The organism is Micromonospora sp. DT53 (assembly GCF_049841535.1).
In the GTDB taxonomy this organism is placed as follows: Bacteria; Actinomycetota; Actinomycetes; order Mycobacteriales; family Micromonosporaceae; genus Micromonospora.
On record NZ_JBNCKM010000005.1, the window covers coordinates 294839 to 351809 of the forward strand.

Genomic DNA, 56971 nt, shown 5'->3' on the forward strand with positions numbered 1-56971 from the left:
TTGGTCCGCACGCTGACCGACCTGCGTGAGGACGAGACGATGCTTGTGCAGTCGGGCCGCCCGGTCGGGGTGATGCGCACCCACGAGTGGGCGCCCCGGGTGCTGCTGGCCAACTCGAACCTGGTCGGCGACTGGGCGACCTGGCCGGAGTTCCGCCGATTGGAACAGCTCGGCCTGACCATGTACGGGCAGATGACTGCCGGTTCGTGGATCTACATCGGCACCCAGGGCATCCTCCAGGGCACCTACGAGACGTTCGCCGCGGTGGCCGCGATAAGGTTCGACAGCACCCTCGCCGGCACGTTGACCCTGACCGCCGGCTGCGGCGGGATGGGCGGCGCCCAGCCACTCGCGGTCACCATGAACGGCGGCGTCTGCCTGATCGTGGACGTGGACCGCAGCCGGCTCGACCGCCGGGTGCACGACCGCTACCTGGATGAGGTCGCCGACTCCCTGGACGACGCGATCGCCCGGGTCCGGGCGGCGAAGCGGGAGCGCCGGGCGCTGAGCGTGGGCGTGGTCGGCAACGCCGCCGAGGTCTTCCCGGATCTGCTGAACCGGGGCGTCGAGATCGACATCTTGACCGACCAGACCAGCGCGCACGACCCACTGGCGTACCTGCCGGTGGGGGTGGAGCTGGCCGAGGCCCGGGACTACGCCGCCGCGAAGCCGGCCGAGTTCACCGATCGGGCCCGGGCGTCGATGGCGAGGCACGTGGAGGCGATGGTGGGCTTCCTCGACGCCGGTGCCGAGGTGTTCGACTACGGCAACTCGATCCGGGGTGAGGCGCAGCTCGGCGGCTACCAGCGCGCCTTCGACTTCCCGGGCTTCGTGCCCGCGTACATCCGGCCGTTGTTCTGTGAGGGCAGGGGTCCGTTCCGGTGGGCGGCGCTCTCCGGCGACCCGGCCGACATCGCGGCCACCGATCGGGCCATCCTCGACCTGTTCCCGGAGAACGAGTCGCTGGCCCGTTGGATCAAGCTGGCCGGTGAGCGGGTCGCCTTCCAGGGCCTGCCGGCCCGGATCTGCTGGCTCGGCCAGGGCGAACGGGACCGGGCGGGCGTGCGGTTCAACGACATGGTCGCCTCCGGCGAACTCTCCGCCCCGGTGGTGATCGGCCGGGACCACCTGGACACCGGCAGCGTCGCGAGCCCGTACCGGGAGACCGAGGGGATGGCCGACGGCTCCGACGCGATCGCCGACTGGCCGCTGCTCAACGCCCTGGTCAACACGGCCAGTGGGGCCTCCTGGGTGTCCATCCACCACGGCGGCGGGGTGGGCATCGGGCGGTCGATCCACGCCGGGCAGGTGTGCGTGGCCGACGGCACCGCCCTCGCCGGTCAGAAGATCGAACGGGTGCTCACCAACGACCCGGCGATGGGCGTCATCAGGCACGTCGACGCCGGCTACGACAGCGCCCGCGAGGTCGCCGACCGCACCGGGGTCCGGGTGCCCATGACCGAGGGCGGGCCCGCGTGAGCGCGAGGAGTGCAGCGCAGCGGAGCCCCGCAGTCGCGAACATAAGAGGTGCTGAGTGAGCCACGACCTTTCCGCCCGGTTCCGGGCGCTGTGGGACGAGATCGCGCCGGTCGGGCGGGACGCCGACAGCGGCGGTTACCTGCGGTACGCGTTGACCGAGCCGGAGCGGGAGCTGCGCGCCTGGTTCCGCGCGCAGGCCGAGCGCCGTGCCATGCCGGTCACCGAGGACGGCAACGGCAACCTCTTCGCCCACTGGGGCGACCCGGGGGCGTCCGACGCGGTGCTCACCGGCAGTCACTTCGACTCGGTGCCGCACGGCGGGGCGTACGACGGGCCGCTCGGCATCGTGAGCGCGTTCCTCGCCGTGGACGAGCTGCGCGCCGCCGGTGTCACCCCCGGCCGGCCGCTGGTGCTGGGTGCCTTCGTCGAGGAGGAGGGCGCCCGCTTCGGCGTACCGTGTCTGGGGTCGCGGCTGCTCACCGGGGCGCTGTCGGCCGAACGCGCGGCCGGCCTGCGCGACGCGGCCGGGGTGAGCTTCGCCGAGGCGCTCGGTGACCGGCCGGCGGGCGCCCGCCCGGAGTTGCTGGGCCGGTTCGGCGCCTTCGTGGAGTTGCACGTCGAGCAGGGCCGCGCGCTCGTCGACACGGACGCGCCGGTCGCGGTGGCCAGCGCGATCTGGCCGCACGGTCGGTGGCGCTTCGACGTCGTCGGCGAGGGCAACCACGCGGGCACCACCCGGATGGCCGACCGCCGCGACCCGATGCTGACCTACGCGTTCACGGTGCTGGCGGCCAACAAGGAGGCCCGGCTGCGGGGCGCGCACGCCACAGTGGGTCGGGTCGCCGTCGAGCCCAACGCCACGAACGCGATCCCGTCGAAGGTGACCGGCTGGCTGGACGCGCGGGCCGCCGACCCGGAGACGCTGACCGGGCTGGTCGACGCGGTGCGCGGCAAGCTCGCCGAGCGGGCCCGCCGCGACGGTACGACGGTGACCGTCACCGAGGAGTCGGCCACGCCTGTGGTCGCCTTCGACGGCGGGCTGGCCGACCGGCTCGCGACGCTGCTCGACGCGCCGGTGCTGCCCACCGGCGCGGGGCACGACGCCGGGGTGCTCGCCGCGCACCTGCCCACCGCGATGCTCTTCGTGCGCAACCCGACAGGCGTCTCGCACTCCCCCGCCGAGGCCGCGACCGACGACGACTGCGCGGCCGGGGTACGGGCGCTGGCCCGGGTGCTCCAGGAGCTGACATGCCTGTGACACCGACCCGCTGGCTGGCCGAGTACGCCTGGCTGCCCGAGCACGCCGAACCCACACCGGACGTGCTGATCGAGGTCGACGGCGGCCGGATCGCGGCGGTGACGCCGCTGACCCCCGGCAGCAGGCCACCGGCCGGCGTGGAGGTGTACGCCGACGCGGTGCCGCTGCCCGGCCTGACCCTGCCGGGCCTGGCCAATGTGCACTCGCACGCCTTCCACCGGGCGCTGCGTGGGCGCACCCACGGCGGGCGGGGTGACTTCTGGACCTGGCGCGACCAGATGTACGCCGTCGCGGACCGGCTGGACCCGGACACCTACCTCGCCCTGGCCCGGGCCGTCTACGCCGAGATGGCGCTCGCCGGGATCACCGGCGTGGGCGAGTTCCACTACCTGCACCACCGGCCGGACGGCGGCGCGTACGACGACCCGAACGCGATGGGCGCGGCGTTGGTGGAGGCCGCCGCGCACGCCGGGATCCGACTCACGGTGCTGGACGCCTGTTACCTGACCTCCAGCGTGGACGGTCGACAGCTCGCCGGGCCGCAGCGCCGCTTCGGCGACGGTGACGCGGGCCGCTGGGCCGAGCGGGCGGCGGCGTTCCAGCCGGCGGACTCGCACGCCCGGGTCGGCGCGGCCGTGCACTCGGTGCGGGCCGTCCCGGCCGATCAGTTGCGCACGGTCGCCGACTGGGCCCGGGAGCGGCAGGCGCCGCTGCACGTGCACCTCTCCGAGCAGCCCGCCGAGAACGACGAGTGCCGGGCCGTGCACGGGCGTACGCCCACCGCGCTGCTCGCCGAGCACGGCGTGCTGGGGCCGCACACCACAGCCGTGCACGCCACCCACCCCACCGGCGCGGACCTGACAGTGCTCGGTGACAGCCGGACCGGGGTGTGCCTCTGCCCGACCACCGAGCGGGACCTGGCCGACGGCATCGGCCCGGCCCGGCGGATGGCCGACGCGGGCATCCGGTTGAGCCTCGGCAGCGACAGCCACGCCGTGATCGACCTGTTCGAGGAGGCCCGGGCGGTGGAGCTGGACGAGCGGCTGCGTACCCGCCGGCGCGGCCACTTCGCGCCGCTCGACCTGCTGACGGCGGCCAGCGTCGCCGGGCACGCCGCGCTGGGCTGGGCCGACGCCGGGAGGATCGCGGTGGGCGCCCGCGCCGACCTGGTGACGGTACGCCTGGACAGCGCCCGCACCGCCGGGGTGCCACCGGTCGGCGCGTTCTTCGCGGCCGGCGCGGCGGACGTCGAGCAGGTCGTGGTGGACGGCCGGGTGGTGGTGGCCGAGGGCCGACACCTGACCGTCGACGTGCCGGCCGAGCTGTCGGCCGCGATCGAGGCGGTGATCCCCTCATGAGCAGTCTGCTTGTCGACAACATCGGGGAGTTGGTCACCAACGGTGCCGGCGAGGGCCCGCTCGGCATCCGCCGCGACGCCGCCGTGCTGGTCGAGGAGGGCCGGGTGGTCTGGGTCGGGCCGTCCGCGTACGCGCCGGCCGCCGACCGTCACGTCGACGCCGGCGGGGCCGCCGTGCTGCCCGGTTTCGTGGACAGCCACGCCCACCTGGTCTTCGCCGGGGACCGGGCCGCCGAGTTCGCCGCCCGGATGGCCGGTCAGCCCTACACCGGCGGCGGCATCCGGACCACTGTCGGCGCCACCCGGGCCGCGACCGACGAGGAGCTGCGGGTCACCGTGCGCCGGCTGCGCGCGGAGGCGCTGCGCCAGGGCACCACGACCATGGAGATCAAGAGTGGGTACGGCCTGACCGTCGCCGACGAGGCCCGCTCGCTGCGGATCGCCGCCGAGACCAGCACCGAGACCACCTTCCTGGGCGCGCACGTGGTGCCCGCCGAGTACGCCGACCGCCCCGACGACTACGTCGGGCTGGTCTGCGGGCCGATGCTGGCCGCCGCCGCCCCGCACGCCAAGTGGATCGACGTGTTCTGCGAGCGGGGCGCTTTCGACGTGGACCACGCCCGCGCCATCCTGGCCTGCGGTCAGGCCGCCGGGCTGGGCGTACGGTTGCACGCCAACCAGCTCGGCCCCGGCCCCGGGGTGCGGCTGGGCGTGGAGCTGGACGCGGCAAGCGTCGACCACTGCACCCACCTGAGCGACGCCGACGTGGCCGCGCTGGCCGGCACGGCGAACAGCGACGGGTCGGGCACCCGCACGGTGGCGACCCTGCTGCCCGGCGCGGAGTTCTCCACCCGCTCGCCGTACCCGGACGCCCGCCGGCTGCTCGACGCCGGTGTCACAGTGGCGTTGGCGACGGACTGCAACCCCGGTTCGTCGTACACCTCGTCGATGCCGTTCTGCGTGGCCCTCGCGGTCCGCGAGATGCGGATGACCCCGGCGGAGGCGGTCTGGGCCGCCACCGCCGGTGGCGCGCGGGCGCTGCGCCGCGACGACATCGGTGTCCTCACCCCCGGCGCGCGGGCCGACCTCGTCGTCCTCGACGCGCCGTCGCACCTGCACCTGGCCTACCGGCCCGGTGTCCCCCTGATCCGCCAGGTAATACGCAACGGAGTACCGCAATGACGCACGTGACCATCCAGCCCACCGGGATCACCGCCGACGACGTTCTCGCGGTGGCCCGCGGCACCGCCACGGTCGTCCTCGCCCCGGCCACCGTCGACGCGATGGCGACCAGCCGGGCCATCGTGGACGGCATCGAGTCGTCCGGCCGTCCCGTCTACGGGGTCTCCACCGGGTTCGGCGCGCTGGCCAACACCTTCATCGCCCCGGAACGGCGGGCCGAGCTGCAACACGCGCTGATCCGTTCGCACGCCGCCGGGGTGGGCGCTCCGATGCCGCGTGAGGTGGTCCGGGCCATGATGCTGCTGCGGGTCCGGTCCCTGGCCCTGGGCCGCTCCGGGGTCCGGCCGGTGGTCGCGGAGGCCCTGGTCGACCTGCTCAACCACGACATCACCCCGTGGGTGCCGGAGCACGGCTCGCTGGGCGCCTCCGGTGACCTGGCGCCGCTGGCGCACTGCGCGTTGGTGTTGCTCGGCGAGGGCTGGGTGCTCGGCCCGGCCGGTGAGCGGCAGGACGCCGCCGTCGCGCTGACCGCGGCCGGGCTCAAGCCGATCGAGCTGGCCGCCAAGGAGGGGCTGGCGCTGATCAACGGCACCGACGGCATGCTCGGCATGCTGCTGCTGGCCATCCACGACGCGGAGCACCTGTTCGCCATGGCCGACGTGACGGCGGCGCTGGCCATCGAGGCGATGCTCGGCTCGGAGCGGCCGTTCCTGCCCGAGCTGCACGCGATCCGGCCACACCCCGGTCAGGCGGCGTCGGCGGCGAACATCCACCGGCTGTTGCAGGACTCCCGGGTGATGGACTCACACCGCGACGACCTGGCGCACGCCGTGCAGGACGCGTACTCGATGCGCTGCGCGCCGCAGGTGGCCGGGGCGGCCCGCGACACCCTGGACTTCGTCCGCACGGTCGCGGCCCGCGAGCTGGTGTCCGTTGTGGACAACCCGGTGGTGCTGCCGGACGGCCGGGTCGAGTCGACAGGCAACTTCCACGGCGCGCCGCTCGGTTTCGCCGCGGACTTCCTCGCCATCGCCGCCGCCGAGGTGGGCGCGATCGCCGAGCGGCGGGTGGACCGGCTGCTCGACGTCACCCGGTCCCGGGAACTGCCGGCGTTCCTCTCCCCCGACGCCGGGGTCAACTCCGGGCTGATGATCGCCCAGTACACGGCGGCCGGGATCGTCGCCGAGAACCGTCGGCTGGCCGCCCCCGCGTCGGTGGACTCGTTGCCGACAAGTGGCATGCAGGAGGACCACGTCTCGATGGGCTGGGCGGCGGCCAAGAAGCTGCGTACGGTGCTGGACAACCTGACCAGCCTGCTCGCGGTGGAGCTGCTGGCCGGCGTACGCGGCCTGCAACTGCGGGCGCCGCTGCGGCCGTCCCCGGCCGGGCGGGCGGCCGTCGCCGCGCTCGGCGCGGCAGCCGGCGAGCCCGGCCCGGACGTGTTCCTCGCCCCGGTGATGGAGGCGGCCCGCGCGACGGTGTCCGACCGTGACCTGCGCACCGCGATCGAACGCGAGATCGGTCCGCTGGCCTGACCAACGGTGGCCCCGGCGCACGGCGTCGGGGCCCCGGACGGCCCGTCGGCGTGGGCTAGCTCTTGAGGACCATCCGTCGGATCTCCGTCCAGGAGGGTAGGTCGGCGCCCGCCACGACGTCACGCTTCGCACGGGACCAGAAGAGGACGAGAATGATCGCCTCGGACAACACAGTCGCCCATGCCGCGCCGGCCACGCCGAACAGCGGGATCGCGGTGGCCAGGCCGGCCAGGTAGGCGAACGAGCCCAGCCCCTGGTACAGCACCTTCTGCCGCACCAGTCCGCCGCTCATCAGCAGCGACTCGACACTTGCCGAGCCGAAGCGCAGGGGGATCGCCAGCGCGAGGATGGCCATCACCGGAACGGACGTCCGGTACTCCTCGCCGAAGATCAGCGGAATGGCGTAACGGCCGGCGATCGCGACGACGACGCCGAGGAGCAACCCGAGACTGATCATCCCGACCGTGCCGGCGCGGTACGCGATGAGGACCGCGCTGCGGTTGGAGCGGGACCACCTGTGCAGCTTCGCCAGGAAGTACTGCTGGTAGACGATGCGCGGCAGAAGGTAGATCGCGGTCAGCAGCGTCATGGGCACGGCGAGCACCGCGGCGGACTCCGCGCTCAGGAACTCCGCCGAGACCACGACGCCCAGCTGCATGCCGAGCTGGTAGAACAGGCTGCCCAGCAGGAACAGCCAGGTCGCGGCGACGAGATGGCGCGCCCGGGGTGGCCGCGTCGACCGGTGGGGCACCGGCGGGTGACCCTCCAGTTTCGCTCGCCCGTACCAGAACGGCGCGATCACCACGACACTCATGGCAACCGTGACGGCGGCCACGAGCGCGTACCCCAGCACCACCATGATCGCCGACAACCCGAAGGCCAGGGTCAGGACGGCCACGAGGAGCCGACCCACCTGCGGCGCCAGTTGCAGCGCCGCGAGCCGCCCGTAGGCGCCCTGCAGTTGGAGAGCGGACCCGGACAGCGCCATGGCGACCAGCGACAGGATGATCGGGGCGAGCCCGATCCGCAGGTCGCCGCCGTGGGGGTCGTGCCGGTCGAGCAACCCCCAGACGACGAGCGCGGCGACAAGCACACCGGACGTGACGACGACCAACGCGATGGACGGGCGCACCCAACGGAACGCCCGTTCGCCCTCGCGCCCGAACCGTTGCAACCAGAACTCGGCGACCCCGAAGATGGCCAGTGGCCCGGCCAACGTCACCAGGGAGATGACCGCCATGAAGGCACCGAAGTCGGCCTTGGGCAGGCTCCGGGCAAGCAGCACCTGGGTGAGGAACGCGAGCACGGTGACGCCAGCCTGGCTGACCCCGAGCAGTCCCAGCTGACGAAGGCGGCGGGCCATCCCGCTGCCGGACCGGCCGCCGGTCGCCGTGCCCGTCTGCACCTGGACTCCGGTCATCGTCCGACCGTCACGCGGTCGCTCGGGCCGGCACGTGCGATCGCAACGTCTCCAGCTCGGCATCCGTCCGCCGCATCCACGCCTCGCGGGCCGCCGCGACCCGCCCGGCCGCGGCCGGGTCCTCGGCGATGGCCCGCCGGACGCCCTCGACCAGGGCGTCGCTCTGGTTGGCGACGAGCGTGGCGAAGCTTCCGAACAGGGCCTCGGTCGTCTGGGTGCGGGACAGGACCAGCGGTCGACAGGCGCTCAGCGCCTCACAGGCGCCACTGGGCTGGGTGGCGTCCCGGTCGGTCAGTACGACGACCGCGCGCGCGGCGGCGACAGCCGCCTCGTAGTCGGGGAGGTCGAGAAAGCCCAGGGTGGTGAGGTTGGGCAGGCGCTCCGCGCGCTCACGCAGCGGCGGTGGCAACCGGTGCAGTGGTGCGGTGGTCGCGAAGGGGACGTCGGGCATGGCCTCGATCGCGTCGATGAGGACGTCCATCGGCTCGTCCGGGGCGACGGTGGCCACGACGAACACCCAGCCCCGTGGCGGTGCCGGCGGGATCTCCCGAAGTGGGTCGTGCACGACGAGCGTGCGCAGGCCCGGGAACTCCGCGCGGGCGATGGCATCGGCCTCCGCGGTGTGGGTCAGCACCAGTTGCGCGCCACGCAGGATCGAGGCGGTGCTGGGCACCCGACGCCACCACGACTGGAACTGCCCGTTGTGCGCGTCGACGATGTACGGGACCCGGCCAAGGTAGGGCGCCAGTGCGGACAGGTGCGGCTGCGCCTGCGCGACCACGAACGATGGCCGACGCGAGCGGATCAGCTTGAGGTCGTTGCTCGTGTGGGCGACGTAGTCGAAGGGCCGGAGGATCTTCGGTGTCGCCTTGGACGGCCGCCAGGCCACCTCCGCGCCCAACGCCTCGGCAAGCACGTCGGAACGACGCTGATAACGCTTCCACGAAATGAATAGGGGGGAACTCATCTGGGATCACCACTAGCATCGTTGGGCACACCGACCGGTGCGCTCGGAACGGGGAAGAACCTGACCAGAAGCAGGAGGGAGAGGAAGAACAACCACATGAAGTACGAGTATGAGGTTGGCTTCTGCGTCAGGGCGGAGACGATCGTCAGAACGTAGAGGATCGTGAGCATCCATCGAGCTTCGACTGCGATGGCCCGTTTCGTCACGCGCCAGAGGTTGATGAAGATAATCGCCATCAGGGCGAGCCCGAGCAATCCCCACACCACGAATATCCGCAACGGGTCGGCGTGGGTGTTCCATGGTTCGTAGCCGAGGCCGATGAGCCAGACGTCCCACGGCGCGTCCTGCCACACATCCACCACGCGGAACCAGATCTGCCCGCGACCGTGCAGGAACTCGTCGTTTGTGGGATTGAGCGAACCGACCTGCGTGAGCAGGAATAGCGCGCGATCCCACAGATAGGCTCCCCAGCGGATCGCCGCCAGGATCACCAGAACGAGGAGGATGCCGGCCCCCCAGACGGCCGTGCGAAACGGCAGGTCGGAGATCTGCCGGAGGAGTTCGGGGAGGCGGCGCAGCTCGAATGCGACGATCACCAACACCACACAGAGGATGGTGATCCGGTGCGTGCTGACGACCGCCGTCGCGGCCAGGAAGGCGACGACGCCGTACCGGACCAGCGCGCTGAGCCGCAGCCGGTCACCGGCGGCGTAGAGGATGAACACCGCGAAGAGCAGGAGCCGCCCGAGTGAGGCCGGATGGAAGTAGCCGCCGGACGCTCGCCCGACCTTGCCGCTCATGAGGTTGAAGAAGTAGGTGTACGGGACGACGCCGACGACCTGCAGCCAGGCGATCACCGAGTGCGCGACGGCACCGAGAACCACGAGCAGCAGCACCCACCGCAGCAGATCGAGGGAGAACCAGTGCGGCCTGAAGAACAGGACCGCCAACAACGCGATCGGCGCGAACCCGACCGCGAGTTGGGCGCCCTGCGTGATGACCCCACTCTTCGGCGCGACGTGCGGCCCGAAGATCTCGCGTACGTCGGCCGTGGCGAAGACCTGGACGAAGTCCTCGCGCGCGGATATCGCCAGGAGGCCGATGACGGAGAACATGCCGATAATCAGCACCGCGAGGATCGAAGGCGCCAGAGTGGTCGGAAATCGCTTCGCCGCGATGATCGTGGCGACGAAAGAACCCACCATCAGGAGGGCGCCAATCACTGTCACGATCATTCCGGCGTCCACGGTGTCGGCCGCGACCTTCTCGCCGAAAATGTCGAAGAATGACTTCACGCCGATAACTGCCATGGCGAGCGCGGCCATGATTTGGGCGGCAGCCCACGGATAACGCCCGAGTCGCCGGCCACTGCCCTCGGTCGGGGCCGTCGCCGCCTTTCGAGGCATTATGTCCATTTCATGATCCTCTCAGCGCTATCCCTCGGGGCACTATACGCGAGCGTCATAACCGATAGAGGCCGCCTCGGTCGGCGGTGAACCCACCCGATGACCCTTCCGACACCGGGTCGATTTCCCCCTCTTTCGCCCATCCTGCGGGGGTGGTCGCGTGACCGTGACCGGCCACTCTCAACCCGTTGCGACGCGTCGCGCGGTGTGCTGCCGCGCAGCTTCGGCGTCAGGGCGCGAGACGTGCCGCGACACGCTCGACGAGGTGGGGTCCGAGGGTGCGCGCGTAGGTCGCCGTCATGTGATGCGCGTCCCGGTAGACGACGACGTTACCGATCACCAACGGACACTGGGTCGCGGTGCAGAACAGATCGGTCAGGTCGACCATCTGCACCTTGCCGTCGGTCCGCTTCGCGGCCTCCTCAAGGGCGTCCCGGGTGCCGAGCGCGACCTGCCGGTCGACCGCGCACCGCGTCGGATCCCCGCCGTTGGCCGTGTCGTCCACCAGGCAGCCGAGGTCCGTCGCGCCGAGCGCCGGATTGTCCACCACCACGACGATCCTGGTTCCCCGCTCCAGCACCGGACGCCACGCCTCGACGTACCTGCGGATCTGGCCGGCCGCCGCCTGGGGGTTGGTGCTCCCATTGCGCTTGCCGGTCAGGATGACGAGGTCGTACTTCGTGCCGCCGCCGAGCCGCTCCGTCATCGCGTTTCGCCGCGCGTAGCACGAGTCGGACTGGTCCGCCGCATCCACCTTCGCCCAGATGCAGCCACGGGCGACGTAGGTGTCGACCGCCCAGTTCCGAGCGTCGAGCTGCCCCTCGATGGCGGGAATGAGCATGGCGGCGTGCGAGTCACCCACGAGCGCGACGCGTGTCGCGTCGGGCCGTTGCGAACCGACACGACACGACGTGAGCGTCGCGCCGGGCTCCTGGTCATAGCAGCGGTACGCGGAACCCGTGTCCTTCGTGAGCATCGACATCTCGGGGAACAACTCCTGGCCGAGGGCGCCGTCCTCGCAACGCTGCGCCTCGACCATCGCGTCCGCGCCGAGGCACGGCGTACCCATGGCCACCAACTGCTCGAGACGTGACTTGTTCGCCTGACTGCTCTGTTCGAGCAGCCGGTTACCGGCGACGACGACGGCCAGCACCAGCACCATCGACATCGCGGCGGCTGCGTACTGCGGCCACAGCCGCCGCCCACCGCTGAACAGGCCGAACCGCACCGGGTCCTCGACCAGACGCTTGGTCAGCGCGGCCAACACCACCACACAGGCGATGACGACGAGCTTCACCGGCCAGGTCATCTTGTCGCCGGTCGCCAGCTCGAAGATCACGATTGGCGGCCAGTGCCAGAGATAGATGGAGTACGACCAGTCGCCGAGCTTCTGCACGGGCGTCGACGCCATCGGCCGCAGTGGGGACCAGCGCGGGCTGGGGGCGCCGGCCCAGATGGCGGCGAGGGTGCCGGCGACGGGAAGCGCCGCGGCGTAGCCCGGGAACGGTGTCCCGGAGTGAAGGAAGAAGGCGGCGACGCCGATCAGGAGCAGCCCCAGCCAGGAGACCGCCGCCCGAGTGCTGTCACTCGCCGACCGTCCGAGCCCCGGCAGTGTCGCCAGCATCGCGCCGGCCCCGAACTCCCACGCCCGGGTGGGCGTCACAAAGTAGGCCGCGGCGCTGTTCGCGGACGTCTCGTAGACGGAGTAGGCGAAGGAGGCCACCAAAATCAGACCAAGCGTGACCCGGATCGCGCCGATCGGGTCCGTCCGCCGGACCCGACGGGCGACCAGGACGGCGAGGACGATCAGGAGCGGCCAGACCAGGTAGAACTGCTCCTCCACGGACAGCGACCAGTAGTGCTGTACCGGCGACCTGACGTTCTCCGCGGCGAGGTAGTCCACGGCGTCGTGCGCCAGTTGCCAGTTCTCGACGTAGACCGTCGCCGCCGCGATCTCGCGGAGTATCTGTGGCCAGTAGAGCTGCGGCACCCAGATGAAGACGGCCCCCGCGGTGGCGACGAGCACGAGCAGAGAGGCCGGCAGCAGACGCCGGATCCGGCGCGCCCAGAAGGTGCGGAGGCGAACCGAGCCGTTCTTCTCCACCTCCCGTACGAGGTGGGCGGTGATGAGGAAGCCACTGATCGCGAAGAAGACGTCGACGCCGACGTACCCACCCGGGATCCGGTGCGGCCAGAAGTGGAACAGCAGCACCAGGAGCACCGCGAGCGCCCGCAATGCCTGGATCTCCGGTCGCAGAAGCCCACGCGAGGTCTGCTTCGAATCCGTCACTGTGCCTCACCACGTCGGTAGGGGTAAGGGTGGCGCGCAGCGGCCACACCGCCACGGGTGGTGGCGACGGCGAGGGTATACGGTTCCTACGCCATTCCTCTATCCGGGGAGCCGTCCACGACCGGCTGCGTGGCTCCCTCGTCCCGACGACGGCGAGGTGGGCGTCAGTTCGGGTTTCCGGCGTGGGTCAACGTCTCCCAGGCGTAGAAGTAGGCGGGCGGGCCGGCGGGCCGGTTAGCCTCCACGACCCGCCTGGTGTTCGGCAGGTCGAGCTTCATCCTGGTGGTGTAGTGGTTGAAGGCGACCTCGGGTGACGGCGCCAACCCGACCACCAGTCGACCGCCGCACAGCCAGGGCGGCGCCGACCCGCCCGACTCGAGTCCAGCATGGAACTCCAGGCCGCTCGTCAACCGCTCGCGTGCCTCGGCGTACAGGTCGCGGCCCTGGATCCACGCCGTCTCGGCAACGTGCGCCGCCGCCGCGAGACCCCACCCGGTGTGCAGGAAATCGCGGCAGGTCTCCTGGGCGAGCCCGTCCACCAGCAGGGTCTGCCCGCCCCAGTAATCGGTGAGCCCCGCTTTCGTGAAGGCGCTGCCGGGCGGCGCGTACGGCATCGGCCCGTCGCCGCGCAGATAGACGTACGCCCGCAGGCGCAGACGCCACTTCTCGATCGCCTTGAGGAAGGAGGCCCGATCGTCGAGGAACACCGAGATGCCGACCGCCGCATCAAGCATGATCAACCCCCAGTTCCCCGCCCGGACGCCATTGGTCCCGCCGATCACCGCCGGCAGGTAGACCTTCCGGAGCATCCGTTCGGTACGGGCCAACGAGGCGGGATCCCAGCCGGTGTAGGTGTGCTTGATCAGCTCTGCGGTTCGCGCGAACGTCGCCCCGGCCCACCCGGCCTGCAGCGGCGCGTTGGAGTTGGTGTGCTTCTTGAGCACGCCCGACCAGGCGTCCAGGATGTCGATGGCCTTCTCCGCGTACCTGCGGTCACGGGTGAAGCACCACATCAGCGCATGCGTGTACGCGGCCACCGCGTCCTCGGCCTCCGCCGTGCAACCGGTATCCGGCTGCGAGTAGTAACCGCAGTTCACGGTGGACACCGGTCGAGGACGCCAGGAGAGCTCGGCGTACTGGCTGCGCTGCATGGCGAGCCAAGCCGAACGCCAGGGCTCCTCACCGGCTCGGACCTTGCCGCTCACGAAGTTCAACTGCGCGCTGTTGACCAGGACACCCGGGTGGGCGAAGCCACTGCGCGGATCGCGCGACTCGGTCAACGGTGGCGCCGGCGGAATGGGGTCGACGAGCCAGGCGGCTCGCGCCTGGCTCTCCGGCTCGTCGGCCGAGAAGGCCAGGAGACCACCGCTGATGGCCAGGAGGCCGAGGCCCATCAGTGCCGCCAGCACGCCGCGCCTACCGGCCCATGCCATCCCGTCTCCCCGACAAGCTGCGTACCCGGATGCTCCGGACTCCCGAGATCAGTACATGTCATCGACCGATCGCTTCGCCACCCGTCGATGACAACCGGACATGCCCGGTCTCAGTCTGTGGACGGCGGCAGCACCTTGGCGACCAGTTTGGCCAACTCGCGCAACGCCTTGCCCCGGTGACTGATGGCGTCCTTCTCCGCCGGGGTCAGCTCGGCGTTGGTCCGGTCCTGCCCGTCGCCCAGGAAGATCGGGTCGTAGCCGAACCCACCGTCACCGCGCGGGGCACGCAGCACCCGCCCGGACTGCCGCCCGTCGACGAGGTGTTCCTTGCCGCCGGGCAGCACCAACGCCACGGTGCAGACGAACGAGGCCGCCCGCTGCTCGTCGGGCACGTCGGCGATCTGGTCCAGCACCAGCCGAAGGTTGGCCCGGTCGTCGCCGTGCTGGCCGGACCAACGGGCGCTGAACACCCCAGGCATCCCGTTGAGCGCGTCGACCGCGAGCCCGGAGTCGTCGGCGATGGTCGGCAGCCCGCTCTGCCGGCAACCCTCCCGCGCCTTGATCAGCGCGTTCTCGCCGAAGGTCAGGCCGGTCTCCGGCAGCTCGGCGTACTGCTCGACGTCGTCCAGCCCGAGCAGGGCGATCCGGTGCGCGCCGAGCGCGCCGTCCAGGATTCGCTGCAACTCGACGAGCTTCTTGCGGTTACGAGTGGCGAGCAGGACCTTGTTCACGCTGACACACCTTTGTTCGCGACTGCGGGGCTCGCAAGCTCACTCCTCGCGCTCACGCTGACACACCTTTGTTCGCGACTGCGGGGCTCGCAAGCTCACTCCTCGCGCTCACGCTGAGAGCGCCTTCCGCTGGGCTTCGGCCAACTCGGCGCAACCGGCGACCGCCAGGTCGAGCAGGGCGTCGAGCTGGTCGCGGGCGAACACGCCCGCCTCGCCGGTGCCCTGCACCTCGACGAAGTCGCCCGCGCCTGTGCACACCACGTTCATGTCCACCTCGGCGGCGACGTCCTCCTCGTAGCAGAGGTCGAGCCGGGCCTCCCCCGCGATGATCCCCACGCTGACCGCGGCCACCGAACGGTGCATCACCTTCTCCGGCTTGCCTGCCAACGCCTTCCGGGCGGCGAGCCAGCCCACCGCGTCGTGCAGCGCGACGTACGCGCCGGTGATCGCTGCCGTGCGGGTGCCACCGTCGGCCTGGAGCACGTCGCAGTCGAGCACTATCGAGTTCTCGCCGAGCGCCTTGAGGTCGATGCTGGCCCGCAGGCTGCGGCCGATCAGCCGGGAGATCTCGTGGGTACGGCCACCGACCCGGCCCTTGACGCTCTCCCGGTCGGAGCGGGTGTTCGTGGCCCGGGGCAGCATCGCGTACTCGGCGGTCACCCAGCCGAGCCCGGAGCCCTTGCGCCAACGGGGCACCCCCTCGGTGACGCTCGCCGTGCAGAGCACCCGGGTGCCGCCGAACTCGACGAGCACCGAACCCTCCGGATGGGTGCTCCAGCCACGGGTCAGGGTCACCGGTCGAAGTTGAGAGGGCCCTCGCCCGTCAGGTCGCGCCATCCCTGCACCCTATGCGGTGCGGCGATCCACCTCGCTCGGGGTGCCCCGGGGAACGTCCGCGTCGTGCACATCGAGGAACCCGGCGACAGCGGCCGGCCAGCCGAACTCCTCGGCTCGCGCCCGGGCGGCCCGCCGCCGCTGCGCCTCCGGCCGGGCCGTCAGACGGGTCACCGCCGCCGCCATCGACACCCCCGATCCGTACGCCGCCAGCCCGGCCCCGCCAACCACCTCGGGCAGCGCGCTGGCCGCGTTGACCACCACCGGAGTACCGCAGGCCAGCGCCTCCAGGCCGGCGAGACCGAAGGTCTCCACCGGGCCGGGCGCCAGCACCACGTCCGCGCTGGCCAACAACGCGGCCACCGCGGCGCGGTCCGGCAGGAAGCCGGTGAACGTGACAGGCAGCCCCGCCGCCCGTCGGGCCAACGCGCCGCGCAACGGGCCGTCGCCGGCCATCACGAGCACCGCCGGTACGCCCGCCCGGCGCAGTTCGGCGAGGGTCTGCACGGCCAACTCCGGTCGCTTCTCCGGGGAGAGCCGCGCGCAGTGCACCAACAGCAACTCGGTGGAGTCGGCGTACCGCTCGCGGACCCGCGGGTCCGCCCGGTGCGGGGAGAAGGTGTCCAGGTCCACCCCGAGCGGCACGAGGTCCACGTTGTCGGCGCCGATCCGGTCGAACTCCTCGGCAGCCCACCGGGTGGTGCAGACGATCCGGTCGTACGCCCGACTGGTCGCCCGGTTGAGGCGGTCGGCGGTCGGGCGGCGCAGCATGTCCGGCACGCCCCACTGGCCGAGCAGACCGGTCAGCGACTCGTGCGACACCATCACCGACGGCACCCCGTGCGCCCGCGCCCACCGGCCCGTCCACCGCAGCGACGACCGGTCGGAGACCTCCAACCGGTCCGGTGCCAGGTCGGTGAGGAGCCGGGCCAACCGGCGTCGGCCGGCCAGCAACCGGTAGCCACCGCTGACCGGCAGCCGCGGCCCGGCCAGGGTGACCACCCGGCCCCACGGGTACGTCTCGTCGGCGGCCCGCTGACCGGGTATCACCAGCACCGGATCGTGCCCGGCCGCCCGGTAGCCCGCACCGAGATGCCGTAGCGCGGTCCGCAGGCCGCCGGAGCGTTCCGTGACGAAGTTGGCGAGCCGCACGATCCGCAGCCCGCCGGCCGACCCGGTCACGAAGCGGCCGGTACGCCGACCGTGGCGGCAACTGTGCGTACCGCGTGGTAGTGCCCGATCAACTCGTCGCCGACGGCGGCCCAGCTGCGGCGACTGACCGCGACCCTGGCGGCCAGCCCGTAGGCCCGCCGCCGGTCGGGGTCGGCGGCCAGCTCGGCCACCGCCGCGGCGAGCGCGTCGCCGTCGTTCGGCGGCGCCAGCAGCCCGGTCACGCCGTGGTCGACGAGGTCGACCGGGCCGCCGCTGGCCGGCGCCACGACCGGCACGCCGGAGGCCAGCGCCTCCTGGATGGTCTGGCCGAAGGTCTCGTGCGGTCCGGTGTGCACGAACAGGTCCAGGCTGGCGTAGAGCCTCGCCAGGTCCTCGCCCTGCTGCACACCCAGGAAGGTCACCCCGGGCAGCTCCCGCGCCAATTGGCGGCGGGTCGGGCCGTCGCCGGCCACCACCACCCGCACGCCGGGAAGTCGGGACGTCGCCGCCAGCAACTCCACCCGCTTCTCCGGCGCGAGCCGACCGACGTAGCCGACCAGCAGCTCACCGCCGGGCGCCAGCCGGTCCCGCAACGTCGCGCACCGCTTGGCCGGATCGAAGCGGACGGCGTCCACGCCGCGCCGCCACAGCCAGATCCGCAGTACCCCGTTGGCGATCAGGTCGGCGGCGGCCCGGGTCGAGGGAGCGAGGGTGCGCTGCGCGGAATTGTGGATCTCGCGGATCCGGCGCCACGCCGCCGCCTCACCCCAACTGACCCGGTACGCCCGCGCGTACGCCGCCACATCGGTCTGGTAGACGGCCACCGTGGGCAACAGGTGCCGGCTGGCCAGCGTGGCCGCCCGTGCGCCCAGGACGAACGGACTGGCCAGGTGGACCACGTCCGGTTCGGCCGACAGCAGCGCCCCGGCCAGTCGGGCGTTTGTCGGCACGCCCAGCCGGAAGCCCTGGTAGCGGGGCAGCGGCACGCTCGGAATGCGCACCACCGGGTACGGCAGCCGGTCGACGCCCTGCCGGCCACCGGGCGGGGAGGGCGCGATGACCACCGGCTCATGGCCCCGGTCGAGCAGGTGCTCCGCCGTCCGCACCACTGAGTGCGCGACGCCGTTCACATCCGGTGGGAACGACTCGGTCACGATGGCGATCCGCATGCCCACACCGTGCGGGTGCCACGGGTGCGCCAGACGACCGTCCGCTGACCGGCCGGCGAACAGTACGGCACAACACCGCGGCCCGGCCCCCGGGAACCGGACGCGTCGCGTCAGACGTCGTAGCTGGCGCCGGGCCGGACCACCTCGAGCGGCCCGGCGTACGCGGAGGCGGCCGACTCCAGCGTGTGCGCCTCGCTGCCCCAGGCGGGCACCAGGTGGGTGAGCAGCAGTCGGCCCACCGCGGCCTTGGTCGCCGCCTCGCCGGCCTCCCGACCGGTCAGGTGCAGATCCGGCGGATTGTCCATGCCGTCGAGGTAACTGGCCTCGCAGAGGAACACGTCGGCGTTCTGGGCCAGCCGCAACAGCGCCTCGCAGGGCGCGGTGTCCGACGAGTAGCACAGCGAACGGCCGTCGTGTTCCAGCCGCACGCCGTACGTCTCGACGGGGTGGTTGACCCGGTCGACGGTGATCGTGAACGGGCCGATCGGGAAGGTGCCCGGCTGGAGCGCGTAGAACTGGTACACGTCCTCCACCGAGCCGTCGTCGCCGTAGGCGGCGCTGAGCCGGTCCGGCGCACCGGCGGGCGCGTACACCGGCAGCGCCGGGTAGGGGCCGTCCGGGGCGTACCGGCGCACCACCACGTACAGCACGGCGTCGAACATGTGGTCGCAGTGCAGGTGGGTCAGCAGGATCGCGTCCGGGGCGTGCAACCCCGCGTACCGCTGGAGGCTGGACAGCGACCCCGAGCCGAAGTCGACCAGGAGCCGAAAGCCGTCGGCCTCGACGAGGTAGGCGGAGCAGGGCGACTCGGGGCCAGGGAAACTGCCGGCGCTGCCCAGAACGGTCAGTCGCATCGAGTGGTCTCGCTGTCACTATCAGTAGCACCTGTGCCGGCGATGGTCCCGGCCATGATCTCTACCGACGCGTACGCCACGCTGCGCAGCCTACGCTGGCGCGCCCGGCAGCAAGAATCATCCAACGGAAGTTGTCACGAACGTGACACCCGCTCGCGGTACGCCGGGCAGCCAACGGGCCGTCGACGGATGTCGACGGCCCGTAGTCGGGAGACCGGATCGGTCAGGCCCAGAGCTGCCCCTCCAGGGCTTCCTCGGCATCGGCGAGCGTGCCGCCGTACGCGCCGGTGGACAGGTACTTCCATCCGCCGTCGCAGACCACGAAGGCCACATCGGCCCGCCGGCCGTCGCGAACCGCCTCATGCGCCACCGCGAGCGCGGCGTGCAGGATGGCACCTGTGGAGAACCCGGCGAAGATGCCCTCCACCTCCACCAGCTGGCGAGTGCGTAACACCGCGTCGCGGGTGCCGACCGAGAACCGCCGGGACAGCACCGAGGCGTCGTAGAGCTCCGGCACGTACCCCTCGTCGATGTTGCGCAGGCCGTAGACCAACTCGCCGTAGCGCGGCTCGGCGGCCACGACCTGAATGCCCTCGACCTTTTCCCGCAGGTAACGCCCGGTGCCCATCAGGGTGCCGGTGGTGCCCAGCCCGGCCACGAAGTGCGTGATGCTGGGCAGGTCGTGCAGCAGCTCCGGCCCTGTCGTCTCGTAGTGCGCCCGCGCGTTGGCCTCGTTGCCGTACTGGTAGAGCATCACCCAGTCGGGGTGCTCGGCGGCGATCTGCTTGGCCGTGGCGACCGCCTGGTTGGAACCACCCGCCGCCGGCGAGAAGATGATCTCTGCCCCGTACATCCGGAGCAGCTGGACCCGCTCGGTGGAGACGTTCTCGGGCATCACACAGACCAGCCGGTAGCCGCGCAGCTTGGCCACCATCGCCAACGAGATGCCGGTGTTGCCACTCGTCGGCTCGAGGATGGTGTCACCCGCCCGGAGCCGGCCAGCCTCCTCCGCCGCCCGGACCATGAACAGCGCCGCGCGATCCTTGATGCTGCCGGTGGGGTTGCGGTCCTCCAGCTTGGCCCAGAGGCGCACCGGAGGGGCCCCGTCGGGCACCGTCGGGGAGAGTCGGGGCAAGCCGACCAGCGGCGTGCCCCCGCAGGCGTCGAGCAGGCTGTCGTACCGCGCCATGGCGGCCGACCTCAGCGAGCCGCGACGGCGTCGCCGGCCACCACGGCGGCGGCGCTGTGCGAACTGATCGCCGCCGCCGCGGCGCTGTGCGAACTGATCGCCGCCGCCGCGGCAAAGCCGAACGCGCCGCCGGCCACGGCCGGCAGGATGGTGACGCTGTCGCCGTCGGAGAGCTTCGCGTCCAGCGCGCCGAGGAAGCGGACGTCCTCGTCGTTGACGTAGACGTTCACGAAGCGGTGCAGCGTGCCCGCGTCGGTGATCAGCCGGCCGCGCAGGCCGCCGTGCCGCGAATCCAGGTCGGTGAGCAGATCGGCGAGCGTGTCGCCAGCACCGTCGACGACCTTGGCGCCGCCGGTGTAGCTGCGCAGGATGGTGGGGATGCGAACCTCAATAGCCATGATGTCGAACTCCTCGATCGGGTGTGCCTACGGTGACGGGACGAGACGGTTGCGGCGCTGACAGGTCAGCGACCGGAACACTCGTAATCGACCGTCGCCGGGCTCTGCCCGAACATGTAGGACTGGACGGCGTGCGGGTCGACGCCGGCCTCCACGACACGGACCGGCTCCTCGGTGACCACGCCGTCGACGATCCGGAACGACCGGATCTCCTCCGAGTCGGGCTCACGGGTCGAGACGAGCAGGTAGTGCGCCCCCGGCTCACCGGCGAAGGCGACGTCCGTCCGCGACGGGTACGCCTCGGTGGCGGTGTGCGAGTGGTAGATGACGACGGGCTCCTCGTCCCGGTCGTCCATCTCCCGCCACACGCGCAGGTGCTCCATCGAGTCGAACTCGTAGAAGGTCATCGACCTTGCCGCGTTGTCCATCGGGATGTGCCGGGTCGGGGTGTCGCTGCCGACGGGACCGGCGACCACGCCGCACGCCTCGTCGGGGTGATCCCGGCGCGCGTGGGCGACGATCGCGTCGATGATCGACCGGTCGATGCTCAGCACGTGCACCAGCCTAACGCCTGCCGAGCACGGGCCGAAGTGGTGCCGGTCACCCCTAGTCGATCAAGGCGTTGAGCAGCGACTCCTGTAGATACCCGAGATAGGCGTAGACCGACAGCTGGAACACCCGGCTGGAACCCGGGTCCTCAGCGACCGCGTCGTCCAACTCCTCGCCCAGATCCGTGCCGTCCTTGATCTCCAGGCGGACGCCCATCGCGAGCCGCGCGTCGTTCAGCGCCCGCAACCACGCCTCGGCGGCCTCGGCGTCCAGCCGCACCTCGCCGCCGGCGTCGTCCGGCAACGCGGCCAGGACCGCCCCCGCCTGATCGATCTTCGAGGTCTTCAGGTCGCCCTCGGTGTAGCGGCGAAACTCGGCGGTGTCCGGAGCGTCCTGCGGGTAGACCGCCGGAAAGAGCCGACCGACGACCGGGTCGGTGTGGTCGAAGCCATCGGTGAGCAGACCCACCACCTCGGAGGCGACCTTGCGCAGCACGCGCACCTCGTCGACGGCGAAGACTGCGACGTAGTGGCCGGCCTGGCGCCGAAACATGCTCATGATCTGTCCACCGTCGCCCACAGCCCGTACGCGTGCAGCTGCGACGCGTCGTGCTCCATCCGCTCCCGGGCGCCTGTGGAAACCACGGCACGGCCCTTGTGGTGCACGTCCAGCATCAGCTGTTCGGCCCTCTCCCGGCTGTAGCCGAAAAGCTTCTGAAGAACCCAGGTCACGTACGTCATCAGGTTGACCGGGTCGTCCCACACGATGGTCACCCACTGCCGGTCGGACGCCGGCACCTCGTCAGTGTCCGGCGTCTCGACCGGTACAACCTGCGGAGCCGCCATGCCCCCCATCGTGCCACCGGTTTCCCGGAACCGAGGAACCGGAACGCCGGCCCGGCGTGGATCACCCACCCCAGGCACTCCCGACCCGCCCCGCACACCGTCGGACTCGGGGTCCGGCCCGGACCCGGACCAACCGGTGGGCGCGCCGTCAGGCGAGCAGGATGCCGTGATCGACTGCATCGGAGAGCACCACGCCCAGCGAGAGGCGGATCACCTCGAACCGTCGGGAGATCTCCCTGGACAACCCCAGCTCGACCTCGCGCACCGCCCGCTGGGACCAGGCCCGCGCCGCGCTGTGGTCGTCGTTGCCGGGGGTACGCCACTGCTGCCAACACCCGCCGGAGAGCGCCACCGCGACCGGCGGGAGCACCTCGTCGCGGGACGCCGACGGATAGCTGGCGGCGGCGTCGATCGCCTCCGCGCCGGTCAACTCGGCCACCCCGGCCGTACTGGTGATCAACAGCACCTTGTCCAATTCGTGGCCGGGCCGGTGATCGGCCAGGCCGTACTGGACGGCGGCGGCGATCCGGCGTCGCACGCCCTCGGCCGGCGACGCGCCCAGCACCCGGGACGCGACGTCGGTCACGATGCCGCGCACCGCCTGGTCGCACTGCGCGGTGGCCAACAGCGACAACGCCGCCATCTCCCGGTCGAGGAGATCCGGGAGGCCGGCACAGCCGACTCCGAACACGATCTCCTGAACGGCCCGCAGGTGGATGTTCGCCAACTCCAGCGCGAGATGTTGGCGGATCCGTTGAGCGCACGAACGGGCGTGGCGGTCGAGCCGTTCGGACCAGTCACCCGGATCGGCCACCACCGCGACGCGGCCCTGCTGGCCCGGCAGGACCGGTGGGTCGACGCTGCCCCGCTGCAACCCCTCCCGCGACGCCCAACCCACAAACGCCCGCCGCAGATCGGCGGCGGTGTCGGCGTCGTCGACCGGGAACCACCGCGCGCCGGCCAGCGCCGGCACCGCGGCCAGGAGCGCCGCCCGATGTGCCTCCACCGTCACCGCGACCGCGTCCACCTCGGTCTCCGCACCTCCGACCGGCGGGACGGACGCCCCCGCGCCCTCCGTAGTCGCCGCGCCGTCGGCCAGCGGAGCCCAACCCGCCGCGCCAGGGGTGACCGCGAAGACGACCTCCACCGAGGTCGGGGCGACCTCGGCGAGCAGGTTCAACTCGGCGGCGGTGAAAGCCTGGTCGGCGGCGATCACGAAGAGCAGCGCGCCGGCTCGGCCCGCCGCTTCGAGCAGCACCCGCGTGCCGGACACGCCAAGTGTGGCGGTGTCCGGAACGTCGATCAGGGTGAAGTGCCGCAGCAGTGGCTCGGGCACGCTCAGCTCGACCCGCCGGGGCGGACGGGCCAACGCCGGACCGGCGGCGTCCCGGTCCGCGCCGTACGAGTGCGGCTGGCGGTAACCGGGCACGAACGCCGCACGGGTGGGCACCTTGGCGTTGCGCACCACCAACCAGCTGCCGGCCGGCACGGTGAGCATGACCGGGTCGAGCCCGAGCAGGGTGGCGAGCACGGCACGCCGCTCGGCGCCGGCCGGGCCGACGGCGACCACACCGAGCGGCTCGTCCGGGCCGGGGCCGGCCGCGCCGACCCGGGTGGGGAGCGGACCACAGATGGGTAGGTCGGTTGGGCCGGTCATGTCGTCCGGCGAGTCGACCGAGGGGAGAGGGCCCTGCTTCATCAGGTGCCTCCCGTTGCAGGTGACCGGCGGGCCGGTCGCGAAGATTCCGGTGCGTGAACCGGATGTCGGAAGACTACGGCCGGGCTGGTGACCTGTCGGAACACTCCGAATACTCACCAGTAATTGTGCGACTACTCAACTTCGCACGGTGACGCTACGGGCGCGGACGGATTCCGATCGATATGCTGCGCGAATGAGTCGATGGGGGTTCGTCGGCCGCACGGATGAGCTCAACCGCCTGTTGGAGGCGGTGACCGGCGAGGCCGGCCGCGGGCTCTTCTTCAGCGGCAGCGCTGGCATCGGCAAGAGTCGATTACTGCGCGAGGGCGTGGGCGCGTTGCCCACCGACCGGTTCGCGATCTGGTCCATCGCCGCCAGCGCCACCACCGCGGCGCTGCCGTTCGGCGGGCTGGTCCAGGTCCTCCCCGCCGAGCAGCCCCAGGGTCTCTCCCCCGCCGGCATCCTGCGGTGGGCGCTCAACGTGCTGCAACAGCAGGCGGCCGGCCGACGGATCGTGCTCGCCATCGACGACGCCCACCTGCTCGACCCACCCTCGGCCGCACTTGTGCACCTGGTCGCCCGCGCCGAGAACGCCACAGTGGTCGGCACCCTGCGCGACGGCGAGCAGATCCCGCTGCCGATCCGCGCACTCTGGACCGACGACCTGGTCGAGCACGTCGAGTTGACCCCGATGCCGCAGGCGGAGACCACCGACCTGTTGGCGGCGATCCTGGGCGGCCCGGTCGATGCCGGCTCCGCCGACCGGCTCGGTCGGCTGTCGGCCGGCAACCCGCTACTCCTGCGTGAGCTGGTGCACGCCGCCAACGGCAGCGCGGAGTTGAAGCGCACGTACGGGATCTGGAAGTGGACCGGGCGCCTGGAGCTGGCGCCCAGCCTGACCGACCTCATCGACACCCGCGTCGGCAAGCTCACCGACGGCGTCCGCGCGGTCGTCGAGCTGGTCGCGTTCGGCGAACCACTGGGCCTGCACCTCCTGCGGCAGGCCGCCGACCAGTCGGATGTGGAGACCGCCGAGGAACGCGGGCTGATCAGCGTGGTTCAGCACGACCGGCGCACCAACGTCCGGCTGGCGCACCCGCTCTACGGCGAGGTGATGCGCCGGCGCTGCCCGGTCAGCCGCACCCGCCGACTTCAGGCACACCTCGCCGAGTTGCTCGAACAGGTCGGCAAGCGTCGCCGCGACGACCTGCTACGGGTGGCCGTCTGGCGACTCGACTCGGGCACCGCACAGGATCCGGCCCTGCTGCTGGACGCCGCGGTGCAGGCGTTCACCCGCTACGACGTGCCGTTGGCGACCCGCCTGGCGCGGGCCGCGCTGAACGCCGACGGCGGCTACGACGCCGCAGAGTTGCTGGCCACCATCCTGATGTTCGCCGACCGACCCGACGAGGCGATCGACGTCCTCGACGCGGTCACTCCGGAGCCGGGCGACGAGCGGCGGCTCTGCCGCTGGCTGACCGTGCGCGGCATGGTCAGCTACTGGGGGCTGAGCCGGCAGTCCACGGTGGAGGAGATCGCGAGCCGGGTCGAGCAGCTCAGCGACTCCGCCGACAGGTCCCGGGCCCACGCCTTCGAGGCGATCATGCGCCTGCACCGACTCGACACCGCCACCGCGGTGCAGCTCAGCCGACAGGTACTGGACCGGCCGGCGGCCGGCGTCGCCGCCCGCGAGCTGGCCCGTTCCACAATCGCGTACGTCCAGGCCGCGCAGGGCGAGCTGACCCGCAGCGGTACGGCGATCGCCCAGGTGCACTCGGCCGCAGCGAGCTGGCGCACCGACATGCCGTACCTCCAGTTGGCCCTGGAGCTGGCCCGAGGCACCCGGCTCATGCTCACCGGCGACCTGGCCGGGATCGACGCGATCGTGGCCGACGAGTTCGCCGACCTCGCCGGCGCCGGCGACTTCCGCCTCGGCACCGGCTACCTGGCCATCCTCCAGGCGTACGCGGCCCGGCTGCGCGGGCAGAGCGACGCGGCCATGCGAACCTCCCTGGGCGCCTGCGCGGTGTTGGCCACGAGCCGGGTCTACGCCGGTCTGGCCCAGGCCGAACGCGCCCAGTCGGCGGCGCTGCGCGGTGACGCCGCGCAGGCGGTCGCGGCGATGGCCGAGGCCGACCGCACCCACGCACCCGGCATGGCGGTGCTCTATCCCTGGCTGGAGCAGGCTCGGGGCGCGTCGCTCGCCGCGTCGGGTGACCTGCCGGGCGCGATCAAACATCTCGGCGACCTGGTGGACCGGCTGCGCGCGGACGGCTTCGCCGGGCACGAGGTGCACGTCCTGCACGACCTCGTCCGACTGGACCAGGCGGGCATGGCGGTCGGGCCGACCTGCTCCGACGGTGGCCGGCGCACCGTCGCGCAGCGCCTCGCCGAGCTCTCCGAGCGGGTCGACGGGGCGCTCCCGCCGCTGCTGGCCCGGCACGCCCGCGCCGCGGTGACCGACTCCCCCACCGATCTGCTCGCGGTCGCCGACGACTACGCCTCCCTGGAGTTGATCGTGTACGCCGCCGAGGCCACCTCCCAGGCCGTCCAGCGGTTGCGCCGCCAACACTCGGCGGCGGCCAACGACGCCCGGGAGCGCCTCGCCGGGTTGCTCGGGCGCTGTGACCTGATCCGGACGCCGGCGCTCCAGGCCGGTGCGCCCGTGCTCACCGAGCGAGAGTGGCAGGTGGCCCGCCTCGCCGCGCACGGCGCCCCCAGCCGGGCCATCGCCGAACGGCTCTACCTGTCGGCGCGCACGGTGGAGAACCACCTCCAGCGGATCTACGCCAAGCTCGGCGTTACCGGCCGGGCCGAGCTGTGGGCGGCGTTGCGCTCTATCCCGGGCCACGACGGCGGCGACGCGAGCTGAACCTTAGGGTGGGGCGGTGAGCATCCACCGCCCCGCGCTCCTGACGGACCACTACGAGCTGACAATGGTCAGCGCGGCATTGAAGGACGGCACCGCCGACCGCCGGTGTGTCTTCGAGGTGTTCAGCCGCCGGTTGCCGAGCGGCCGCCGGTACGGCGTGGTCGCCGGGACGGCCCGGCTGATCGAGCTGATCCGCGACTTCCGGTTCGACCCCGCCGAGATCGAGTTCCTGCTGCGCACCGGCGTGGTCGACGAGACGGCGGCGGCGTGGCTCACCGACTACCGCTTCACCGGCGACGTCGACGGGTACGCCGAGGGCGAGCTGTTCTTCCCCGGTTCACCGATCCTCACCGTCTCCGGCGGTTTCGCCGAGTGTGTGGTGCTGGAGACGCTGGCGCTGTCCGTGCTCAACCACGACAGCGCGGTGGCTGCGGCGGCAGCCCGGATGGTGACCGCAGCGCGGGGCCGGGCACTTATCGAGATGGGGTCGCGTCGGGCGCACGAGGAGGCAGCGGTGGCCGCCGCGCGGGCCGCGTACCTGGCCGGGTTCCGGTTCACCTCCAACCTCGCCGCCGGTGCGCGCTACGGCATCCCGACGGCGGGCACGGCGGCGCACGCGTTCACCCTGCTGCACGACGACGAGCGGGCGGCGTTCGCCTCGCAGGTCGCCACGCTGGGCAAGGACACCACGCTCCTGGTCGACACGTACGACATCAGCCAGGGCATCCGCAACGCGATCGCGGTGGCCGGGCCGGAGCTGCGGGCGGTACGAATCGACTCCGGCGACCTCGCGGTGATCGCTCAACAGTCCCGGGAGCTGCTCGACTCGCTGGGCGCCACCGAAACCAAGATCATCGTCTCCGGTGACCTGGACGAGTACGCCATCGCCTCGCTGGCCGCCGAACCGGTGGACATGTACGGCGCCGGCACGGCCGTGGTCACCGGCTCCGGGGCGCCGACCGCCGGGCTTGTCTACAAGCTGGTCGAGGTCGAGGGACGGCCGGTGGTGAAGCGCTCCGAGCACAAGGCGACCATCGGCGGCCGGAAGGTCGCGGTCCGCCGGCACAAGCCGACCGGCACCGCCACCGAGGAGGTCATCGTTCCGCAGGGCGTTCCGGACCGGCAGCCCAACGACCGCCTACTCCAGCAGTCGTACGTGGTCGCCGGCGAGCCGGAGCCGCTGCCCACGCTCGACCAGTCCCGGGAGCACCTGCGTGAGTGTCTGATCTCCATCCCGTGGGAGGGGCTGAAGCTCTCGGCCGGTGACCCGGCCGTGCCAGTCACCGTCGTACCCGCTGGCTGAGTCGTCCCGAGCGCCACCGAACCGACCGTGCGGAGAGAGGTAACCCCCCGATGCCCAACGCGCTGATCATCGTGGACGTGCAGAACGACTTCTGCGAGGGCGGCTCGCTGGCCGTCGCTGGCGGCGCGGGGGTGGCGGCGGGCATCTCCCGGTTGCTGGCCTCGGAGCCGGAGCGGTGGGCGCACGTGGTCGCCACCAAGGACTACCACGTCGATCCGGGTGCCCACTTCGGCGATCCGCCGGACTTCGTGGAGTCCTGGCCCCGACACTGCGTGGTCGGCACCACCGGTTCGGAGTTCCACCCGGAACTGGACACCGCCCGGGTCGAGGCGATCTTCCACAAGGGCGAGCACGCGGCGGCGTACTCCGGTTTCGAGGGGCATGCCGACGACGGCGAGTGCCTGGCCGACTGGCTGCGCCGGCACGACGTGGACCGGGTCGACCTGGTCGGCATCGCCACGGACCACTGCGTCCGGGCGACAGCGCTGGACGCCGCCCGGGAGGGTTTCGCCACCACCGTGCTGCTCGAGTTGACCGCCGCCGTCGCCCCGGCGACCACCGACGTCGCCCTCCGCGCGATGGACGGCGCCGGGGTGATCATGCACGGCCAGCCTGTGATCAGGGCCGCATGAGGCGCTAATTGGTTGGCCAACGGCCCGCCCCCGGTCGAGGATGTCGCCGGAGGTACGGACCCACGTGAACATGAAGCCTTACCGGCGGGCGCTCGCCCTACCCGGCCTGCGGTCACTGCTGCTGGTCGCCGTCCTCGCCCGCATCCCGCTCACCGCGACGGGGGTGACGCTGACCTTCCACGTGGTGCTCGATCTTGATCGGGGCTACGGGGCGGCCGGCCTGGTGGGTGCTGCCGTCACCGTGGGCGCGGCGATCGGCGGGCCACTGCTCGGCCGACTAGTGGACCGGCGAGGACTGCGCCCGGTCCTGGTGCTCACCGGGATCGCCGAGGCGATCTTCTGGTCCACCGCGCCCTCGCTGACGTACCCCGTGCTCCTGCCGGCCGCCTTCGTGGCCGGCTCCCTGGCCCTGCCGATCTTCTCCGTGGTCCGGCAGTCGATCGCCGCGCTGGTCCCCGAGGACCAACGCCGCCCGGCCTACGCACTGGACTCGATGTCGGTCGAGCTGTCCTTCATGATCGGCCCGGCGTTGGCGGTGGCCCTGGTCACCGCGATCTCCGCGCAGACCACCATGTATCTGGTCGGTGGCGGCATCGTCGCCGCCGGGATCGCCCTGTGGCTGGTCAACCCACCGATCCGGGGCGCCGCCGAACCCACCGGGCCCCAGCGCCGGGTGCCACGCCGGGAGTGGCTGACACCCCGACTGCTCGCCGTGCTGGCGCTCAGCGCCGCCGCGACCCTGGTGCTCGGCGGCACCGACGTGGCGGTGGTCGCCGTCCTGCGGGCCAGCGGCGAAGTCGGCTGGACCGGCGCGGTCCTGGCCATCTGGGCGGTCGCCTCGCTGGTGGGCGGTTTCGCCTACGGGGCCGTCCACCGCTCGTTCTCTCCGCTGGCACTGACCGCCGCGCTGGCCCTGTGCACCATTCCGGTGGGGCTGGGCGGTGCGCACTGGTGGCTGCTGTGCCTGGCGCTGATCCCCGCCGGCGCGCTCTGCGCACCGACCATCGCGGCCGGCTCGGACGCCGTGAGCCGCCTGGTTCCGGCCGAGGTACGCGGTGAGGCGATGGGGCTGCACGGCTCCGCGGTCACCGTCGGCATCGCGGTCGGCGCACCGCTCGCCGGCGCGGTCATCGACGCCAGCGCGCCACTCTGGGGCTTCGTGGTGACCGGTGCGCTCGGCGCGCTGGTGACCCTTGTGGTGCTGCCGATCGAGCTGCGCCGCCGCCGCAACGACGACGCGGCCGCTCCATCGGCCGTCGAGGCAGACCTCACCCCGGCCGGCCGCTGACGGCCGCCCAGCGACCTCGGCGGCCGGTCCCAGGCGTGCCGAGGTAACTGCGGATAGCAGTGTCCGCCAGCCGGCAGGCATACCTGCTGTTGGCCGTGATGCCGCTCAGTCATCTTGATGACTGAGCGGCATCACGCTCATCAGAGGACATCGCCCCCGAAGCCCCGCCACGCCACGCCACGCCAGGCCAGGCCAGGCCAGGCCGGGCTCATGGTGGGCGGCGGGCAGCGGCCGGAGTGAGGCGAGACGTGACGATGGGCTGGACATGGCGACGGGCGCCGCTCCCGGTGTCCCGGGGGCGGCGCCCGTCGTACTGCTGGGCTTGAGCGTCAGTGCCGGTCGGCGTCGCTCGCGGTGTCCTCGCGGTAGCTGGCTCCGCCGTCCGACTCGCTGGTGAGCGGCTTGGCGCCACCCTCCGGCGGGCCGGCCAGGCTCTGGCCGGCGGCCAGCTCCGGGAACTTCATGTCGAACGCCGGCCGCTCGGAGCGGATCCGCGGCATGCGGTCGAAGTTACGCAGCGGCGGCGGGCTGCTGGTCGCCCACTCCAGCGAGTTGCCGTGACCCCAGGGGTCGTTCACCTCGACCACTGGGCCGGTCTTGTACGACTTCCAGCAGTTGTAGATGAACGGCAGCGTCGAGATACCGGTGATGAACGCGCCGATCGTGGAGATCGTGTTCAGCGTGGTGAAGCCGTCGATGGGCTGGTAGTCGGCGTACCGGCGGGGCATGCCCTCGGCACCGAGCCAGTGCTGCACCAGGAACGTGGTGTGGAAGCCGATCATGGTGAGCCAGAAGTGAATCTTGCCCAGGCGCTCGTCGAGCATCCGGCCGAACATCTTCGGGAACCAGAAGTAGATGCCCGCGAACACCGCGAACACGATGGTGCCGAAGAGCACGTAGTGGAAGTGCGCCACCACGAAGTACGAGTCCGACACGTGGAAGTCGATCGGCGGGCTGGCCAGCAGCACACCGGTGAGACCACCGAAGAGGAAGGTGACCAGGAAGCCGACCGCCCAGAGCATGGGCGTCTCGAAGCTGATCTGGCCCCGCCACATGGTGCCGATCCAGTTGAAGAACTTCATACCGGTCGGCACGGCGATCAGATAGCTCAGGAAGCTGAAGAACGGCAGCAGCACCTGGCCGGTGGCGAACATGTGGTGCGCCCAGACGCTCATGGAGAGCGCGGCGATCGCGACGGTCGCGGCGACCAGACCCTTGTAGCCGAAGATCGGCTTGCGGGAGAAGACCGGAATGATCTCGCTGATGATGCCGAAGAACGGCAGCGCGACGATGTAGACCTCGGGGTGCCCGAAGAACCAGAACAGGTGCTGCCAGAGCATTGGCCCACCGGTTGCCGCGTCGTACACGTGCGCGCCGAGGATGCGGTCCGCGGCGAGCGCGAAGAGCGCGGCGGCCAGCAGCGGGAAGACCAGGATCACCAGGAGGCTGGTGACCAGGATGTTCCACGTGAAGATCGGCATCCGGAACATGGTCATGCCGGGCGCGCGCAGGGTCAGCACCGTGGTGATCATGTTCACAGCGCCGAGGATGGTGCCCAGGCCGGAGATGGCCAGACCCATGATCCACATGTTGGCGCCGACACCGGGCGAGTGCTCGACGCTGCTCAGCGGCGCGTAGGCGAACCAGCCGAAGTCAGCGGCGCCACCCGGGGTGAGGAACCCGGCGGTCGCGATCGTGCCGCCGAACAGGTACAGCCAGTAGGCGAAGCTGTTCAGCCGGGGGAAGGAGACGTCGGGCGCGCCGATCTGGATCGGCACGATGTAGTTCGCGAACGCGAACACGATAGGCGTCGCGAAGAACAGCAGCATGATCGTGCCGTGCATCGTGAAGAGCTGGTTGTACTGCTCGGGCGACAGGAACTGCAGCCCGGGTCGGGCCAGCTCAGCCCGCATGATCAGGGCCATCAGGCCGCCGATCATGAAGAACGCGAACGCGGTGATCATGTACATGATCCCGATCTGCTTCGCGTCCGTGGTTCGCAGCAGCCGCGCGATGGCCGACCCCTTGACCGGCTCCCGGACCGGCCAGGGCCGGGTCACGACCGGCTTGGGTGCGACGGTGGTCACGAGTGGCCTCCGGTTCTCGGTTGTCCCGCTCGGCACACGCTGGTTATCGGCGGGCCGTCATCCGCAAGGAGGATAGTCCCCGGCAGGTCGCAGCGCCGCGTGGGGTGGCGTGACACGATCTCCAACGGGGCTACAGCGGGCCGAGCAGAAGTCGGTAGTGCTCCCCGAAGATTCGGTCGCCGCGTCCGCGCAGCAGCGGGTCGCGCAGCGCCGGCGGCACGTCCCTGGTCCGGTTGCGGTCCCGGGTCCGGTCCCGCACCCATCGGGTACGCGGACGGCGCCGACTTTCGTACGCCACGAGCGCCGCCTCCACGCTGTTGGCGGCGCGCAGCGACTCGGCCAGCACCACGGCGTCCTCCAACGCCATGGCCGCACCCTGGGACAGCGTGGGCGCGGTGGCGTGCGCGGCGTCGCCGACCAGCAGGACACGGCCCCGGTACCAGCGGCCCAGCTCGACCTCGTCGGTGATCCCGACGTGCACCTCGTCGAGGGCCGCCAGCACCTCCGGTACCGGGCCGCGGTAGTCGGCGAAGAGGTCCCGTAGCCGGGCCAGCGGGTCGGCTGGTTCCTCGGTGCCGGCCTCGTCGGCGTAGAGGTGCAGCCGCCCGGCGCCGATCGGCACCATGAGGAAGCCGGAACGCTGGCCGAGCAGTGCGGTCCATTCGGTGACCGGTGGACCGTCGCGCAGGACGGCCCGGTAGACCACCTGCCCGACCGGACGCGGCGGCCCACCGAGCGCGGCCAGCGCACGGACCGACGAGCGTGGCCCGTCGGCGCCGATGACCAGGTCGTACTCCGTGGTGGTGCCGTCGGTGAAGGTGACGCCTACCGCGCCCGGGAGCAGGTCCAGGGTGCGGACCTCGGCGCCGTGCCGGACGGCCCCGCCGGCGCCGCTGAGCAGCACCCGGTGCAGGTCGGCCCGGGGCAGCGCTCGGCACTCGCCGACGCCGGCCCAGAGTGCGTCGAGGTCGACCTCGCAGAGTTGTACGCCGGCGGCGTCGAAGAAGCGCTGGCGGCGGATCACCTGCCCGATCGGCCGGACCGGGTCGTGCAGGTCGAGCCGATGTAGGGCGCGGGCGGCGTTGCCGGGCAGGTAGAGGCCGGTCTCGGTGGACTCCCCCGGTGGCAGCCTGTCGGTGACGTCGGGCCGGAAACCCGCCATGCGCAGCGCCCGGGCTACGGCCAGGCCGGCAATGCCCGCGCCGACGACGAGGATGCGCAGGGGGGAGCCACCCATGGTGGTGTACGCCTCCGGAGGGGGAGCGGCACGCGTTGGAGGCAACACGCTACTCGGAGCGATCGGTGCACACCAGGCCCAATCGGCCCACACTCCGCAGCTCGTCGGCGACCCGCGCCGCTTGGCTGGCCGCCTGCCGGCAGCCGTCCGGCGGGGCATGGCAATCCTCACAATTCACCAGTTCGACGCGGACGGTTGCGCACCAGTTTCAGACATGTAAATGTGTCGTTGAGCGTGGGAGCGCTCCCGCACTGCCCCACCACATCCGGCGCCCGGCACGCGCCGAGTCAAGGAGTGTCATGAAACGTCAACTTCGGGCCCTGGCCGCCGCCGGGCTGCTGGTCGCCAGTTCGCTGGTGGCAGTGGCCATCGGCGGCAGCGCCTCCGCCGACACCCAGATCTGCGAGCAGTACGGCTCGACAGTCATCCAGGGCCGCTACGTGGTGCAGAACAACCGCTGGGGCACCACCGCCCAGCAGTGCATCAACGCCACAAACAACGGCTTCGAGATCACCACCCTGAACGGCAGCAGCCCCACCAACGGGGCGCCGACGGCGTACCCCTCGGTGTTCTTCGGTTGTCACTACACCAACTGCTCCCCCGGCACGAACCTGCCGATGCAGGTGAGCTCGATCAGCAGCGCCACCAGCAGCATCTCCTACCGCTACGTCAGCGGCGCGACCTACAACGCGTCGTACGACATCTGGCTGGACCCGTCGCCCAAGCGCGACGGGGTGAACCAGATGGAGATCATGATCTGGCTCAACCGGCAGGGGTCGATCCAGCCCATCGGCTCGGTCGTCGGCACGACGAACCTGGCCGGCCGCACCTGGCAGGTCTGGCGGGGCAGCAACGGCTCCAACAACGTCATCTCCTACGTCGCGTCGTCGGCGATCTCCAGCCTGAACTTCAGCGTGCTGGACTTCATCAACGACACCCGTAACCGGGGTGCGATCACCAACTCCTGGTACCTGACCAGCATCCAGGCTGGCTTCGAGCCGTGGCAGGGCGGCGCGGGCCTGGCGGTGACCTCGTTCTCGGCCAACGTCAACGGTGGCGGCCAGCCGCCCACCACCCCGCCCCCGGGCGGTGGCGCGAGCTGCGCGGTGAAGTACACGGCGAACTCGTGGAACAACGGCTTCACGGCCGACGTGCAGATCACCAACACCGGATCCAGCGCGATCAACGGTTGGACGCTTAGCTACAACCTGCCCGGCGGTCAGCAGGTCACCAGCGCCTGGAACGCCACGGTGAGCCAGAGCGGGTCGACGGTGACCGCCCGGAACGTCGGCCACAACGGGTCGGTCGCACCCGGCGGCACGGCCAGCTTCGGCTACCAGGGGTCGCTGAGCGGGTCGTACTCGTCACCGACCAACTTCTCGCTCAACGGGGCAACCTGCTCCCGCTCCTGAACTGACGGTGGGGGCGTGACCATGCGGTCGCGCCCCCACCACCCAGAAGATCCACTCGGGTTCCTTGAAGAACCGGTCCCACCAGTAAGGCTCGCCAGGACCGTGGAAGCGCAGGTGCGCAACCGTAGCCGACGGGAAACTCCAGCCCGTCGGGATCATCCAGGCGACGTAACACCGCCATCAGATTCGCGTCTCTCTCCACGAGACCTCCCGCACTGGCTGAAGGAATTCGCCGGTTCAGACCTCGCCGAGCGCGTCGATGTCCCGCATCTCCTCGGCCGTGAGCGAGAAGTGGAAGACATCGAAGTTGGCGGTGATCCGCTCCGGGGTCACCGACTTCGGGATCACCACGATCTCGTGGTCGATGTGCCAACGCAGCACCACCTGCGCCGGGGAGACGCCGTGCGCGCTGGCGATCCTGGTCAACACCGGGTCACTGAGGTCGCTGGTCTTGAACGGGCTGTACCCCTCCAGCACCACGCCCCGGTCCCGGTGCTCGGCGTGCCGCTGCCGGTCGTACAGCGACGGGCTCCACCGGATCTGGTTGACCGCCGGGTTCTCCTCGGTGGACTGGATCAGCTCGTCGATCTCCGCGGTGCTGTAGTTGCTCACCCCGACCGCGCGGGCGAGGTTCTCGTCGCGGGCGGCGAGCAGCTCGCGCCAGAGCGGGATGCTGTCCCCCGGCGACGACGGCGGCCAGTGGATCAGCCAGAGGTCGACGTGCTCGACGCCGAGCGCCTCCAGGCTGGCCTCCAGCGTCGCGCGCTCCCGGCCCACCCGGTCCGGCGGGAGTTTTGTGGTGATGAAGAGGTCCTCCCGGCGCAGCCCGCTCTCCCGCACCGCCCGGCCGACCTCCCGCTCGTTGCCGTACACGGTGGCGGTGTCGAGGTGCCGGTAGCCGGTGTCGAGCGCGGCCAGCACGGCGTCGTAGCCGGCCTGGCCGGTGGCCTGCCAGGTGCCGAAGCCGAGCAGGGGCATCCGCACGTCACCGGGGAGCAGGGCGGTGGGCTGGTCGGTGAGGTCCATGAGGTCCGTTGTACCCCGCCGCGCCCCCGGCCGCCGAGCGAACCGGACACTCCGGCATCCAGCGCACCGGTCCGGTTTGCCGGAGAATGCGTGTGTGACCGACCGGCTGGAGGAGTACCGGCGACGGCGGGACGCCGCCCGCACGCCGGAGCCGGTGCCACCGGAGAGCCCTCCGTCGGCCGGCCCCGACGCCGACGCCGACGCCGACGCCCGGGGCACCTACCGCTGCGAGAAGTGGCGCGACGACGAGGTGATCGTGACGCTCGGTGCTCGACGGCGTGCTGGTCCGCATCGACGGTGCCGGGCGGGTCCGCCCGGTCCGGCCGGCCAGCGGCAGCCGGGTCCCCGCCGGCGCCCAGTACCTGATCGTCGACCTGCTCTGGTTGGAGGGCGTGAGCAGCGTCGACGTGCCGTACGCGCAACGCCGGGAGCTGCTCGATGGGCTGGTCTTGGCCGGTACGCACTGGCAGACTCCGCCGTGGTTCCCGGGCGCGGGCGACGAGGCCCTGCGCGCCGGGCGGGAACAGGGCCTGCCGGGCGTGGTCGCCAAGCGACTGGACTCGGTCTACCAGCCGGGGCGGCGCAGCCGGCACTGGCTGAGCATCGACGCGGTGTGACGGCGAGGAGTGACGTGTACCTGACCCACCTGGACTGCCCGCGCTGCGGCAAGCAGTATGCCGCCGACCGGTTACAGAACCTCTGCGAGTGCGGATCGCCGCTGCTGGCCCGCTACGACCTGCCGGCCGTGGCGAAGGCGGTCACCCCGGAACGGTTTCCGCTGCGCCCGGCCGACCTGTGGCGCTACCGGGAGCTGCTGCCGGTCGCCGACCCTCGGCACGTCACCACGCTGGGCGAGGGCTGGACGCCGCTGCTGCGCGCCCCGGCGTACGGCGCCGAGATCGGCATCACGGACCTGATGGTCAAGGACGAGGGGCTGATCCCGACCGGCTCGTTCAAGGCCCGAGGCGCGGCGGTCGGGGTGAGTCGGGCCCGCGAGCTGGGCGTCGAGCGGATCGCGATGCCCACCAACGGCAACGCCGGGTCGGCCTGGGCCACGTACGCCGCGCGGGCCGGGATGGGCGCGACAATCGTCATGCCGCTGGAGGCACCGAGCATCTGCCGGCGCGAGTGCGTCGCCGCAGGCGCCGACCTGCGTCTGATCGACGGGCTGATCGGCGACGCCGGTCGGCGGGTGGCCGAGCTGATCGCGGAGTCGAACGGGGCGATCTTCGACGCCGGCACGCTGCGCGAGCCCTACCGGTTGGAGGGCAAGAAGACGATGGGGTACGAGATCGTCGAGCAGCTCGGCTGGCAGGCGCCCGACGTGATCATCTATCCGACCGGCGGCGGCGTCGGCCTGATCGGCATCCACAAGGCACTGCACGAGCTGCGCGAGCTGGGCTGGATCGGTGACAAGCTGCCCCGGCTGGTGGCGGTGCAGTCCACCGGCTGCGCGCCGATCGTGCGGGCGTTCGCCGCGGGCGAGGATCGGGCGCAGCCGTGGGCGGACGCCCACACGGTGGCGTTCGGCATCACCGTGCCGGCCCCGCTGGGCGACGAGTTGATCCTGGCGGCGCTGCGGGAGTCCTCCGGCACGGCCGTCGCCGTCGACGACGCGGACATCCTGGCCGACCTGCGGGACTTCGCCGCCCGGGAGGGGCTGCTGCTCTGCCCGGAGGGGGCGGCCTGCCTCACTGCGGCACGGCAGCTGCGCGCCGGCGGGTGGATCCGGGCCGGCGAGCGGGTGGTGGTGCTCAACACCGGCGCCGGGCTGAAGTATCCGGACACGGTCGACGTCTCCGGCGTACCCCTGATGGTGTGACGTGGCGGCACCCCGCGGACCGGGCGGTCCGCGGGGTGCCGTCGTGCCGGTCTACTGGTAGGTGATGTCCGAGGGCGAGTAGAGGCAGTTGACGCCGTCGGCGCCCTCGCCGATCTCGGTCGGCTCGCTGCCCTTCGGCACGCCCTTGTACTTCACGCAGATCGAGGTCTCCCGGTCCGGGTCGCCGACGATGGTGATCCGGCTGAACCGGGCGGTGTCGCCCCAGTTGGTGTTGATGCCGGCGATCGCGTCGGTGTTCTGGACGGTCACGTTGTCGATCACCACGTGCCGCTGGTACGAGGTGGAGCAGTTACCGCAGGCGCGGTAGAGCTTGCCGGCGTTCTCCACCCGGAAGTTCTTGATGTAGACGGTGCCCGAGCCGTTGTGCTGGAAGACCTTGTCGCTGGCGGAACGGGCCCCGCCGCCGTCGACGGTGTACGTGGTGCCGCCGCGGAAGGTCGCCGCGTCCTCGCCGACGTCCTCCCACCAGACGTTGATCAGGGTGCAGTTGCCCTCGCAGTGCACACCGTCGCCGGCCGGGGCCCCGATGATGACGTTGCGCAGGGTGGCGCCGGCGGCCAGCTCGAACATCGGGTCCTGGCTCTCGCTCTGCCCGCCGTCACCGATGCCGTAGTAGCGCTTGAGCCCACCGTCGAACGTGCCGGAGACCGGGATCGTGGCGTCGACCTTCTGGCTGCCGGTGGGCGTCGGCCAGTTGGTCGGCGGCGGAGTGGTAGTCGGTGGCGGTGTGGTCGGGGTGCCACCGCCGGACGAGTCGACCACCACGTCGTCGAAGCCGCCGCTGGCGTACGCGGTGACCAGGCCGATCCGGCCCGCACCGGCCAGGCTGTTGCTGCCGGACGCGATCTGGGTGCCGTTGACGAAGCCGCGGATGGTGCTGCCGCTGGTCTCGATGCGCAGGGTGTACCAGGTGCCGGCGCGGATGCCGAGCGAGGCGGAACCGATCGCCGTGACGGAGCTGCCGTTGACCGCCTGGAGTTCGGCCCGGCCGGAGCCGAGCAGGGCCAGCCGGTACATCTTGGTGCTGCTGGTGGAGCGGGCGGCGAGACCGACCAGGGCGCTGGACGAGCCGAAGGTCGTCGGCCGGACCCGGGCCTGCACGGAGTAGTTGGTCCAACTGGTCTGGCCGGCGAACTGCCGGGCCAGCTCGCTGCCGGCGTTGGACTGGTTGAGCACGCCCGAGCCGTCGACGGCCCAGGTGCCGCCGGACTTGGACCAGCCGGAGGTGTCGCCGTCGGTGAAGTCGTCGCTGAAGACGGTGGCCGCGAAGGCCGAGGTCATACCGGCGGCGAGGGCCGCCACGGTCACCGCGGCACCCACCGCCAGCAGGAGTGGTCGGCGGCCGGAGAGTCGTCTTTTCTGCACAGGTGTCCTCCTTGACGCATGTGGTGGTGATCCCTCGGCGGCCGTACCGAAACGTGTCGGCACGGCGTGCTGCGCTGAACGGGATCGGTGTGCGCCCCCGCCGGACGCCCGGATCCGCGGCGGGGTGAAGCGGGACGAAACCCTGGGGAAAGGGCTTTCCCGATACTCCGAGGCTAGGACTACGCAACCATCAACGTCAATGCCTGGCGCTTGCAGGTCTGTTGCAGGATTCCGGCCCTGACGGAAACGCCGACCGGTCAGTAGCTCTCCGGCTCCGTGATCCGCCAGGCCGCGTTGATCAGCCCGATGTGGGAGAGCGCCTGCGGTGTGTTGCCGAGCTGCGCCCCGGTGGTCAGGTCGATCTGCTCGCTGAACAGCCCCACATCGTTGCCGTACCCGACGACCCGCTCGAAGAGCGCCTCGGCCCGCTGCTGCTCACCCGTCATCACCAGGCACTCCACCAGCCAGAACGAGCACAGCAGGAAACCGGCCGGGTCGGTCGTCCAGCGCCGCAGCAGGCCGTCCTCGGTGCCCAACTCGCGCTCGACCATCGCGATGGTGGAGCGCATCCGTGGATCGGTGGCCGGCAGGAAGTGCGTGACCGGCAGGGCGAGCACCGAGGCATCCAGCTCCGCCGACCCGAACGCGCCGGTGAACGCCCCGATCCGGTCGTTCCACCCCTCGCGCAGCACGGTGTCGCGGATCTCGTCGCGCACCCGGGCCCAGCGGCCCGGGTCGGCCCGATCACCGAGCCGGTCGGCGAGCCCCACCGCCCGGTCCATGGTCAGCCAGCAGGACACCTTGGACGAGACGTAGTGGCGCTCCTCGTCACGGGTCTCCCAGATGCCCCGGTCCGGCAGGTGCCACGTCGCGGCCACCTGCTCGGTCAGCCCGAGCACCATCTCCCGCAACTCGTCCTCGAAGCTCGCGCCGAGGTAGTCGCGCAGCCGCCACACCGCCGACATCACCTCACCCGGCACGTCGAGCTGCCGCTGCCGCCAGGCGTCGTTCCCGACCCGCACGGGTCGACTGTCGCGGTAGCCGCGCAGGTGGTTGCAGTGGTGTTCGGAGAGGTCGCGCTCGCCCTCCAGCCCGAAGAGCACCGGAACGGGCTCATCGCCGACCTGGCCGATCGAGCGGGTCGCCCAGGCGAACAGCCGGGACGCCTCGTCGGGGCAGGCCGCCACCCACAGCGCCCGCATCGTCAACGAGAAGTCCCGCAGCCAGGAGTAGCGGTAGTCGTAGTTGCGGTCACCACCGATCTGCTCCGGCAGCGAGGAGGTCAGCGCGGCGGCGACCGCGCCACTGCGGGCGTACGTGAGGCCGGTCAGGACCGTCGAGCTGTGTTTGACGAGTTCGGGGTAGCGGCCGGAATACCCGTGCGTCTCCCGGAACGCCTGCCACGCCTGCGTGGTCTCGGAGAGGGTGGTCAGCGGGTCCATCCGGGCCGGCGGATCGCCGTACGCCTCGCCGAACGCGAGGTCCATCCCGACCACCTGACCCGCGGAGACCTCGAACTCGTGGGTCACCCGGTCCTTGCCCGCCCGCAGGTGCAGACCACCGGCGCGCAACACCAGCACCACCGGGCCGGCGCCGGCCAGCACCCCGCCGTCCGGCTGCTCATGCAGGTACGGCGTGAGCAGGCCGTACTCCGGACGAGGCGCGAAGTCGAGCGCCATCCGGACCCGCCCGGACAGCCCCTCGACCACCCTGACCAGCACGGCGGGCGAGTTCTTGCCCAGCTCGTGAGCGCGGGCGCCGACCTCGGCGGCGAGGGCGTCGGTGACCGCCACGCTGCCGTGCGGGGTGTGGTGCACCGTCCGCAGCACCAACGTGTCCGGCAGGTACGCGCGCTCCACCCGGTAACCCGGGCCGCCGACCCCGACCGGCGCCAACCGGAAGTGGCCAGCCCCGGGGTCGAGCAACCGCGCGAAAACGGACGACCCGTCGAACCGGTGCGGGCACCACCAGTCGACCGAGCCGTCCTTGCCGACCAGGGCACCGGAACGAGAGTCCGAGAGGAACCCGTAGTCGGAGATCTGCTGCTCCACCCGCCGGGGGTACCCGCATCGGCCCGGATCAGGCCGGGCGGCTCACTCGGTCGGTGGCTCGTCCTCGCCCGCCGCCTCGGCCGCGTCGGCCTCTTCCTTGGTCTTGTGCACGGCCTTGTCGGCGTGCTCCGGCGGCCCGTAGACCGTGTACAGCACCAGCGGGTTGGGGCCGGTGTTGACGAAGTTGTGCTTGGTGCCGGCCGGCACCACGACCAGGTCCCCCGCGACGACCTTCCGCTTGGCGCCGGCAACCCGGGCCTCGCCGACGCCGCTGACGAAGGTCAGGATCTGGTCGATGTCCTCGTGCACCTCCTCGCCGATCTCCCCATCGGCGGGGATGGTCATGATGACCAACTGGGTGTGCTCACCGGTCCACAGCACCCGCCGGAAATCCGGGCTCTTCTCGGCGACAGTCGCGATAGTGAAATGCTCCATGTCCCCGCTCATACCCCGTTGCGCGGCACGCCACGCCGGGACGATGTCTATCCCGCCAGACCGCTGACGTCGGGCTGTCGAGGCGCGGTTGACACCGCCATATCAAGGATGTCGAGTAGATCAACGCGCGACGCCAATGCCTCGCGGATGACGCACTTCCCAAGGTCGGCGGGTTTGGATCCGCGCGGATCGGGGATCGACAACCAGGACCGGCACGAACGGCCGGTCGAGCCAGGTCCCCGCCGGCGTACCGCCGAACGGCTGCGATGGTGGGAGACGGCCAGAGCGCGGCGACGTTGCGACCACGGTCCAACGGCGCCGCGCGCTCATACCCACCCCACCCCACCCCACCCCCACCCCCACCCCCACCCCACCCCACCCCACCCCACCCCGCCCCGCCCCGCCCCGCCCCGGTCGATCATGGAGTTGTGGTGGGGGACGTTTCACCAATACGCTCCTAAACCAGGCACCACAACTCCATGATCGACGCGGGCTCGGCGCGATGTTCTGGCTTGAGCGCCTTCAGCGGTGCAGCCAGGTGAGCAGGTCGGGCGGGGCCAGCGTCGCCGCCCTCGCCTCATACCGGGCCCGGGTGGCCTCGTCCAGCAGGTCGCGGCCCTGCCCCGAGCCTCCCCGGCGAAAGAACGCCTGCCGGTCGCGCAGCACGCCGAGCATGTCCGGTGCGAGCCGGTCGGCGCGCTCCCGCATCTGAGCGAAGGTGGCCGCCTCGACGAGCTCGGGCCAGCGCGCGGCGGGAACGGCGATGCCCCACCGGTCGGCGAGCCGGCGCATCTCTCCGCCCAGATCGGCCAGCAGGTCGTCGTAGTGCACCAGCTCGACGTTCGGCTCGTGCCGGCGGGCCCACGCGTCGCTCAGGTGCATCAGCACCCCGGGCAGCGAGTCCAGCTCGGCGCGGGGGTCCACCTCCCGGTCGACCCAGCTCGGCAACCAGTCCCGCACCGCGGCCCGCTCCCGGGGCAGCCCGGCCGGGGCGGGTTGGCCGGTCAGCGCGGCGATGCGTTCCCGGTCCAGGTTGGCGCCCTGGTGATAGAGGGAGACCGCCATGTCCAGCGGGTGCCGGGCCACCACCACGTAGTGCACCCGAGGGTGGAGCGGCACGCCGTCCAGCGGTGTGTGGGTCTTGATGAACCGCCGGTGCGGCTGGGCGGCCAGCCGGTCGTACACCGTGGCCTGGGGTTCAACCAACCAGTCCAACCACGGCGACAGCACGGTCAGCGGTGCCGGCAACTCCGGGGTGCCCAGCACCAGGAGCGCACAGATCATCTGCATCCAGGTGGTGCCGCTCTTGGACCGGGTGCTGATCACGATGTCGCCGTCGCGGAACGGGAAACCGGTCCACCGCGCGCTGTCCTCGTCGTCGGATCGGTATCGGTGAACCGGTGTGGGCATCGGGGGATGGTAGTCGGCGAGACGACAGCGCGGCAGCCGAATTCTGACTCGCACCCCTGTGACACATGCACATGTCTGGCTAGATTGAATTATGGTGCCCGCCCACGGGGGCCGGGCGGCGGCACCTGTCTACCGCCCCATCCTCGCCAACCGACGAGGCGAGCTTGAGGCCCTGAGCCACCTCGATCCCGCGTACGCCGCACTGGTCGCCCCGATCCTGGAGGTCGGCGCGGTCAACCGTTCCACAGTGGACGCCATCCGCCGACTGCCGGCCGGGCTGATGCCCGCCATCGACGTCAGCGCGCTGCCCGACATCCCCGAGGCGGAACTGAACCGTTGGGGCGTACCGGTGCTGCCGGTGATCGGGCTCGCGGAGAGCGACCACCGGCTGGTCGCGCACGGCGCGGCGGCGCGGGCGTACGGCCGGTGCGCGCTCATTCGGTTGCGGGCCGGCCAGGACCGGGTCGGGCCGGACGCGAGCACCACCGCCGTGGAACGGATCTGGCGGTTCACCGACCTCGCTCCCGAGGAGTGTGACCTGATGGTGGACGCGGGGGACGTGTGCTGCCCGGCGGACGTGCGGACCGCCGAGCCCCGGGTACGTCACCTGCTGGACTGGGCGCGCCGACACGCCTGGCGGTCGGTGACGGTGGCGGCGGGCGGCATGCCGCCGACGCTGTCCCGGTTGCCCACCGACGAGCCGGTCCAGCTGGATCGTTGGGACTGGCAGCTGTGGCGACGACTGGCCGACGCCGGGGTCGACTACGGCGACTACGGCGTCCAGCCGGCGGTGCCGGGCACCGGTGACCCCGGAGACCGGTTGCCGACCGTGCGATACACCGACGCCGGCAGTTGGTGGGTCTACCGCTGGGCGCGACGCGGCGGCCGCGGCGACGAACGGTTCGCCGACCTGTGCCGCACGTTGGTGTCGGCGCCGCACTGGCCAACCACCGGGGCGGCCTTCTCCTGGGGTGACCATGAGCTGCTGCGCCGGGCCCGCAGGGGCGCCGGCGCCGGCTCCACCGCCAACTGGGCGGCGTGGAGCACCTCGCACCACCTGGCCCACGTGCTCGCCACACTGTTGCATCCGGACGGCGACGGCGCGCCGAGGTGGCACCCCGGGCAGGGTCCGCCGCAGCGGGGGCGACCGCTGCGGTGAGGGCTGGGTCTACTGTTTCTCGGTGAAGCCGAACTGGATGATGCCCTCGTCGTCGACGGTGGCGTCCACCGACGCGTCACCGAGCAACTCGGCGGCGTCCTCGTCCAGGAAGATCCGGGCGCCCTGGTTGTCGACCACACGATCGCCCTGTGCCGGCTCGGGGACCAGCTCGACGGTGAGCGAACCGGCCTCGGTGTCGGCGGCGATACGCACGCCGCCGTCCTGGGCGACGTCCTGTTGGTTGGCGAGGTCACGAATGACGAGCACGGCGTTATCGGTCATGGTGAGCATGAATGGAACTCCTCGTGGATTCTCGGCTCGCGGTCGGATACCGCACGGACCGGACAGTCGGCCCGCGTACGAGCACACGCGGGAGGCGACAGAGGGGCGAACGGTCGTCGCCGTCGCATCGGATCGGGGCAGCTGACGGCCCCGTCACCCCCACCGTGCCCGCTGGTAGGCCATCCGTCAAATAGAGCCAGGTCAGTGGAGAGCGGCGGCCGGGGCCAGCCAGGCGCGAATCTCGTTGACCGCCGCCCGGCCGGCCCGGTTGGCCCCGATCGTGCTGGCCGAGGGGCCGTACCCGACCAGGTGAACCCGCGCGTCGGCGACCACGCGGGTGCCGTCCATCGTGATACCGCCGCCCGGCGCGCGCAGGCCCAGCGGGGCGAGATGGTCGATGGCCGCCCGGAAGCCGGTGCACCAGAGGATCACGTCCGCCGGCACGAACCGCCCGTCCGACCAGGCCACCCCGTCGGGTGTGATCCGGTCGAACACGGGTAGCCGGTCGAGGACGCCGCGCTCACGCAGTCGGCGTACCTCGGGGGTGACCGGCAGCCCGGTCACGCCCACCACGCTGCCCGGAGGTCGGCCGGCCCGGACCGCCTCGTCCACCCGGGCCACGGCGGCGCGGCCCAACTCCGGGCCGAACTCCTCGTCGTTGAACATCGGCGGCCGGCGGGTCACCCAGGTGGTGGCCGCCGCCACGGTGGAGACCTCGCCGAGCAGTTGCACGGCCGAGGTGCCGCCGCCGACCACCACCACGCGAAGGCCGGCGAACTCGGCCGGCCCCCGATAGTCGGCGGTGTGCAGCTGCCGTCCCCGGAACGTCGACCGGCCCGGGTAGTGCGGCCAGAACGGGCGCGTCCAGGTGCCTGTGGCGTTGAGCAGAGCCCGGGCGGTCCACGTGCCCCGATCGGTGTGCACATCCAGCCGTCCGTCGGGTCGGGAACGCACCACCCGGACCCGCACCGGCCGCCGCACCGGCAGGTCGAAAGCCCTCTCGTACGCGGCGAAGTAGGCGCTGACCTGCTCGGATGCCGGGCGTTGCGGCTCGGCGGGCGGCAGCGGCAGCCCGGGCAGGTCGTGGAAGCCGTGCACCCGGTCGAAGACCAACGTCGGCCAGCGGTGCTGCCAGGCGCCGCCGGGCCCGTTGTCGGCGTCGAGGATGACGAAGCCGCTGCCGGGCGCGAAGCCGGTGCGGTGCAGGTGGTAGCCGGCGCTCAGGCCGGCCTGCCCGGCGCCGACCACGACGACGTCCGCGGAGTGGGTGTCCACGTGGGCTACAACGCCGCGAACGTCGCCGCTGTGCCCGTCCTCGACCGTCGCGCCGATCACAGACGGCCATTCCAGCTTCGACCACCTGACCTGCACTTACGCTGAGTCAATGAGCGACTTCCGTCGGTACGCGGCCGAGCTCCTCGGCACCCTGCTGCTGGTGTTCTTCGGAGTGGGCAGCGCGGTCGCCGCGCGGGTCCAGGGCGGCGTGGTGGTGGTGGCGCTGGCCTTCGGGTTCGTGATGGTGGCCCTCGTCTACACGATCGGCCCGCTCTCCGGCAGCCACGTCAATCCGGCGGTGACGCTCGGTGTGCTGCTCTCCGGGAAGATCTCGGTGCTCGGGGCGGTGGCGTACTGGATCGCGCAGTTCGTCGGCGCCACCATCGCGGGCTTCGTGCTCTGGGCGCTCACCCGATGGGGTGACGTCGCGGACCAGACCGGGGCCCTCGGCACGAACGGCTACGGCGCGCACATCAACCGGGGCGGCGCCGCCGTGCTGGAGGTCGTGCTGACCTTCCTCTTCGTGCTGGTCGTGCTGGTGGTGACAAGTCGTAGCGAGAATCCGGGCACCGCCGGGCTGGCCATCGGGTTGGCCCTCGCCGCGACCCAACTGGTCGGCGTGACGCTGACCGGCGCGGCGGTCAACCCGGCCCGCGCGTTCGGCCCGGCGGTGTTCGAGGGCGGTGTGGCCCTGCGGCAGCTCTGGGTGTTCATCGTCTTCCCGCTGCTCGGCGGGGCGCTTGCCGCGCTTGTCGCGCCGATGGTCATGGGGGCGCAGCGGCACTACTGGGGTGGGCACGAAAAGTCCGTCGGCGGGCCGAAGTAGCCCGGACGGCCCCGGACACCGACTACGACGCGGGCACCGTGATCGTGCACGCCGCTGAGCGGCGGCCGGGAGGCGCGAACACGCCTCCCGGCCCGGCGAGCGCTCAGGCCGGACGGTCCGGTGGGGGGACCACCGCCGTCGGGTCGCCACGCTCGATGAGCGCGGCGATCTCAGCGGCCCGCAGCCCGCGCAGCGCCAGCACCTGGGTGCCCCAGCGGTGCAGGCGGCACGGGTGCGGGCTGGCATCGTTGCGGCAGACCACACCCCCGGACCACCGCCGGGGGGCGTGCACCACCACCGCCCGTACGGCGAACTGGGTGTCCTCGCCCGTCACGTACGGCGGCAGGGGAATGTCGCGAAGAACCTCCCCGGACGCTTCACCGGTGCCGGACGAAGCGGCACGACGGACGCGGTGGGCGGTGCTGCTACTCATCTCCGCTGCCTCCACACTGGATGGTCGGATGGGGACAGCAGAAAGTTACGACGCATCCGTCAGTCCGCGACGGACAAACTGTCCCGCGGTGCGAGCGTGCAGCGATCGACCAGTCAGTCAGCGCACCGCCACGGCCTGGAGGCCGACGTTGCCGCAGTGCGGCGTGAAGACCTTCTCGACGGTCCAGTTCAGCAGCAGTCGCGCGCCCTTCGGCACTGTGAAGCGGATGGTGAACTGGGCACTCTGACTGGTGTAGGGGTCTTCCAGTCGGGCGGTGCTGGCGGGCCCGCCGGTGGACAGCCGCGCTTCCAGTCGCCCCCGAGCCATCCAGATGCCGCCGTAGAGCTGGACCGTGCGCGGCTCGCCGCTGCCGGTGATGGCGAGGCTGAAACCGTTGCCGGCACCGCAGGTGTAGACGCCGTTGGAGCTGCCGTTCGTCGACCGCTCCGGTGTGCCGTCGGACCAGCGCACGTACTCCTGGTTGCCGTCCCAGCCGACCCGGTGGCCAGCCCCACCCCCGTCGATGATCTCCCCAGAGCCGGAGCGCTTGCGGATCGTCGACCTGCCGCCACGCTCCCCCCAGTGCACCCAGTCCTTGGTGCCCACGGCGGTGAGGTCGACGGCGGCGGGCATCTCCCCCCGGCTCACCGACAGCGCCGGCGAACCGGGCTTGGCCGGCGGCGGGGCGGGCGCGCTTGTCGACGGCGTCGGGTCCGGCGAGGGTGGGCGCTGGCGGGGACGCAGACCGGGAGTCGCCGGCCCCGCCTCGCCGGTGCGCCCGTCGGCGGCGGGGAGACCGGGGGAACGGCCGACCCCGGCGGGCACGCCGCCCGGACCCGCCCGGTCGTCGTCGGGCTCCGGACCGGACCGGGTGCCGAGGTACGAGATCAACACCACCAGGCAGACGAGTACGGCGACTCCCTCCACCGCCCAGCGTCGCCGCTGTCGGGCGCGGTGCAGCATGCCGCGGATCACCCCGGTGGTAATGGCAGGCGGACGATGCCTCGAAGGCGAGTCGCCAGCCCTCGAACCAGCCCGCGTGCGGTCTTCGTCCGCCACCGACCCCTCCAACTCCACCGCCCGGCCGTTCTGGACCGCCGCGGACCACACCATCCACTGTGGGCCGATTCACGTTTACCCGGGCGTGGACGACACGCTAGATCCGGACAGCCGGACGTGTCCAGCCCACAACGGGACGCTGTCGGACAACCCGGCCCGCCCGGACGGACGCTTCGGCAGACCACCAGCGCCCTTCGCGTCAACCGATCCGGAAGCCCAGCAGCTGCGCGATGACCACGGCCTGCTCGACGTCGATGACGGCGCCGGCCCGCTCGACGACCGTCGGGTCCAACGCGGTGAGGTCGCTGCCCCGCAGGTCGGCGCCGCCGAGCCGGACGTTGTTCAGCTGCGCGCCGGAAAGATCGACACCAGTGACCGTAGCACCGGTGAGGTTGGCCCTCGTGAGGTCCACCTCGCGCATACGCACGCCGGTCAACCGGACGCCGCGCAGGTCGGCGCCGGGCAGCGCGGCGAAGGACCAGTCGCCGCCGTCCACCGTCAACGGACGCAGGTCGCACTCACTGAAGGTGCTGCCGACGAGCTTGCAGCCGGTGAACTCGGCCTCGAAGAAGTTGCACCGCCGAAAGACGCAACGGGTGAAGGCGGAGTCGACATGTCGGGAGGCGTTGAACGCCACATTGCCGAACGTGCACCCGGTGAAGACCGCACCTCTGCTGACCGCCTCGGTGAGGTCCACCCCGAAGAACTCGCAACCCACGAAGTGCCGGTCGGTCAGCTCCTCGCCGTACCAGTCCTCGTTGCGGAAGGTCACGTCCTCGGTCAGCTCGGGCATCCGGCCAGGCTAGTGGGCGCCGCCGACAGCCGGCGGCCGGCGTGGCCGGTGCCGGCCCCCTTCCGCTGTCGAGGTACCGGCGAGTAGGTTCGGCCGCGTGAGTGTGGCTCGGAGCAAGGACCCGGATCAGATCGGTTTCGACCCGGCGCGACTGGCGCGGATCGACGAGCATTTCGGTCGGTACGTCGACGACGGCCGGCTCGCCGGCTGGCAGGTGGTGGTCACCCGTGGCGGCGAGGTGGCGCACTCCTCGACGTACGGGCTGCGCGACCGGGAGTCGGGCGCACCGGTCGAGCCAGACACGCTCTGGCGGATCTACTCGATGACCAAGCCGGTCACCTCGGTCGCGGCGATGATGCTGTGGGAGGAGGGCCGGTTCGAGCTGACCGACGAGATCGGCCGCTGGCTGCCCGAGTTCGCCGACCTGCGGGTCTACTCCAAGGGGTCGGTGCTCAAGCCGTACACCGTGCCGGCGGTCGAGCCGATCCGGGTCTGGCACCTGCTCACCCACACGGCCGGCCTGACGTACGGCTTCATGCAGACCTCGGTGGTCGACGGGCTCTACCGGGCCGCCGGCTACGACCTGTCCCCGCCGGCGGACGTCGACCTCGCCGCCGCCTGCGCGGCCTACGGCGAGCTGCCGCTGCTGTTCCAGCCCGGCTCGGCGTGGGGCTACTCCGTCGCCACCGACGTGCTCGGCCGGCTCGTCGAGGTGATCTCCGGGCAGAGCCTCGACGCGTTCTTCGCCGACCGGATCTTCGGCCCGCTGGGCATGACCGACACCCGCTGGTGGGTGGAGGGCGACGCGGCCGACCGGCTGGCCGCGCTCTACGCACCGGAGCCGCGCAGCGGCCGGGCCGTCCGCTACGACCGCCTCGGGTCGCTGGCGTTCAGCAAGCCGACGCTGCTGTCCGGCGGCGGCGGTCTGATCTCCAGCGCCGCCGACTACCACCGCTTCACGTCTTTGCTGCTGCGCGGCGGCGAGCTGGACGGCGTCCGGCTGCTCGGGCCGCGCACGGTGCGGTTCATGACCCGCAACCACCTGCCCGGTGGTCAGGACCTGGGCACCCTGTCCACCGGCGGCTTCGCCGAGACCACCCTGGACGGGATCGGCTTCGGCCTCGGCTTCGCGGTGGTCGACGACCCGGTCCCCAGCCGGGTGCCGAGCAGCGTCGGCGAGTTCTACTGGGGCGGGGTGGCCAGCACCGCGTTCTGGGTCGACCCGGCCGAGGAGATCACCGCGCTGCTGTTCGCGCAGCTGATGCCGTCGAGCACCTACCCGCTCCGCTCCCAGCTGCGCCAGCTCGTCTACGCCGCCCTCGTCGAGTGACCGGGCTGTGGCGCGACGCCGCGGACAATCCACCTGGCGGCGGATCGACCCTGCTCACCACACGTGGCACCCGCTTCATCGCCGCGTACTGACCATCGCGGCGAACGAGGTCGAGGCCGCCGAACCGACTCTCCCTCGCCGCCTGTAGAGCTGCCCCAGATAAGGGGCAGACGCAGAAGGCGGCACGCAAAGGGCGGCACGCAAAGGGCGGCACGCAGAGGACGGCACGCAGAGGACGGCACGCAGAAGGCGGCACGGCACCCGCAGAAGGCGGACGCGCCACCCTCCTCGTCCGCCCCATATCCGGGGCAGCTCTACAGCACGCCAACCCATCCGGCGGGGACGGGCGCGTTCCTGTCTTCGGGCGCTACCGGACCTGGGGTGGCGGTCATAGCCGCGTACTGATCTGGCGCCTCAGTCGGCGAGGCGGGCGGGGAAGCCGCCGGTGGCGATGGGGCCCCAGGCGTCGATGGTCACCCGGATCAGGGACTTGCCCTGGCGGACCATGGCCGCCCGGTAGTCGTCCCAGTCCGGGTGCTCGCCGGAGATGCTGCGGAAGTAGTCGACCAGCGGCTCCAGAGCCTCGGGCAGGTCCAGCACCTCGGCGGTGCCGTCGATCTGCACCCAGGGGCCGTTCCAGTCGTCGCTGAGCACGCAGGCCGAGACCCGGGGGTCGCGACGCAGGTTGCTCACCTTGGCCCGCTCGGGGTAGGTGGAGACGACCAGCCGCCCCTGCCCGTCGACCCCGGCGGACACCGGGGAGGACTGCGGGCGCCCGTCGGCCCGTGTGGTGATCAGCAGGACGCGGTGTCGCGGGCGGAGGAAGTCGAGCAGGCCATCCCGGTCGACCCGGGTGTTCCTTGCGATGCTGCGTGCCATTCCCCGTTCCTACCAGACCAGGGTGGGCGCGGCGGGTCAGCGGGGTCGGGCCGTGGCCCGGTGCACCGCCTGGGTGGGCACCCGGGGGCGGCCGGACGGACGCCAGGCCCGACCGTTGGCGTAGATCACCCGGAAACCGAGGTACGACGCGAGCGGCGCCCAGTGGGCGGAGCCCATCCGCAGCTCGGCGGCATTGTGTCGCTGGCCGTTGGCGAGCACGTCGAGGAGGACGGTTTCGAAGGCCGCCGATTCGACCCAGTCGACTTCGCGGGTGAAACCGCAGATCAGAGCCGCTCCGGTGACCTCCAGGAACTCGCGCAGCACCGCATCGGAGGCGCGCAGCACCGAGCAGCTGCCGAAATAGAGTCGCCGCCCCTCGGCGCGGCCGGCCATCAGCTCGGCGACCTCGTTCAACTCGACCGACTGCCAGTCGGTGAGGCAGAGCCGGCTCGGCTCGCCGTGCATGGCGAAGAAGCCGACCCGGTGGTCGGCGTACTGCTTGAGCAGCCAACGGTCCAGGAAGTAGAACAACTCGTCGCGGGTGGCCGCGTCCTTGTGGATGAAGCGGATCTTGCCCAGCCGCTCCAGCAGCTCCAGGGTGGGCAGCACCGAGCCCCGCTCGTTGAGGTCACGATGCCACTGACCCTCGACACAGAAGACGCCACCGCGTGCCACGCGCACCTCCGCCAGTCCGCCGCCCGGGGCTGACGTTACCGGCCGCCATTGCTCCCGGAACATCACCCTCGGTGGTGCATATTGCGACGTTCGGTGCGCTTGACCGTAGGAGGGCCGATCGGCGGGGAATGACTGTTTCGCAAATCAGCCTAATTCCCAGGCAACACCCAGGGACAGCGGATTGTGAGCACGATTCTCGTTAACCGCCGCCAACGGCACGGATCAGTGCGAGGGTGGAAATCACGGGACTTCTCGGTCGATGTCCTGGAGCCACCCCATTCGCTCTCCTATCGGGAGGACTTCTGTGCGCGTAAACACCTTGAAGCGTGCCGCCGTCGCATTCGCCCTGGCACTGCCCGGGGCCGCAATCGCCACGGTGATCGCCGCGCCGGCGGCGCACGCGGACGGCTGTTACACCTGGAACCGCACCCTGAGCCAAGGGCGTTCCGGAGGTGATGTCCGCCAGTTGCAGATTCGGGTCGCCGGGTGGGCCGGCTACCGGGACATCGTGGAGAACGATGGACGCTACGGGCCGAAGACCGCCGCCGCGGTCAAACGATTCCAGCAGGCGTACGGGCTGCGCGCCGACGGCATTGCCGGCCCACAGACCTTCGCCAAGCTGTACCAACTCCAGGACAACGACTGCACGCCCGCGCACTTCAGCTACAGCGAGTTGGACAACGGGTGCGGCGGGAGCGGCTGGAGCGGCGGCCCGCTGTCGGCGAACCAGACCAAGCAGAACGCGCTGCGCACCATGTGGAAGCTGGAGGCGCTGCGCAAGGGCCTCGGCGACAAGCCGCTCTACGTGTCGAGTGGCTACCGCAGCCGCGCCTGCAACAACCAGGTCGGCGGCGCGTCCGACAGCCAACACCTGTACGGCAACGCGGCCGACGTGACCTCACGGACGTCCTCGCTGTGCCAGGTCGCCCGAGGCGCCCGCAACAACGGCTTCAGTGGGATCTACGGGCCGGGCTACCCCGACCACGACGACCACGTGCACGTCGACTCGCGTCGGGAGAACAACAGCGACAGCAGTTCGAACACGACGAGCTGGTCCGCCCCGGACTGCGGGGTCGGTAACTGAGCCGCCCGCTCAGAGCGACGTCGGCCCGACGCGGAGGGGGAATCTTCGCGCCGGGCCGACGTCGTGTCGCCCCGGGTCGGGTGGGCGGAGGGGTAGCGCGCTCAGCTCGCCCGGGGCCAGCGCGGCGCGGTGACGGGGGGAGTCACCGGCCGGCCAGCAGCGGTGGGCCGTATCCCCTGGGGGACGACCCGCGCGGCCTGCTGCCGCGACGGCCCGGTCGCCGTGAACGGGAACGGCACGTGCACGAACGGATTACCGTGCCGGATCAACGCCTCGATCTGCCGCTCGTTGAGCCCGTGTGCCTCCAGCACCCGTCGCCCCCAGCGGTGCAGCCGGCACGGGTAGGAGGCGCCGTCGTTGCGGCACAGCGGCCCGGTGGGCCACTCCTCGGCGGTGTGCACGACCACCGCCCGGACCGCGAGCCGGACATCCTCCGGGGTCAGCGGCGCCGGCATTGGCACCTCACCCAGTACCTGGTCGATGGGATCCGTCGACTGCTCACCAACGCGCACGGCAGGCCTCCCGCAGTTCGGCAGCGGTACGGCGGACCTACCGCACCGACATCCTCGGCCATGGGTACGGCGGACACTTGACGAAAGTTCAATTCCGGTACGCGGTAAGCAGATCCTCTGCCGACAAGCCGGCGCGACCGCTCGTCAGACGAGGCCGGCGTCGTGCACGAGCAGCGCGACCTGGACCCGGTTGTTCAGCTCCAGTCGGGTCAGCAGCCGGGAGACGTACGCCTTCACCGTCGCCACGCTCATGAACAACTCCCCCGCGATCTCCGCGTTGGTGTGGCCCCGCCCCAGCGCGACCGCCACCTGCCGCTCCCGCTCGCTGAGCCCGGTGAGCAGCCGCAGCGCCCGTTCCCGGCGCGGGTCCGCGCCGACCGGGCCGGGGGCGGCGGCGGTCACGTGGGCGATCAACGTCCGGGTCACCGTCGGGGAGAGCGTCGCCTCGCCCGCCGCGACCCGGCGTACCGCGCGGACGATCTCCGCCGGTGGGGTGTCCTTCAGCAGGAAACCTGCCGCCCCGGCGCGGAGCGCCCGCAGCACCTGCTCGTCGGCGTCGAAGGTGGTCAACACCAGCACCTCCGGCGGGTGCGGCTGGGCACGCAGCGCCTCGGTGGCGGTCAGCCCGTCGACCCGGGGCATCCGGATGTCCATCAGCACCACGTCCGGGGCGTACGCGGCGACGGCCGCCGGCACCTCGCCACCGTCGGCCGCCTCGGCGACCACGGTCAGGTCCGGCAGACCGCCGAGGATCATCGAGAGCCCGGCCCGGACCAGCGCGTCGTCGTCCACGATCAACACGCGCACCGGCGGCCCGGCCGCGTCGGCGGGCCCGGTCGCGCCCGACGCGGGGCCGGCCGGGTCGGTCACGCCGGCCACGGCAGCCAGGCGGCCAGCCGGAAGTCACCGGTGTCGTCCCGACCGTAGGCGAGCCGCCCGCCGGCAAGGGTGACCCGTTCGCTGATGCCGACCAGCCCGGTGCCGGCACCCGGCAGCGTGCCGCCGACCGGTGCGCCGACCGGCCACCGGTTGCCGATCGCCACGGTCAGCCCGGTGCCCGGACCACCGGCCACGTCCACGGTGACGGCAGCGCCGGCGGCGTGCTTGCGGGCGTTGGTCAGCCCCTCCTGCACGATCCGGTACGCGGCCCGGCCCAGCGCCGCCGGCACCTGCTCGGGGCTGGCGACGGTGTCACTGACGTTCACTCGCACCCCGGCCGACCGCGACTCGGCGATCAGGGCCGGCAGGTCGGCGAGGGTGGGCTGGGGTGGCTCGGGGGCGTCGCCGGCACCGTCGTCCTCGGCGCGGAGCACCCCGATCACCTCGCGCAGGTCCTGCAAAGCGGCGTGCGCGCTGCCCCGGATCACCCCGGCCGCCCGGGCCACCTCGTCGGCCGGCGCGTCCGGGCGGAACTCCAACGCCCCGGCGTGCAGGCTGAGCAGCGAGATCCGGTGGGCCAGCACGTCGTGCATCTCCCGGGCGATCCGGGTGCGTTCGAGGTGGCGGGCCTGGGTGACCCGGAGTTGCTGCTCCGCCTCGGCCCGCTCGGCCCGCTCCCGCAACGACACGATCAACTGCCGGCGGGCCCGGACGAACATCCCCCAGGCCAGCACCGCCAACGTGAGCACCACGCCCCACGACACGGTGGCCCAGTACGGCCAGTTCGGGTCCGGGCGCGTCCAGCTGAAGACCAGGTTGGTGAGGAGGCCGGCACCGGTGATCGTTATCGCGACGGCGGTGCGTCGGTGCACCACCACGGTGAAGTAGAAGATCAGCAGCGGTACGGCCGCGGCCAGGGAGAACAGGTTCAACGGCAGGGTGGCCACCACCAGCCCGAGCGGCCACCGTCGCCGCACCCAGAGCAGCCCGCAGCAGACCAGCCCGAGCAGCGCGTCCACGCCGATCATCCAGTCGTGCGGCAGTGGTATCGCCGTCTCCGGGGCGGGCGACAGGGCGTCCATGGTGGCGAACAACACCCAGAGCAGCCCGACCATGAACGCGAGGCTGTCGACCACCCAGTCGCGGGTGGTGCGGCGCGGGTGCGCCCGGTCACGTTCGCCCGGCACGACCAGCTCCCCCGGCAGCAGCCAGGGGTGTTCCGGCACGGCGAGGCTGGTCACGCACCAATGCTAGGCAGCCGAAGGGCACCACGACCAGCTACCAAAGTCGAGACCCGAACGTCGACCTTGGTCGGCGTGGCACCGACCGCCGGCCGCAGCGGACGGCCGGGCGGCGCGGGCAGGCTCAACCGCATGATCACGGTAGAGAACCTCACCAAGCGATACGGGCCACACCCGGCCGTTGACGACGTGTCGTTCCAGTGCGAGCCGGGCACCGTCACCGGCTTCCTCGGCCCCAACGGCGCCGGCAAGTCCACCACCATGCGGATGATCTGCGGGCTCACCGCCCCGACCGCAGGCCGTGCCACCGTCTCCGGTCACCCGTACCGGGAGCTGCCCAACCCGGGACGGGAGGTCGGGGTGCTGCTGGACGCCTCCGCCCAGCACGCCGGGCGGACCGGCCGCGAGGCGTTGACGCTGTCCGCGTACACCATGGGTCTGGACCGGCGCGAGGTCGCCGCGAAGCTCGACCTGGTCGGGTTGAACGCGGTGGCGGCGAAGCGTCGGGTACGGGCGTACTCGCTGGGCATGCGCCAGCGGCTCGGGCTGGCGCATGCGCTCCTCGGCGACCCCCGGGTGCTGATCCTCGACGAGCCGGCCAACGGCCTGGACCCGGAGGGGATCTTCTGGATGCGCGGCCTGCTGCGCGACTTCGCCGACCGGGGCGGCACCGTGCTGCTCTCCTCGCACCTGCTGCGCGAGGTGGAGGCGGTCGCGGACCGGCTGGTGGTGATCGGGGGTGGCCGGATCGTGGCCCAGGGCGACAAGAACGAGCTGCTGGCCGGCGGCGGCACCGTGGTCCGGGCCCGCGACGACGCGGCGCTGCGCCGGGCCCTGGAGGTAGCCAACCTGAGCGCCGCCGACAGCTCGGAGGGGCTGCTCGTGCAGGCCGACGCCGAGGCGGTCGGTCAGGCCGCCGCCGATGCCGGCGTCGCGTTGGCCGAGCTGCGCCCCGCCAGCGGCGGCGGCCTCGAACAGCTCTTCCTCACCCTGACCGCCGGTGAATCGACAAAGGAGGCCGTCCGATGACCACCACCACCGCGCCCGCCGCGGGCGCCGTCGCGCCCCGGCACCACACTCCGGTACGCCGACCGTCGCTGCTCCGCCTCAGCACCGTGGAGCTGCGCAAGCTCGTCGACACCCGGGCCGGTCGCTGGCTGTTGATCACCATCGGCCTGGCCACCGCCGCGATCGTCACCCTGCAACTGATCTACGCCGAGGACGCCGACCAGACCTTCCTCAACTTCTTCGTCCCCTCGCTGCTGCCGGTGTCGGTGCTGCTGCCGGTGCTCGGCATCCTGTCGATCACCAGCGAGTGGTCGCAGCGGACCGCCCTCACCACGTACGCCCTGGTGCCCCGCCGGGAGCGGGTCGTCGCCGCGAAGCTGATCGCCGTGATGCTCACCGCGCTGGCCTCGGTGCTGACCAGCCTCGTCGTCGCCGCCGCCGGGACGCTTGTGGCGTCCGCCACCGGCGGTGCGGGCACCTGGCAGCTCGACGGGTCGCTGGTCCTGAACGCGGCGATCCTCCAGGTGACCAGCGTGTTGATGGGTGCCGCCTTCGGTCTGTTGCTGCTCAACCCGCCGCTGGCGATCGTCGGCTACCTGCTGCTGCCCACCCTGTGGGGAGTGCTGGGCGAGATGGTCAAGCCCCTGCGCGGTCCGTCCGAGTGGCTGGACACCAGCAAGACCATGGAACCGTTGTTCAGCAGCGACGCCGTCACCGGCGGGCAGTGGGGGCGGATGGCGGTGTCCCTTCTGGTCTGGATGGTCCTCCCGCTGGCCGCCGGCCTGTACCGGACGCTGCGCCGCGAGGTGTCCTGACCATGGACGTGGC

The 56971-nt window shown here is 71.7% G+C and carries 51 protein-coding genes and 1 pseudogene (2 of these 52 cut by a window edge); 19 read left to right on the forward strand and 33 right to left on the reverse strand.

Features of this window, described 5'->3' with window-relative positions; all coding sequences use genetic code 11:
* The 5 genes in view from hutU to hutH are tightly spaced (at most 55 nt apart) and all read left to right on the forward strand, a layout consistent with a single transcriptional unit that may run on beyond the window.
* Nucleotides 1-1479 carry the 3' portion of a urocanate hydratase gene (gene hutU, locus ACLQ3B_RS18320; protein ID WP_425781940.1) on the forward strand. Its footprint begins 180 nt before the window's first position, so the window shows 1479 of its 1659 coding nt (coding positions 181-1659); the start codon falls outside the window, past its left edge; it ends in the stop codon at nt 1477-1479.
* Between the two features lie 55 nt (nt 1480-1534).
* On the forward strand, nt 1535-2737 hold the full coding sequence (locus ACLQ3B_RS18325; RefSeq protein ID WP_425781941.1) for an allantoate amidohydrolase: 1203 nt from the start codon (nt 1535-1537) through the stop codon (nt 2735-2737).
* Nucleotides 2728-4095, forward strand: coding sequence for a formimidoylglutamate deiminase (locus ACLQ3B_RS18330; RefSeq protein WP_425781942.1), 1368 nt, complete (start codon nt 2728-2730; stop codon nt 4093-4095). Before ACLQ3B_RS18325 ends, ACLQ3B_RS18330 begins: the two co-directional genes overlap by 10 nt.
* The gene (gene hutI / locus ACLQ3B_RS18335) at nt 4092-5276 is read left to right on the forward strand and encodes an imidazolonepropionase (protein WP_425781943.1); all 1185 of its coding nucleotides are present in this window, start codon (nt 4092-4094) and stop codon (nt 5274-5276) included. Before ACLQ3B_RS18330 ends, hutI begins: the two co-directional genes overlap by 4 nt.
* Entirely contained in the window at nt 5273-6811 is a 1539-nt protein-coding gene (gene hutH, locus ACLQ3B_RS18340) for a histidine ammonia-lyase (RefSeq protein WP_425781944.1), read from the forward strand. The genes hutI and hutH overlap by 4 nt, the downstream gene beginning before the upstream one ends.
* Nucleotides 6812-6866: 55 nt before the next feature.
* Here hutH and ACLQ3B_RS18345 read toward each other — a convergent pair whose 3' ends face one another.
* From ACLQ3B_RS18345 to ACLQ3B_RS18420, 16 genes are all read right to left on the reverse strand, one after another.
* Nucleotides 6867-8231, reverse strand: coding sequence for a lipopolysaccharide biosynthesis protein (locus tag ACLQ3B_RS18345; RefSeq protein WP_425781945.1), 1365 nt, complete (start codon nt 8229-8231; stop codon nt 6867-6869).
* A 10-nt stretch (nt 8232-8241) separates the two neighbouring features.
* Nucleotides 8242-9198 (reverse strand): hypothetical protein, encoded by a 957-nt coding sequence (locus tag ACLQ3B_RS18350; protein WP_425781946.1) that lies wholly within the window; start codon nt 9196-9198, stop codon nt 8242-8244.
* Nucleotides 9195-10523, reverse strand: a complete 1329-nt coding sequence (locus tag ACLQ3B_RS18355) for a hypothetical protein (protein WP_425781947.1) — start codon at nt 10521-10523, stop codon at nt 9195-9197. The genes ACLQ3B_RS18350 and ACLQ3B_RS18355 overlap by 4 nt, the downstream gene beginning before the upstream one ends.
* A gap of 310 nt (nt 10524-10833) precedes the next feature.
* On the reverse strand, nt 10834-12894 hold the full coding sequence (locus tag ACLQ3B_RS18360) for an acyltransferase family protein (protein ID WP_425781948.1): 2061 nt from the start codon (nt 12892-12894) through the stop codon (nt 10834-10836).
* Nucleotides 12895-13058: 164 nt separating this feature from the next.
* On the reverse strand, nt 13059-14327 hold the full coding sequence (locus ACLQ3B_RS18365; RefSeq protein WP_425781949.1) for an alginate lyase family protein: 1269 nt from the start codon (nt 14325-14327) through the stop codon (nt 13059-13061).
* A gap of 110 nt (nt 14328-14437) precedes the next feature.
* On the reverse strand, nt 14438-15058 hold the full coding sequence (gene rdgB, locus ACLQ3B_RS18370; RefSeq protein ID WP_425781950.1) for an RdgB/HAM1 family non-canonical purine NTP pyrophosphatase: 621 nt from the start codon (nt 15056-15058) through the stop codon (nt 14438-14440).
* A gap of 108 nt (nt 15059-15166) precedes the next feature.
* Nucleotides 15167-15895: a ribonuclease PH gene (rph, locus tag ACLQ3B_RS18375; RefSeq protein ID WP_425781951.1), complete on the reverse strand. Its 729-nt coding sequence runs from the start codon at nt 15893-15895 to the stop codon at nt 15167-15169.
* 9 nt (nt 15896-15904) lie between these two features.
* Nucleotides 15905-17074, reverse strand: coding sequence for a glycosyltransferase (locus ACLQ3B_RS18380; protein ID WP_425781952.1), 1170 nt, complete (start codon nt 17072-17074; stop codon nt 15905-15907).
* Nucleotides 17071-18213, reverse strand: coding sequence for a glycosyltransferase family 4 protein (locus ACLQ3B_RS18385; RefSeq protein WP_425781953.1), 1143 nt, complete (start codon nt 18211-18213; stop codon nt 17071-17073). Before ACLQ3B_RS18385 ends, ACLQ3B_RS18380 begins: the two co-directional genes overlap by 4 nt.
* A gap of 110 nt (nt 18214-18323) precedes the next feature.
* Nucleotides 18324-19067 carry an MBL fold metallo-hydrolase gene (locus ACLQ3B_RS18390; protein ID WP_357710733.1) on the reverse strand — a complete coding sequence of 248 codons (744 nt, stop codon included), beginning with the start codon at nt 19065-19067 and terminating at the stop codon, nt 18324-18326.
* 223 nt (nt 19068-19290) lie between these two features.
* On the reverse strand, nt 19291-20256 hold the full coding sequence (locus ACLQ3B_RS18395) for a PLP-dependent cysteine synthase family protein (protein WP_425781954.1): 966 nt from the start codon (nt 20254-20256) through the stop codon (nt 19291-19293).
* A gap of 11 nt (nt 20257-20267) precedes the next feature.
* Entirely contained in the window at nt 20268-20654 is a 387-nt protein-coding gene (locus tag ACLQ3B_RS18400; RefSeq protein ID WP_210821471.1) for a MoaD/ThiS family protein, read from the reverse strand.
* Nucleotides 20655-20719: 65 nt separating this feature from the next.
* Nucleotides 20720-21208: a Mov34/MPN/PAD-1 family protein gene (locus tag ACLQ3B_RS18405; protein ID WP_030331272.1), complete on the reverse strand. Its 489-nt coding sequence runs from the start codon at nt 21206-21208 to the stop codon at nt 20720-20722.
* A 52-nt stretch (nt 21209-21260) separates the two neighbouring features.
* Entirely contained in the window at nt 21261-21761 is a 501-nt protein-coding gene (locus ACLQ3B_RS18410; protein WP_425781955.1) for a DUF2017 domain-containing protein, read from the reverse strand.
* On the reverse strand, nt 21758-22048 hold the full coding sequence (gene clpS, locus ACLQ3B_RS18415) for an ATP-dependent Clp protease adapter ClpS (RefSeq protein ID WP_425781956.1): 291 nt from the start codon (nt 22046-22048) through the stop codon (nt 21758-21760). The genes ACLQ3B_RS18410 and clpS overlap by 4 nt, the downstream gene beginning before the upstream one ends.
* Nucleotides 22049-22196: 148 nt before the next feature.
* On the reverse strand, nt 22197-23747 hold the full coding sequence (locus ACLQ3B_RS18420; RefSeq protein WP_425781957.1) for a hypothetical protein: 1551 nt from the start codon (nt 23745-23747) through the stop codon (nt 22197-22199).
* 193 nt (nt 23748-23940) lie between these two features.
* On the opposite strand from ACLQ3B_RS18420, the gene ACLQ3B_RS18425 reads away from it, so the two are divergent.
* The 4 genes from ACLQ3B_RS18425 to ACLQ3B_RS18440 are packed head-to-tail and all read left to right on the forward strand — an operon-like array spanning nt 23941 to nt 29842.
* Complete coding sequence (locus ACLQ3B_RS18425) at nt 23941-26619, forward strand: LuxR C-terminal-related transcriptional regulator (RefSeq protein ID WP_425781958.1); 2679 nt, start codon at nt 23941-23943, stop codon at nt 26617-26619.
* 16 nt (nt 26620-26635) lie between these two features.
* Complete coding sequence (locus tag ACLQ3B_RS18430; RefSeq protein WP_425781959.1) at nt 26636-27922, forward strand: nicotinate phosphoribosyltransferase; 1287 nt, start codon at nt 26636-26638, stop codon at nt 27920-27922.
* Between the two features lie 50 nt (nt 27923-27972).
* The gene (locus ACLQ3B_RS18435; protein ID WP_425781960.1) at nt 27973-28554 is read left to right on the forward strand and encodes an isochorismatase family protein; all 582 of its coding nucleotides are present in this window, start codon (nt 27973-27975) and stop codon (nt 28552-28554) included.
* Between the two features lie 40 nt (nt 28555-28594).
* On the forward strand, nt 28595-29842 hold the full coding sequence (locus ACLQ3B_RS18440) for an MFS transporter (RefSeq protein WP_425781961.1): 1248 nt from the start codon (nt 28595-28597) through the stop codon (nt 29840-29842).
* Nucleotides 29843-30171: 329 nt separating this feature from the next.
* Here the strand turns inward: ACLQ3B_RS18440 and ctaD are convergent, their stop codons facing one another.
* The gene (gene ctaD, locus ACLQ3B_RS18445) at nt 30172-31929 is read right to left on the reverse strand and encodes a cytochrome c oxidase subunit I (protein ID WP_425781962.1); all 1758 of its coding nucleotides are present in this window, start codon (nt 31927-31929) and stop codon (nt 30172-30174) included.
* Nucleotides 31930-32059: 130 nt separating this feature from the next.
* Nucleotides 32060-33166, reverse strand: coding sequence for an FAD-dependent monooxygenase (locus tag ACLQ3B_RS18450; RefSeq protein ID WP_425781963.1), 1107 nt, complete (start codon nt 33164-33166; stop codon nt 32060-32062).
* Nucleotides 33167-33465: 299 nt separating this feature from the next.
* On the opposite strand from ACLQ3B_RS18450, the gene ACLQ3B_RS18455 reads away from it, so the two are divergent.
* Nucleotides 33466-34578 (forward strand): GH12 family glycosyl hydrolase domain-containing protein, encoded by a 1113-nt coding sequence (locus ACLQ3B_RS18455; protein WP_425781964.1) that lies wholly within the window; start codon nt 33466-33468, stop codon nt 34576-34578.
* A 237-nt stretch (nt 34579-34815) separates the two neighbouring features.
* Here ACLQ3B_RS18455 and ACLQ3B_RS18460 read toward each other — a convergent pair whose 3' ends face one another.
* Entirely contained in the window at nt 34816-35604 is a 789-nt protein-coding gene (locus ACLQ3B_RS18460; protein ID WP_425781965.1) for an aldo/keto reductase, read from the reverse strand.
* 263 nt (nt 35605-35867) lie between these two features.
* Between ACLQ3B_RS18460 and ACLQ3B_RS18465 the strand changes: the two are divergent.
* Together ACLQ3B_RS18465 and ACLQ3B_RS18470 are read left to right on the forward strand one after the other, a co-directional pair.
* A pseudogene (locus tag ACLQ3B_RS18465) lies at nt 35868-36221 on the forward strand (DNA polymerase ligase N-terminal domain-containing protein); the annotation flags it as partial.
* 14 nt (nt 36222-36235) lie between these two features.
* Nucleotides 36236-37426 carry a threonine synthase gene (locus ACLQ3B_RS18470; RefSeq protein ID WP_425781966.1) on the forward strand — a complete coding sequence of 397 codons (1191 nt, stop codon included), beginning with the start codon at nt 36236-36238 and terminating at the stop codon, nt 37424-37426.
* A gap of 51 nt (nt 37427-37477) precedes the next feature.
* On the opposite strand, the gene ACLQ3B_RS18475 is transcribed toward ACLQ3B_RS18470, so the two are convergent.
* The 4 genes from ACLQ3B_RS18475 to ACLQ3B_RS18490 all read right to left on the reverse strand — a co-directional run bounded on the left by ACLQ3B_RS18475 (nt 37478) and on the right by ACLQ3B_RS18490 (nt 42708).
* Complete coding sequence (locus ACLQ3B_RS18475; RefSeq protein ID WP_425781967.1) at nt 37478-38812, reverse strand: pectate lyase; 1335 nt, start codon at nt 38810-38812, stop codon at nt 37478-37480.
* A 257-nt stretch (nt 38813-39069) separates the two neighbouring features.
* Nucleotides 39070-40863, reverse strand: coding sequence for a glycoside hydrolase family 15 protein (locus tag ACLQ3B_RS18480; RefSeq protein WP_425781968.1), 1794 nt, complete (start codon nt 40861-40863; stop codon nt 39070-39072).
* A gap of 42 nt (nt 40864-40905) precedes the next feature.
* Nucleotides 40906-41298 (reverse strand): cupin domain-containing protein, encoded by a 393-nt coding sequence (locus ACLQ3B_RS18485; RefSeq protein WP_091397116.1) that lies wholly within the window; start codon nt 41296-41298, stop codon nt 40906-40908.
* Nucleotides 41299-41820: 522 nt separating this feature from the next.
* Nucleotides 41821-42708, reverse strand: coding sequence for a sulfotransferase domain-containing protein (locus tag ACLQ3B_RS18490; RefSeq protein WP_425781969.1), 888 nt, complete (start codon nt 42706-42708; stop codon nt 41821-41823).
* A gap of 91 nt (nt 42709-42799) precedes the next feature.
* Here ACLQ3B_RS18490 and ACLQ3B_RS18495 point away from each other — a divergent pair, with 91 nt between their 5' ends.
* Nucleotides 42800-43867 carry a beta family protein gene (locus ACLQ3B_RS18495; RefSeq protein WP_425781970.1) on the forward strand — a complete coding sequence of 356 codons (1068 nt, stop codon included), beginning with the start codon at nt 42800-42802 and terminating at the stop codon, nt 43865-43867.
* A 9-nt stretch (nt 43868-43876) separates the two neighbouring features.
* Here the strand turns inward: ACLQ3B_RS18495 and ACLQ3B_RS18500 are convergent, their stop codons facing one another.
* Both ACLQ3B_RS18500 and ACLQ3B_RS18505 read right to left on the reverse strand, forming a co-directional pair.
* Complete coding sequence (locus ACLQ3B_RS18500) at nt 43877-44158, reverse strand: adhesin (protein ID WP_179782354.1); 282 nt, start codon at nt 44156-44158, stop codon at nt 43877-43879.
* A 192-nt stretch (nt 44159-44350) separates the two neighbouring features.
* Nucleotides 44351-45484: an NAD(P)-binding domain-containing protein gene (locus ACLQ3B_RS18505; RefSeq protein WP_425781971.1), complete on the reverse strand. Its 1134-nt coding sequence runs from the start codon at nt 45482-45484 to the stop codon at nt 44351-44353.
* Nucleotides 45485-45533: 49 nt separating this feature from the next.
* Between ACLQ3B_RS18505 and ACLQ3B_RS18510 the strand changes: the two genes are divergently transcribed.
* The gene (locus ACLQ3B_RS18510) at nt 45534-46250 is read left to right on the forward strand and encodes an MIP/aquaporin family protein (protein ID WP_425781972.1); all 717 of its coding nucleotides are present in this window, start codon (nt 45534-45536) and stop codon (nt 46248-46250) included.
* A 103-nt stretch (nt 46251-46353) separates the two neighbouring features.
* On the opposite strand, the gene ACLQ3B_RS18515 is transcribed toward ACLQ3B_RS18510, so the two are convergent.
* The 3 genes from ACLQ3B_RS18515 to ACLQ3B_RS18525 form a co-directional block, all read right to left on the reverse strand.
* A complete protein-coding gene (locus ACLQ3B_RS18515) occupies nt 46354-46683 on the reverse strand; it encodes a hypothetical protein (protein ID WP_124820651.1) in 330 nt (109 codons plus the stop codon).
* Between the two features lie 117 nt (nt 46684-46800).
* Nucleotides 46801-47646 carry a hypothetical protein gene (locus ACLQ3B_RS18520; protein WP_425781973.1) on the reverse strand — a complete coding sequence of 282 codons (846 nt, stop codon included), beginning with the start codon at nt 47644-47646 and terminating at the stop codon, nt 46801-46803.
* Nucleotides 47647-47941: 295 nt separating this feature from the next.
* Nucleotides 47942-48535 (reverse strand): pentapeptide repeat-containing protein, encoded by a 594-nt coding sequence (locus ACLQ3B_RS18525; RefSeq protein ID WP_425781974.1) that lies wholly within the window; start codon nt 48533-48535, stop codon nt 47942-47944.
* 97 nt (nt 48536-48632) lie between these two features.
* Here ACLQ3B_RS18525 and ACLQ3B_RS18530 point away from each other — a divergent pair, with 97 nt between their 5' ends.
* Nucleotides 48633-49865 carry a serine hydrolase domain-containing protein gene (locus ACLQ3B_RS18530; protein WP_425781975.1) on the forward strand — a complete coding sequence of 411 codons (1233 nt, stop codon included), beginning with the start codon at nt 48633-48635 and terminating at the stop codon, nt 49863-49865.
* Between the two features lie 414 nt (nt 49866-50279).
* On the opposite strand, the gene ACLQ3B_RS18535 is transcribed toward ACLQ3B_RS18530, so the two are convergent.
* Together ACLQ3B_RS18535 and ACLQ3B_RS18540 are read right to left on the reverse strand one after the other, a co-directional pair.
* Complete coding sequence (locus ACLQ3B_RS18535) at nt 50280-50744, reverse strand: PPOX class F420-dependent oxidoreductase (RefSeq protein ID WP_425781976.1); 465 nt, start codon at nt 50742-50744, stop codon at nt 50280-50282.
* Between the two features lie 36 nt (nt 50745-50780).
* Complete coding sequence (locus ACLQ3B_RS18540) at nt 50781-51419, reverse strand: DUF6642 family protein (RefSeq protein ID WP_425781977.1); 639 nt, start codon at nt 51417-51419, stop codon at nt 50781-50783.
* Between the two features lie 304 nt (nt 51420-51723).
* Between ACLQ3B_RS18540 and ACLQ3B_RS18545 the strand changes: the two genes are divergently transcribed.
* On the forward strand, nt 51724-52503 hold the full coding sequence (locus tag ACLQ3B_RS18545; protein ID WP_425781978.1) for a D-Ala-D-Ala carboxypeptidase family metallohydrolase: 780 nt from the start codon (nt 51724-51726) through the stop codon (nt 52501-52503).
* Nucleotides 52504-52604: 101 nt separating this feature from the next.
* On the opposite strand, the gene ACLQ3B_RS18550 is transcribed toward ACLQ3B_RS18545, so the two are convergent.
* The 3 genes from ACLQ3B_RS18550 to ACLQ3B_RS18560 form a co-directional block, all read right to left on the reverse strand.
* A complete protein-coding gene (locus ACLQ3B_RS18550) occupies nt 52605-53015 on the reverse strand; it encodes a hypothetical protein (RefSeq protein ID WP_425781979.1) in 411 nt (136 codons plus the stop codon).
* 144 nt (nt 53016-53159) lie between these two features.
* Nucleotides 53160-53903 (reverse strand): response regulator, encoded by a 744-nt coding sequence (locus tag ACLQ3B_RS18555; protein WP_425782143.1) that lies wholly within the window; start codon nt 53901-53903, stop codon nt 53160-53162.
* Nucleotides 53882-55135, reverse strand: a complete 1254-nt coding sequence (locus ACLQ3B_RS18560) for a sensor histidine kinase (protein ID WP_425781980.1) — start codon at nt 55133-55135, stop codon at nt 53882-53884. The genes ACLQ3B_RS18555 and ACLQ3B_RS18560 overlap by 22 nt, the downstream gene beginning before the upstream one ends.
* Nucleotides 55136-55267: 132 nt before the next feature.
* On the opposite strand from ACLQ3B_RS18560, the gene ACLQ3B_RS18565 reads away from it, so the two are divergent.
* The 3 genes in view from ACLQ3B_RS18565 to ACLQ3B_RS18575 are tightly spaced (at most 2 nt apart) and all read left to right on the forward strand, a layout consistent with a single transcriptional unit that may run on beyond the window.
* Complete coding sequence (locus ACLQ3B_RS18565; RefSeq protein ID WP_425781981.1) at nt 55268-56164, forward strand: ABC transporter ATP-binding protein; 897 nt, start codon at nt 55268-55270, stop codon at nt 56162-56164.
* Nucleotides 56161-56958, forward strand: a complete 798-nt coding sequence (locus tag ACLQ3B_RS18570) for an ABC transporter permease (RefSeq protein ID WP_425781982.1) — start codon at nt 56161-56163, stop codon at nt 56956-56958. The genes ACLQ3B_RS18565 and ACLQ3B_RS18570 overlap by 4 nt, the downstream gene beginning before the upstream one ends.
* Before the next feature lie 2 nt (nt 56959-56960).
* A protein-coding gene (locus tag ACLQ3B_RS18575; RefSeq protein WP_425781983.1) for a YqeB family protein crosses the window boundary here: on the forward strand, nt 56961-56971 show its 5' end (the start). It continues 739 nt past the right edge of the window; 11 of the gene's 750 nt are visible here — the first part of the coding sequence; its start codon is at nt 56961-56963; the stop codon falls past the right edge of the window.

What these genes read in the sequence shown, in the direction of transcription:
- ACLQ3B_RS18330 (WP_425781942.1), top strand. Translation starts at nt 2,728, where the DNA reads ATGCCTGTGACACCGACCCGCTGGCTGGCCGAGTACGCCTGGCTGCCC.
- hutI (WP_425781943.1), top strand. Translation starts at nt 4,092, where the DNA reads ATGAGCAGTCTGCTTGTCGACAACATCGGGGAGTTGGTCACCAACGGT.
- hutH (WP_425781944.1), top strand. Translation starts at nt 5,273, where the DNA reads ATGACGCACGTGACCATCCAGCCCACCGGGATCACCGCCGACGACGTT.
- ACLQ3B_RS18345 (WP_425781945.1), bottom strand. Translation starts at nt 8,231, where the DNA reads ATGACCGGAGTCCAGGTGCAGACGGGCACGGCGACCGGCGGCCGGTCC.
- ACLQ3B_RS18350 (WP_425781946.1), bottom strand. Translation starts at nt 9,198, where the DNA reads ATGAGTTCCCCCCTATTCATTTCGTGGAAGCGTTATCAGCGTCGTTCC.
- ACLQ3B_RS18355 (WP_425781947.1), bottom strand. Translation starts at nt 10,523, where the DNA reads ATGGCCGCGCTCGCCATGGCAGTTATCGGCGTGAAGTCATTCTTCGAC.
- ACLQ3B_RS18365 (WP_425781949.1), bottom strand. Translation starts at nt 14,327, where the DNA reads ATGGCATGGGCCGGTAGGCGCGGCGTGCTGGCGGCACTGATGGGCCTC.
- rph (WP_425781951.1), bottom strand. Translation starts at nt 15,895, where the DNA reads ATGGCGCGACCTGACGGGCGAGGGCCCTCTCAACTTCGACCGGTGACC.
- ACLQ3B_RS18385 (WP_425781953.1), bottom strand. Translation starts at nt 18,213, where the DNA reads ATGCGGATCGCCATCGTGACCGAGTCGTTCCCACCGGATGTGAACGGC.
- ACLQ3B_RS18390 (WP_357710733.1), bottom strand. Translation starts at nt 19,067, where the DNA reads ATGCGACTGACCGTTCTGGGCAGCGCCGGCAGTTTCCCTGGCCCCGAG.
- ACLQ3B_RS18395 (WP_425781954.1), bottom strand. Translation starts at nt 20,256, where the DNA reads ATGGCGCGGTACGACAGCCTGCTCGACGCCTGCGGGGGCACGCCGCTG.
- ACLQ3B_RS18400 (WP_210821471.1), bottom strand. Translation starts at nt 20,654, where the DNA reads ATGGCTATTGAGGTTCGCATCCCCACCATCCTGCGCAGCTACACCGGC.
- ACLQ3B_RS18410 (WP_425781955.1), bottom strand. Translation starts at nt 21,761, where the DNA reads ATGAGCATGTTTCGGCGCCAGGCCGGCCACTACGTCGCAGTCTTCGCC.
- clpS (WP_425781956.1), bottom strand. Translation starts at nt 22,048, where the DNA reads ATGGCGGCTCCGCAGGTTGTACCGGTCGAGACGCCGGACACTGACGAG.
- ACLQ3B_RS18420 (WP_425781957.1), bottom strand. Translation starts at nt 23,747, where the DNA reads ATGAAGCAGGGCCCTCTCCCCTCGGTCGACTCGCCGGACGACATGACC.
- ACLQ3B_RS18425 (WP_425781958.1), top strand. Translation starts at nt 23,941, where the DNA reads ATGAGTCGATGGGGGTTCGTCGGCCGCACGGATGAGCTCAACCGCCTG.
- ACLQ3B_RS18435 (WP_425781960.1), top strand. Translation starts at nt 27,973, where the DNA reads ATGCCCAACGCGCTGATCATCGTGGACGTGCAGAACGACTTCTGCGAG.
- ACLQ3B_RS18440 (WP_425781961.1), top strand. Translation starts at nt 28,595, where the DNA reads ATGTCGCCGGAGGTACGGACCCACGTGAACATGAAGCCTTACCGGCGG.
- ACLQ3B_RS18450 (WP_425781963.1), bottom strand. Translation starts at nt 33,166, where the DNA reads ATGGGTGGCTCCCCCCTGCGCATCCTCGTCGTCGGCGCGGGCATTGCC.
- ACLQ3B_RS18455 (WP_425781964.1), top strand. Translation starts at nt 33,466, where the DNA reads ATGAAACGTCAACTTCGGGCCCTGGCCGCCGCCGGGCTGCTGGTCGCC.
- ACLQ3B_RS18460 (WP_425781965.1), bottom strand. Translation starts at nt 35,604, where the DNA reads ATGGACCTCACCGACCAGCCCACCGCCCTGCTCCCCGGTGACGTGCGG.
- ACLQ3B_RS18485 (WP_091397116.1), bottom strand. Translation starts at nt 41,298, where the DNA reads ATGGAGCATTTCACTATCGCGACTGTCGCCGAGAAGAGCCCGGATTTC.
- ACLQ3B_RS18490 (WP_425781969.1), bottom strand. Translation starts at nt 42,708, where the DNA reads ATGCCCACACCGGTTCACCGATACCGATCCGACGACGAGGACAGCGCG.
- ACLQ3B_RS18495 (WP_425781970.1), top strand. Translation starts at nt 42,800, where the DNA reads ATGGTGCCCGCCCACGGGGGCCGGGCGGCGGCACCTGTCTACCGCCCC.
- ACLQ3B_RS18500 (WP_179782354.1), bottom strand. Translation starts at nt 44,158, where the DNA reads ATGCTCACCATGACCGATAACGCCGTGCTCGTCATTCGTGACCTCGCC.
- ACLQ3B_RS18510 (WP_425781972.1), top strand. Translation starts at nt 45,534, where the DNA reads ATGAGCGACTTCCGTCGGTACGCGGCCGAGCTCCTCGGCACCCTGCTG.
- ACLQ3B_RS18515 (WP_124820651.1), bottom strand. Translation starts at nt 46,683, where the DNA reads ATGAGTAGCAGCACCGCCCACCGCGTCCGTCGTGCCGCTTCGTCCGGC.
- ACLQ3B_RS18520 (WP_425781973.1), bottom strand. Translation starts at nt 47,646, where the DNA reads ATGCTGCACCGCGCCCGACAGCGGCGACGCTGGGCGGTGGAGGGAGTC.
- ACLQ3B_RS18525 (WP_425781974.1), bottom strand. Translation starts at nt 48,535, where the DNA reads ATGCCCGAGCTGACCGAGGACGTGACCTTCCGCAACGAGGACTGGTAC.
- ACLQ3B_RS18535 (WP_425781976.1), bottom strand. Translation starts at nt 50,744, where the DNA reads ATGGCACGCAGCATCGCAAGGAACACCCGGGTCGACCGGGATGGCCTG.
- ACLQ3B_RS18565 (WP_425781981.1), top strand. Translation starts at nt 55,268, where the DNA reads ATGATCACGGTAGAGAACCTCACCAAGCGATACGGGCCACACCCGGCC.
- ACLQ3B_RS18570 (WP_425781982.1), top strand. Translation starts at nt 56,161, where the DNA reads ATGACCACCACCACCGCGCCCGCCGCGGGCGCCGTCGCGCCCCGGCAC.